This window comes from Pseudomonas sp. BS3767, assembly GCF_900099665.1.
GTDB classification, from domain to species: domain Bacteria; phylum Pseudomonadota; class Gammaproteobacteria; order Pseudomonadales; family Pseudomonadaceae; genus Aquipseudomonas; species Aquipseudomonas cerasi.
The window spans coordinates 576,716-634,386 of sequence record NZ_FNCX01000003.1 but is presented as its reverse complement, the minus strand read 5'-3'; the positions used below and the strand labels follow the sequence as shown (position 1 = coordinate 634,386).

Below are 57,671 nucleotides of genomic sequence, written 5' to 3'. Positions count from 1 at the left end.
CCGTGGACAACAGTCGCGAACGCACGGCGCGCTGCTCAGGCAGCGCCTTGCGGGCGGCGTAATCGCGTGCCTCGCCAAGATTTCCGCCCTGATAGCCAAAACGCTGCGTGCCGAAATAATTGGGGATGCCCTGCCGGGCAATGGTTTCAAGGCGCTGATTCAACGCGCCCTGGTCTGCATCCAGCTGAGTCAGACGCAGGGTGAAGCCATTGGCCGCATGGGCGCCACGCTGCAGCTTGCGTTTGTGACGACCGCTTTTGAGAATCTTCAGCGTGTCGTCCTGCGCAGCAGACAGATCAGGATCGGCCTTGCCCGGCAGTTGAATACTGAACCACTGACGGGTCAATGCCTGGCGATCCTTGAGACCGGCGTAGCTGACTGTGCGCAACTGAACGCCCGCAGCCCGGGCCAGCCGGCGCGCCGCCTCTTCCGTGTTCAGGCCGCGTTTCTCGACCCATAGCCACAAGTGCTCGCCATCCCCGGAAAGCGGAATGTCCAGCACTTCATCGACCTGAAAGTCTTCGGCAGTCGCCTTGAGCACTGCACGCCCCAGTGCATCGCCGTAAGCTCGCGGGCCCAGCAGTTCAAGTTCATTCATGCGCGCAGCAACAACGCAACGGCATGCACCGCGATGCCTTCTTCACGCCCGGTAAAGCCAAGCTTTTCGGTCGTTGTGGCCTTGACGTTGACCTGATCCAGCTCAACCTGAAGGTCTTCGGCGATCAATGCACGCATGGCATCGATGTGCGGTGCCATTTTCGGTGCCTGAGCGACGATGGTCGCGTCGACATTACCGACCTTCCAGCCTTTGCCATGGATCAGCGTGAGGACATGACGCAGCAGCACGCGGCTGTCGGCGCCCTTGAACTGCGGGTCGGTGTCAGGAAAGTGCTTGCCGATATCGCCCAGCGCTGCGGCGCCCAGAAGCGCGTCGCTCAAGGCATGCAGCAGGACATCGCCATCGGAATGGGCCAGCAGGCCGAACCCGTGTGCAATCCGCACGCCGCCCAAGGTAATGAAGTCGCCTTCAGCGAAACGGTGCACATCATAGCCATGGCCAATACGCATAAAAAAACGCCCTGAAAAAAGTCAGGGCGTGATTCTACCTGCTTTGGCGCGCGTTAGCTGTTCAAGGCTGCAGCGTGATGCCTGAGATGGTCTTCGATGAAGCTGGCGATGAAGAAATAGCTGTGGTCGTAACCTGGCTGCATGCGCAGGGTCAGCGGGTAATCCGCAGCCTTGGCCGCCTGAACCAGCACCTCGGGCTTGAGCTGGTTGACCAGAAAATCATCACGATCGCCCTGATCGACCAGGGTCGGCAGCTTTTCGGACGCCTGCGCAATCAGCACGCTGGCATCCCACTCGCGCCAGCGAGAACGGTCTTCGCCCAGATAACGGGAGAATGCCTTTTGCCCCCAAGGGCAATCGATCGGATTACTGATCGGCGAAAACGCCGACACCGAGCGATAGCGGCCAGGATTGCGCAATGCGCAGACCAGCGCGCCGTGACCGCCCATCGAGTGGCCGCTGATACTGCGCACCTGCGACGCCGGGAAATGCCCCTCAATCAACGCCGGTAGTTCCTTGACCACGTAATCATGCATTTGATAATGCCGCGCGTAAGGCTGCTCGGTGGCGTTGAGGTAGAAGCCCGCGCCCTGACCGAAGTCCCAGGCGCCGTCAGGGTCATCTGCCACGTCGGCACCGCGCGGACTGGTATCAGGCGCCACGATGATGATGCCTAGCTCGGCCGCCATTCGATGGGCCGCTGCTTTCTGCATGAAGTTTTCATCCGTGCAGGTCAGGCCGGACAGCCAGTACAACACCGGCAGCTTGCCGCCCTGCTCCGCCTGTGGCGGCAGGTAGACGGCAAACACCATGTCGCAACCGAGCACTTGAGAATGATGCTTGTAGCGCTTGTGCCAGCCGCCGAAACTCTTTTGGCAGGAAATATTTTCCAAAGGCATAGGGTTTCCTCCAGTTGCAGGCGTCAAGCCTCAGGCTGCAGGCATGGACCAGAGCATCCTGCTTGCTGCTTGAAGCCGAGCGCCTGCCGCTGCTCCTTAAAAATGAATGACCGTGCGGATGCTTTTGCCTTCATGCATCAGGTCGAATGCCTTGTTGATGTCTTCCAGGCCCATGGTGTGGGTGATGAACGTATCCAGCGGGATTTCACCGGTCTGCGCCATGTCCACGTAGCTTGGCAATTCGGTACGACCACGCACGCCACCAAATGCCGAACCGCGCCAGACGCGCCCGGTCACCAGCTGGAACGGACGAGTAGCGATTTCCTGACCGGCACCGGCCACGCCGATGATGACCGACTCGCCCCAGCCCTTGTGGCAGGATTCCAGCGCTGCACGCATCAGTTGCACATTACCGATGCACTCAAACGAGAAGTCGACGCCGCCATCGGTCATGTCGACAATGACTTCCTGGATCGGACGGTCGAAATCCTTCGGATTGACGCAATCAGTCGCGCCCAGCTGTTTGGCGATTTCGAACTTGGCCGGGTTGATGTCGATGGCAATGATTCGAGCCGCCTTGGCTTTGACCGCACCGATCAATGCCGAAAGGCCAATACCGCCCAGGCCGAAGATGGCCACGGTATCGCCAGGCTTGACCTTGGCGGTGTTGAGCACCGCACCGATACCGGTGGTGACACCGCAACCCAGCAGGCAGACCTTTTCCAGCGGTGCCTGCTTGTCGATTTTGGCCACCGAGATTTCCGGCAGTACGGTGTACTCGGAGAAGGTCGATGTGCCCATGTAGTGGAAAATCGGCTCGCCCTTGTAGGAAAAGCGCGTGGTGCCATCCGGCATCAGGCCTTTACCCTGAGTGGCACGAATCGCCTGACACAGGTTGGTCTTGCCCGAGCGGCAGAACTTGCACTGACGGCATTCCGGGGTGTACAGCGGAATCACGTGGTCGCCGACCATCACCGAGGTCACGCCCTCACCCACCGCTTCGACAATCGCACCGCCTTCGTGACCGAGGATCGACGGGAAAATCCCTTCAGGGTCAGCGCCGGACAGGGTATAGGCATCGGTGTGGCAGACGCCGGAGGCTACTACTCTGAGCAGCACTTCTCCCGCCTTGGGCATGGCGACATCGACTTCAACGATCTCCAATGGCTTTTTGGCTTCAAAAGCGACAGCAGCGCGCGACTTGATCATCAATCTTCTCCGACGGGTAAAAACAAGGATTGCAGTGTAGTACAGTGCCAATTGACGAGTAATGCGGCTAAAAGCAAAACATTAATGCTGTACAGGGATAATCGATGTACACCAATCGCTGGGAAGGTCTGGATGAGTTCGTTGCCGTTGCAGAATGCGGGCAGTTCACGGCGGCGGCTCAGCGGCTCGGGGTCTCCTCGTCGCATGTGAGCCGTCAAATCGTTCGTCTTGAAGAGCGCCTGCAGACCCGTCTGCTCTACCGCAGCACACGCAAGGTCGCGCTGACGGAAGCCGGACAAACCTTTCTGCACCACTGCCAGCGCCTGCAGGACGGCCGCGAAGAAGCTCTGCGCGCCGTGGGCGATCTGGCCAGCGAACCGAAGGGATTGTTGCGCATGACCTGCGCCGTGGCCTATGGCGAGCGCTTCATCACGCCGCTGGTCACGCGTTTCATGGACGTTTACCCGCACCTGCGGGTCGATATCGAGCTGAGCAACGACACGCTGGACCTGGTTCATGAAGGCATGGACCTGGCGATTCGGCTTGGCCGGTTACAGGACTCGCGTCTGGTCGCGACCCGCCTCGCGCCACGGCAGATGTACCTGTGCGCTTCGCCGTCCTACATCGAGCGTTACGGCAGACCGCACAGCCTTTCGGAACTGAATCGCCATAATTGCCTGATCGGAGGCAGCGATACCTGGCAGCTTCAGCAGAACGGGCGTGAGTTTTCCCAGCGTGTACAAGGCAACTGGCGGTGTAACAGCGGCCAGGCCGTGCTGGATGCCGCACTGCACGGAGTCGGTTTGTGTCAGTTGCCGGATTACTACGTGCAGAAACATCTCAACGACGGCACGCTGGTTTCATTGCTGGAGGCGCATCAACCGCCTAACACTGCAGTATGGGCGCTCTATCCGCAGCAAAGGCACCTGTCACCCAAGGTGCGCAAGCTGGTGGATTATCTTAAGGAGGGGTTGGCGATGAGGGATGAATATCGCCAGTAGCGGAAACCTGGCGCCCGAACTTGCTGTGGCGCTGGCGCAGCCACTCCAGGTCTTCGGGACGCGTGACCTTGATGTTGTCGGAACGTCCCTCGATCAGGCGTGGCGACTGCCCCGCCCACTCGATGGCCGATGCCTCATCGGTGATGCTGACGTTAGAGACCAGGCTGTCCGCCAGGGCGCGATGCAGGGCACCAAGACGAAACATCTGCGGCGTGAAGGCTTGCCAGATCAGGCTACGATCCACTGTTTCCAGCACGCGACCGCTGCTGTCGGCACGTTTGAGCGTGTCGCGGGCCGGCACGGCCAGCAGGCCGCCGACAGGGTCATCGGCCAGTTCGCCGAGCAGATTGTCCAGATCGCTGCGCGCCAGGTTCGGACGCGCAGCGTCATGAACCAGCACCCAGTCATTGTCACTGGCGCCCTGCGCATGCAGGTGCAGCAGCGCATTGAGTACCGAGCCTGAGCGCTCGCTGCCGCCGTCCACGCGCTGAATGCGAGTGTCATGCGCGCAGGGCAATGCAGCCCAGTAAGGGTCGTCCACAGCCAGACTGATCACCAACCCCTTGAGCCGGGGATGATCGAGAAAGCAAAGCAGGCTGTGTTCCAGAATTGTCAGGCCGCCCAGTGGCAGGTACTGCTTGGGACGGTCGGCTGCCATGCGAGCACCAATGCCCGCTGCAGGTATCACTGCCCAGAAGGCAGGAAGAAAGTCTTTCATCGCACCAACTTGATTATTGCGCGAGCTGGTAAAGGGTTTCGCCGTCCTTGACCATGCCCAATTCATGTCGGGCACGCTCTTCGACGGTTTCCAGACCTTTTTTCAATTCCATGACCTCGGCATCAAGCACGCGGTTGCGCTCCAGCAGCACCTGATTTTCAGCATGCTGGTCGGCAATCTGCTGAGTCAGGCTGGCCACTTGCGCAAGGCTTCCGTTACCGACCCAAAGGCGGTACTGCAAGCCAGCCAGCAACAGGAGCAGGACGAGGAACAACCAGTTAGGACTGCGCATTGAAATATCAGGTACCCAGTAAAAAAGACAGCAGAGCCAACGTGAACAACAAACGACTGAGGGCATTGAGCCTGACATAAGCCAGGCTCAATCACTCCAGATTACCGCGGAGCGTCAGCATCGGAGCTGCACGGGCAAGTCAGGGGACTCGAATCCGTGCAGCACTCTGCGTCTTTTTACCATCTATGGCTCAGCCGCGAAACTCGGCACGACCACGATACACAGCCTTGGAGCCCAATTGCTCCTCGATGCGCAGCAATTGGTTGTACTTGGACACGCGGTCGGAGCGGCACAGCGAACCGGTTTTGATCTGACCGGCAGAGGTGCCCACAGCCAGGTCGGCAATGGTCGAATCTTCGGTCTCGCCGGAACGGTGAGAGATGATCGCCGTGTAACCGGCAGCCTTGGCCATCTGAATGGCTTCCAGGGTTTCGGTCAGCGTACCGATCTGGTTGAACTTGATCAGAATCGAGTTGGCGATCTTCTTGTCGATGCCTTCCTTGAGGATCTTGGTGTTGGTCACGAACAGGTCGTCACCTACCAGCTGGGTTTTCTCGCCGATCTTGTCGGTGAGGATTTTCCAGCCATCCCAGTCGGACTCGTCCAGACCGTCTTCGATGGAAATGATCGGGTGCTTGCGAGTCAGCTCGGCAAGGTATTCGGCGAACTCGGCAGAGCTGTATTCGCCCTCTTCGCTCAGTTTGTACTTGCCGTTCTTGTAGAACTCGCTCGCTGCGCAGTCCAGCGCCAGGGTCACGTCGGTGCCCAGCGTATAACCCGCATTGGAAACAGCCTCGGCGATAGCGTCGAGCGCTTCCTTGTTGGATGCCAGGTTAGGCGCGAAGCCACCTTCGTCACCCACTGCGGTGTTCAGGCCACGCGCCTTGAGGACCGCCTTGAGGTGATGGAAAATCTCGGTGCCCCAGCGCAGGCCTTCAGCGAAGGACTTGGCGCCGACAGGCTGGATCATGAATTCCTGGATGTCGATGTTGTTATCGGCATGCTCGCCACCGTTGATGATATTCATCATCGGCACCGGCATGGAGTACACGCCCGGGGTGCCATTGAGGTTGGCGATGTGCGCGTACAGCGGCAGGTCCTGATCCTGTGCCGCCGCCTTGGCAGCTGCCAGGGAGACCGCGAGGATGGCGTTTGCGCCCAGGCTTGCCTTGTTTTCGGTGCCGTCCAGCTCGATCATCGCGTGATCCAGCGCCTTCTGGTCGACCGGATCCTTGCCCAGAAGCAGGTCACGGATAGGGCCATTGATGTTGGCCACAGCTTTCAGAACGCCCTTGCCCATGTAACGGCTTTTGTCGCCATCACGCAGCTCCAGCGCTTCGCGCGAGCCGGTTGAAGCACCGGACGGCGCGCAGGCGCTGCCGATGATGCCGTTATCGAGGAGCACATCTGCTTCCACGGTGGGATTGCCACGGGAGTCGAGAACTTCACGACCTTTGATGTCGACGATTTTTGCCATTGTTGTAAACACTCCAAGATTGACGAAAACGACGCAGCTGGGAAAACAATGCTCGCAATCAGACGCGGGAAAAGGCAGGTCTGAATGCGACAACCCCGTCACGAATGACGGGGAACGGCACTTTACTGGAGAACCCTGTTCAAGCGGTCTCTACGATCGGAAAACTCTTTACAAGTTCATCCAGGGACTTGAGTTGGGCCAGAAACGGCTCGAGCTTGTCCAGACGCAGGGCACATGGCCCGTCGCATTTGGCGTTGTCAGGATCCGGATGGGCTTCAAGGAACAGACCGGCCAGATTCTGACTGATACCGGCCTTGGCAAGATCCAGCACCTGGGCGCGGCGCCCGCCCGCAGAATCGGAACGACCGCCCGGCATCTGCAGGGCATGGGTCACGTCGAACAGGATCGGGTACTCGAACTGCTTCATGATGCCAAAGCCAAGCATGTCCACGACCAGATTGTTGTAACCGAAGCTGGAGCCCCGCTCACAGAGAATCAACTGATCGTTCCCCGCCTCTTCGCACTTGGTCAGGATGTGTTTCATTTCCTGGGGTGCAAGGAACTGGGCTTTCTTGATGTTGATGACTGCACCGGTTTTCGCCATCGCGACGACCAGATCGGTCTGCCGCGACAGGAAAGCCGGCAGTTGAATGATGTCGCAGACTTCGGCCACCACGGCGGCCTGATGAGGCTCGTGAACATCGGTGATCAGCGGCACGTTGAAGGTGCGCTTGATCTCTTCGAAAATACGCATGCCTTCTTCAAGGCCCGGCCCACGGTAGGAGTTCACCGAAGAGCGGTTGGCCTTGTCGAAGCTGGCCTTGAACACGTAAGGGATACCGAGCTTTTCGGTGACCTTTACGTATTCTTCACAGACCTGCATGGCCATATCCCGGGATTCGAGTACGTTCATGCCGCCGAACAGCACCATTGGCTTGTCGTTGGCGATCTCGATCGAACCTACGCGGATGATTTTCTGAGCCATGTCTGCAGTCCCTGTCAGGAATTTTTCTGATGTTGAGCCAATGCCGCCTTGACGAAGCCGCTGAACAGCGGATGACCGTCACGGGGCGTTGAGGTGAATTCCGGGTGGAACTGGCAAGCGACGAACCATGGATGATCCGGTGCTTCGACCACTTCAACCAGTGCGCCATCGCCCGAGCGGCCGGAGATCTTCAGGCCCGCCTCGATCAGTTGCGGCAACAGGTTGTTGTTCACTTCATAGCGATGACGATGACGTTCGACGATCACGTCCTTGGTGTAGCAATCGTGGACCAGCGAACCGGCTTCAAGCTGGCACTCTTGTGCGCCCAGACGCATGGTGCCGCCCAGATCGGAGCTTTCGGTACGGGTTTCGACTGCACCGGTGGCGTCTTCCCATTCGGTGATCAGACCCACTACAGCGTGTGCGCTGGTACGGTCGAACTCGGTGGAGTTGGCGTCTTTCCAGCCCAGCACGTTACGCGCGAACTCGATGACCGCGACCTGCATGCCCAGGCAGATGCCGAGGTACGGAACCTTGTTCTCACGGGCGAACTGAACGGCAGTGATCTTGCCTTCGACGCCGCGCAGACCGAAGCCACCCGGAACCAGGATCGCGTCCACGCCTTCCAGCAGGCCGGTGCCCTGGTTTTCAATGTCTTCAGAGTCGATGTAGCGCAGGTTGACCTTGGTGCGATTGGTGATACCGGCGTGGCTCATGGCTTCGATCAACGACTTGTAGGCGTCGAGCAGCTCCATGTACTTGCCGACCATCGCGATGGTCACTTCGTGTTCCGGGTTGAGCTTGGCGTCGACGACCTTGTCCCATTCGGACAGGTCGGCACCACCACATTGCAGACCGAAGCGCTCGACCACAAAATCGTCCAGGCCTTGCGAATGCAGAATGCCCGGGATCTTGTAGATGGTGTCCGCGTCTTCGAGGGCGATGACCGCACGCTCTTCGACGTTGGTGAACTGAGCGATCTTGCGACGCGAGGAAACGTCGATCGGGTGATCGGAGCGGCAGACCAGCACATCAGGCTGCAGGCCGATGGAGCGCAGTTCCTTCACCGAATGCTGGGTCGGCTTGGTCTTGGTCTCGCCGGCAGTAGCGATGTACGGCACCAGCGTCAGGTGCATCAGCATTGCGCGGCGTGCGCCGACTTCGAAACGCAACTGGCGGATGGCTTCAAGGAACGGTTGGGACTCGATATCGCCTACGGTACCGCCGATCTCGACCAGCGCCACGTCGGCATCGCCTGCACCCTTGATGATGCGGCGCTTGATTTCATCGGTGATGTGCGGGATGACCTGAATGGTCGCGCCCAGGTAATCACCACGGCGCTCTTTGCGCAGGACGTGCTCGTACACACGGCCGGTGGTGAAGTTGTTGTTCTGGGTCATGGTGGTGCGGATGAACCGCTCGTAGTGACCAAGGTCCAGGTCGGTCTCGGCGCCGTCGTGAGTGACGAACACCTCACCGTGCTGGAACGGGCTCATGGTGCCTGGGTCCACGTTGATGTAGGGATCCAGTTTGAGCATGGTGACCTTGAGTCCCCGCGCCTCCAGGATGGCCGCCAATGAAGCCGAGGCAATGCCTTTCCCCAATGAAGAAACAACACCGCCCGTGACGAAGATGTAGCGCGTCATGAAAAACCCTAGAAGTCTGCGTTAAAGCGGTCAGAGCCGCCGGGGATAGCGAAGGAAGGCCGAAGCCCCCGATTACCGACAAAATTCACGGTGCACTCCCGAAACTGCTGCGTTGAAACCGACCGGCCGAAGCCAGTGTGGTGTGCGCTACATTTTAAGAATTACCCAGTAAATACTGGTTGGTAACCGGCAACTCATGTCGTTTCAAAAGAACCGACAGAAGCTGTATCAAGAAGGGAGCGTAGTCTACCTGAAAGGGCCTTTCAGCTCAAACTTTGGTCGCCGGTCGGCGCAACCCAGCGCAAACGCCAGTTTTCATTGGGCGAACCGTCCAGTCCAGGCAGGTTGGCGACGGCCAGCAGCACGTTATCGAGGTAGAGCAGCGGCAATCTGCCGCGCAGAAACGCCGGTACTGACTGCTCGTTGAGCAGGCGCTTGAGATCACGGCTGCCACGCCCGTCCAGGCGTAACACTTCACCGCCCTGCCGATAGCGGACTTGCAGACACCCCGACGGCGCCTCGCCCTCCAGAACCACGCGGCCATTGCCGGGCAAGTCCAGCGCCACACCAGGGTCCGTCCAGTCCATTGCCTGATGACAGAGCCGCTCCCAGGCAGCCGGCACCCACCAGATGCAGCCCTGCGCCCTGTGCAACGTTCCATCGGCGAGCCGCCACAGCGGACCCGCGTCCTGCGCCGCATCGCGCAACGCCTCCCAGCCAGCCCAGTGATCGGTGTCCGGCAGACGCGTCAGTGGCGCAAGCCAATGACGCACTGCATTGCGCTGCCGGGCTGCGGACAAAGCGGCAATCGGCCCGAGACTCAACACCGGCAGGCCAACCCAGCTAAACGACGTAGCAGCCTGAGCATTGGCAATATCCTGCAGCGCAAGCTCATCGAGCAATTGCTGCGCTTCGCCGAGGTGGTGTGCGGTACGTGCCAGACTGGCGGCTGCCTGCGGCCATCTGGAGGTCAGCAACGGCAGTACCTGATTGCGCAGAAAATTGCGCGAAAACTGCTGATCGTCATTGCTGGCATCTTCGATCCAGTTCAGTCCATGTCGACGCGCGTAATCTTCCAGCTGCATACGCGATACATCCAGCAGCGGCCTCAGTAGATGCCCACGGCCCAGCACTCGCTGATAGGGCATGGCAGCCAGACCACGAACGCCTGCGCCGCGCAGCAGACGGAACAGCAGGGTCTCGGCCTGATCATCGCGATGCTGCCCGGTCAGCAGCACCTCGCCCTCACCCAGCCGCTCAGTGAAGGCGCCGTAACGCGCCTGACGGGCAGCCTGCTCGAGACTTGCAGCAGGCTCGACCTGAACGCGAACAGACTCGAATGCCACGCCGAGCGCCTTGCAGACCTGCTGACAATGCTCTGGCCAGGCATCGGCAGCGGTCTGCAGACCGTGGTGCACATGGATTGCGTTGAGCGCAGGCAGGGTTTCGCGGCCGGCGAGTTCAGCCAGAAGATGCAAAAGCACGGTTGAGTCGAGGCCGCCGGAGAAACCGACATGCCAGACAGGCGCATTGCGCCAGGGGGCCAGAACTTGAAGAAGCCTGACAGAAAGATCATGACCGGCGCGTGAGAGAGTGGTCATGGGTGTTTTTCACCGGTCTGGCGGGTTCGCACACTAAACGCTTCAGTGCTCAAGCCAGTCCTTTCGCGAACAGGTTCGCTCCCACGCCTTCCGGGCAGAAGCCCGCAAGACGTGGAAGCAATCGGGCGACGCAGCTTACAGACCGTAGCTCATCAAGCGGTCATAACGGCGGGCCAGCAGCTCATCGTTATCGAACTCCTTGAGCATCGCCAGCTGACTGCTCAACTCTTCGCGAATCAAGGCAGCGGCGGCGACCGGATCACGATGCGCGCCACCCAGTGGTTCGGCGATGACCTTGTCGACGATACCCAGGCCTTTCAGGCGGTCAGCGGTGATACCCATGGCTTCGGCAGCATCCGGTGCCTTCTCGGCGGTTTTCCACAGAATCGACGCGCAGCCTTCCGGAGAGATTACCGCGTAGGTCGAATACTGCAGCATGTTCAACTGGTCGCATACGCCAATTGCCAGCGCACCACCGGAACCGCCTTCACCGATAACAGTAGCGATGATCGGGGTCTTGAGACGGGCCATGACACGCAGGTTCCAGGCAATTGCCTCGCTCTGGTTGCGCTCTTCCGCGTCGATACCAGGATAAGCGCCCGGCGTATCGATAAAGGTCAGGATCGGCATCTTGAAGCGCTCGGCCATTTCCATCAGGCGGCAGGCCTTGCGATAGCCTTCGGGGCGCGGCATGCCGAAGTTGCGACGAACCTTCTCGCGCACTTCCCGGCCTTTCTGATGACCGATAACCATGACTGGCTGGTTGTCGAGACGGGCAATACCGCCGACGATCGCCGCATCATCGGAGAAATGACGATCACCGTGCAGCTCATCGAACTCGGTAAAGATGTTTTCGATGTAGTCCAGCGTGTAGGGACGACGCGGATGGCGCGCCATGCGCGCGATCTGCCAGCTGGTCAGGTTGCCGAAGATGCTTTCGGTGAGCGTCTTGCTCTTGTCTTGCAGCCGGGAGATCTCGTCGCCGATGTTCAGCGAGTTGTCATTACCCACCAAGCGCAGTTCTTCGATTTTGGCCTGCAAGTCAGCGATAGGCTGTTCGAAATCAAGAAAATTCGGGTTCATAGGCATCCGTCTTGGGTCGACGGCCAAGAGGCCGGCCGGTTGATCCGTCTGCGCCGTTCCTGTTCGGAACCGGCGCGTTCAGGTCGAAATTAAAATTCAGGGTTGAGCGCAAGTCGAGCCTGCGACGTTCAACGATACTGGAGAAAGACGTTCTCACGTCCGAACTGGTCACGCAGAGCTTGAATCAAGCTGTCCGCAGGATCAATCCGCCATGCTTCTCCCAATTGCAGCAATGCGCGGGCGTCCTGCCCCGTGTAGTCCACCGTGATCGGACAGGCACCGCGATGGCGCTTGCACAGATCGCCCAGCCAGCGCAGCCGGTCGCCCTTGAGCGCTTCGGCACGCACCGTCACACGCAGGCTCTCGGCCAGATTGGTGCGGGCATCCTCGATACTCATGACACGCTTGGCCCGCAGGCGCAGCCCACCGGAGAAGTCATCATTACTGACTTCGCCCTCGACCACCACCATAGCATCGGTCTGCAACAGTGACTGAGCCGAATGAAACGCTTCGGCAAACAGCGACGCCTCGATGCGCGCCGAGCGATCGTCCAGGGTAATGAACCCCATCTTGTCGCCCTTCTTGTTCTTCATGACGCGCAGGGCAATGATCAGGCCTGCGACCGTCTGGGTGTCTCTTGCGGGCTTGAGATCGATGATCCGTTGCCGGGCGAAACGGCGGATCTCGCCTTCATATTCATCGATCGGGTGCCCGGTCAGGTACAGGCCCAGGGTTTCCTTTTCACCACGCAGACGATCCTTGAGGCTCAGCTCACGGGTCTTGCGATGATTCGCATAAACATCGGCGTCCGCTTCGACGAACAGGCCGCCGAACAGGTCCGAGTGACCACTGTCGCGACTGCGCGCTGTCTGCTCGGCAGCCTGAATGGCCTCTTCCAGCGCCGCAAGCAACACCGAACGGTTACGATCGATATTGGCCTGATAAGCCTTGGGCTCGAGTTCGAAGTACGGCCCGAGACGATCCAGCGCACCGCTGCGAATCAGGCCATCCAGCGTTCGCTTGTTGACGCGCTTGAGGTCGACGCGGGCGCAGAAGTCGAACAAGTCCTTGAACGGCCCGTTCTGGCGCGCATCGGTAATCGCCTCGACCGGCCCCTCGCCTACGCCCTTGATCGCGCCAAGGCCATAAAGAATGCGGCCATCGTCACTCACCGTGAACTTGAACTCCGAGGTGTTCACGTCCGGCGCGTCGAGGCGCAGCTTCATCGTGCGCACTTCTTCGATCAAGGTCACGACCTTGTCGGTGTTGTGCATATCCGCCGACAACACCGCCGCCATGAACGGCGCCGGGTAGTGAGTCTTCAACCAGGCAGTCTGGTACGACACCAGCCCGTAGGCCGCGGAGTGGGACTTGTTGAAACCGTAACCGGCGAATTTTTCCACCAGGTCGAAGATGTTACCGGCCAGGTCCGGGTCGATGTTATTGGTCTTGCAGCCATCGATGAAACCACCGCGCTGCTTGGCCATTTCCTCGGGCTTTTTCTTGCCCATTGCGCGACGCAGCATGTCCGCACCGCCAAGGGTGTAACCGGCCATGACCTGAGCGATCTGCATCACCTGTTCCTGATACAGGATAATGCCGTAGGTCGGTGCCAGTACCGGCTTGAGGCCTTCGTACTGGTAATCGACGTGCGGATAGGACAGCTCGGCGCGACCGTGCTTACGGTTGATGAAGTCGTCCACCATGCCCGATTGCAGCGGGCCGGGGCGGAACAACGCCACCAGTGCGATCAAGTCTTCCAGACAGTCTGGCTTGAGCTTTTTGATCAGCTCTTTCATGCCGCGCGACTCGAGCTGGAACACCGCCGTGGTCTCGGCGCGCTGCAGCAACTGATAGGTCGGCATGTCGTCGAGCGGGATGAACGCGATGTCCAGCGGTTCTTCGTTGACCTTGGCGCGGTCGCGGTTGATGGTCTTGAGCGCCCAGTCGATGATGGTCAGGGTACGCAGACCGAGGAAGTCGAACTTCACCAGCCCCGCAGCCTCGACATCGTCCTTGTCGAACTGGGTCACCAGACCGTCACCGGCCTCGTCGCAATAGATCGGCGAGAAGTCGGTCAGCTTGGTCGGGGCAATCACCACACCACCGGCGTGCTTACCGACGTTACGCACAATGCCTTCGAGCTTTAGCGCCATCTCCCAGATTTCCGCAGCTTCCTCATCCACCTTGAGGAAATCGCGAAGAATCTCTTCCTGCTCGTAGGCTTTTTCGAGGGTCATGCCGACTTCGAACGGGATCATCTTCGACAGACGATCCGCCAGCCCGTAAGACTTGCCCTGCACACGCGCCACGTCACGCACCACCGCCTTGGCGGCCATGGAACCGAAGGTGATGATCTGGCTCACCGCGTTGCGACCGTACTTCTCGGCCACATACTCGATCACCCGGTCACGACCATCCATGCAGAAGTCGACGTCGAAGTCGGGCATGGAGACCCGCTCCGGGTTCAGGAAGCGTTCGAACAGCAGGTCGTATTCCAGCGGGTCGAGGTCGGTGATCTTCTGCACATAGGCAACCAGCGATCCGGCCCCCGAACCACGACCCGGCCCCACCGGTACGCCGTTGCTCTTGGCCCACTGGATGAAGTCCATCACGATCAGAAAGTAACCGGGGAAGCCCATCTGGATAATGATATCCAGCTCGAAATTCAGCCGGTCGACATACACCTGACGCCTGGCTTCGTAATCTTCGGTCGTGTCCTTGGGCAGCAGGACTGCAAGACGCTCTTCGAGACCGTCGAAGGAGACCTTGCGGAAATACTCATCGATGGTCATGCCATCGGGAATCGGGAAGTTGGGCAGGAAGTGCGTGCCCAGCTTGACATCGATATTGCAGCGTTTGGCAATCTCGACGGTGTTTTCCAGCGCTTCCGGCAGGTCGCTGAACAGCTCGGCCATTTCTTCCGGGCTTTTCAGGTATTGCTGATCGCTGTAATTGTGCGAGCGACGCGGGTCGTCCAGCGCACGGCCTTCACCGATGCATACGCGGGTTTCGTGGGCTTCGAAATCGGCCTGTTTGATGAAGCGCACATCATTGGTCGCCACCAACGGCGCGCCGTGACGCTCGGCCAGGGCCACCGCAGCGTGCAGGTGTTCTTCGTCATTGGCGCGGTTGGTACGCTGTACTTCGATGTAGAAGCGGTCAGGAAAGACTTCCAGCCACTCGCGCAACAGTTCGTCGGCCTCCCCCGGATTGCCGCCGAGCAAGGCCATGCCGATCTCGCCTTCCTTGGCCGCGGAAAGCGCAATCACGCCTTCGCTGGCCTGCGCGACCCACTGGCGCTGAATGACGATCTGACCGTTGCGCTGGCCTTCGATAAAGCCTCGGGAAATCAGCTCGGTCAGGTTGCGGTAGCCCTGGGCATTCATGGCCAGCAGGCTGATGCGGCTGAGCGCGGCATCTTCGTCCCTGCCTGCCAGCCATAGGTCGACGCCACAGATCGGCTTGATGCCGGAGCCCTGGGCGGCCTTGTAGAACTTGACCAGCGAACACATGTTGTTCTGGTCGGTCACCGCCACGGCGGGCATGTTCATGCCGGTCAGCGCCTTGATCAACGGCTTGACCCGGACCAGACCGTCAACCAGAGAATATTCGGTGTGCAGGCGTAGATGAACGAAAGAAGCCGGCATGGTGATCCTATAAAACGCGAAAATACAAAAAACGAAGGGCAGGATTGTAGCTGGCCCGGAGTGAAACGTCAGTCCTGCAGCAAACCGGCTGACAACGGAAGCGAGCCGCCGAGCATTAGCGTGGCGCGCGCTTCATGGGCTGCACGCACCGGAGCGAAAGAACGCCGATGAATGGGCGTAGGCCCAAGCCGGGCCAGTGCTTCCAGATGCACCGGCGTAGGATAACCCTTGTGCCCACCGATGCCATAACCCGGATAGATGAGTTCAAACGCCGCCATTTCCCGGTCCCGGCTTACCTTGGCGAGAATCGATGCGGCGGCGATGGCGGGTACCTTGGAGTCACCCTTTACCACCGGCGCCGAAGGCACCGACAACTGCGGGCAGCGGTTGCCGTCGATAAGCGCCAGTCTGGGCGTGATACTCAACCCTTCGACGGCGCGCTGCATGGCCAGCATCGTGGCGTGCAGGATATTCAACTGGTCGATCTCTTCGACTTCAGCCCTGGCGATGAACCAGCACAGGGCTTTCTCCTGAATTTCGACGTAGAGCTTTTCGCGCCTGGCTTCGGTCAGTTTCTTCGAGTCATTGAGACCGCGAATGGGCCTGGCCGGATCGAGAATGACGGCGGCGGTTACCACTGCACCGCACAGCGGACCGCGACCCACTTCATCGACACCCGCCACCAGGTCCTCGACGAGGGTAAAATCCAGACCTGTTTGCATCATGGGCGACCTCACAGTGAAGGCGACCGTCCGAGCAGGCTCAATACCGCATCGGCGGCCTGATTGGACGCATCGCGGCGCAGAACCCGGTGAATAGCGTCAAAACCGGCGGTTTGCTCGCGACCGTCTTCGATCAATGGCAGCAGCGTACGCGCCAGGGCTTCTGGCGTAGCGTCGTCCTGCAGCAGTTCAGGCACCAGCAGACGCTGGGCCAGCAGGTTCGGCAGCGACACATAAGGGCTCTTGACCATTCGCTTGAGTATCCAGAAGGTCAGCGGCGCCAGGCGGTAGGCAACCACCATGGGACGCTTGTAAAGCAGCGCTTCCAGGGTCGCCGTGCCGGAGGCGATCAGTACCGCATCGCAGGCGGCCAGAGCAACGTGCGACTGGCCGTCGAGCAGCGTGACGGGCAAATCACGACCCTGCAGCAACTGTTCCACCTGAGCCCGCCGCTGCGGGCTGGCGCACGGCAGTACGAGGCGCAGGCCCGGGCGCCGGGCAAGCAACAGTTCGGCCGTGTCGAAAAACAATGCGCCCAGACGCCCCACTTCACCGCCCCGGCTGCCCGGCATCAATGCCACAACCGGCGTATCCTGCGCGAATCCCAGGCCAGCGCGAGCACCTGCACGATCGGACTCCAGGGGGATGGTGTCTGCCAGCGGATGCCCGACGAAGCGCACCGGTACGCCCTGCTCTTCGTAGAAACGCGCCTCGAACGGCAACAGGGTCAGCATCAGATCACAGCCTTCACGAATCTTCAGCACACGCTTCTGGCGCCAGGCCCAGACTGAGGGGCTGACGTAGTGCACGGTCTTGATGCCGGCGCGACGCAGCTGAAGTTCGATATTGAGCGTGAAATCAGGGGCGTCGATGCCGATGAAGACGTCCGGCTTTTCAGTGATCAGGGTCTGGACCAGCAGCTTGCGCCGGGCCAGCAGCTCGCGCAGTCGCCCGAGCACTTCAACCAGCCCCATCACCGACAGGCGCTCCATCGGGAAGAAGGACTGCATGCCTTCGGCTTCCATCAACGGACCACCGACACCAATGAAGCGGATATCGGGATGGCGCACCTTGAGGGCACGCATCAAACCGGATCCGAGGATATCGCCGGATGCTTCACCCGCGACCAGAGCGATACAGAGTGGACTGGTCATGATTAGCGAATGATGCCGCGAGTCGACGTCTGAATGGACTGAAGAAATATGGCCACTTCAGGAAACTGCGCCGCAGGCTCTGCCAGATCGGCCAGCGCCTGGCCGATGGTCAGCCCCTGGCGATAAACCGTCTTGTAGGCTCTGCGCAGCGCATGAATGGCTTCTTCGGAGAAACCCCGACGACGCATGCCCTCGAAGTTCATGCTGCGCGCCTCGGCCGGATTGCCAAACACCGTGACGAACGCAGGTACATCCTTGCCGATCGCAGTGCCCATGCCGGAGAAGCTGTGCGCACCGATATGGCAGAACTGATGGACCAGAGTAAAGCCCGACAGGATAGCCCAGTCATCCACGTGAACATGGCCTGCCAGGGCGGTGTTGTTGACCAGAATCACGTGGTTGCCGATCACGCTGTCGTGCCCGATATGGGCATAGGCCATAATCAGGTTGTGATCGCCCAGCGTGGTTTCGGCACGGTCCTGAACGGTCCCGCGGTGAATGGTCACGCCTTCGCGGATAACGTTGTGATCGCCGATGACAAGGCGGGTTTCCTCGCCCTTGTATTTCAGATCAGGCGTGTCTTCACCCACCGATGAAAACTGGTAGATACGGTTGTGCTTGCCGATTCTGGTTGGCCCCTTGAGGACAACGTGAGGACCGACAACTGTACCCTCGCCAATTTCCACACCGGGTCCGATGATCGACCAAGGGCCGACCTCAACATTGTCGGCCAGAACGGCCGTCGGATCGATGATTGCGCGAGGGTCAATCAAACTCATAGTTTGCGTTCCGCACAGATGATTTCAGCAGAGCAGACTGCCTTGCCATCAACGGTAGCCTTGCATTCGAACTTCCAGATCTGACGTTTGCTGCTCAGGAACTTCGCCTCGAGAACCAGTTGGTCGCCCGGCAGGACCGGCTGACGGAAACGCAGTTTGTCCGAGCCCACGAAATAATAGAGCGTGCCGTCGGAAGGCTTGGAGTCGAGCATCTTGAACGCAAGAATACCGGCAGCCTGCGCCATCGCTTCGATGATCAGCACGCCGGGCATGATGGGATGCTCGGGAAAGTGACCGTTGAAGAAAGGCTCATTGACGCTGACATTCTTGTAGGCGCGAATGTTCTTGTTCTCGATATCCAGCTCGGTCACGCGATCCACCAGCAGGAACGGGTAACGATGAGGCAGGTATTCGCGAATTTCTTTGATGTCCATCATTTCGAGGGGAAGCCTGTAGTAAAGATTAGGAGTGCGTCGCGACTGCGCAGCACCCCTCTACATCAAGGAGGCAGTTTATCGACTGAGCACGCTTGATATTAAAAAGGTATCAGCCATCAGATGAGCGATTATCAGCGCAGGTCACCGTCTCTATGGCCTTTTCAAGCTTTTGCAGACGTCGCGCCATATCATCGATTTTGCGCAGACGAGCTGCACTCTTGCGCCACTCGCCGGCCGGCTGCATGGCCGTACCGGACGAGTAGGAACCCGGCTCGGTAATGGAATGCGTCACCATCGTCATGCCGGTGATGAAAACACCATCACAAATCTCGATATGCCCCACCAGACCAACACCACCAGCAAGCATGCAATGCTTGCCGATTTTAGTGCTTCCGGAAATGCCGACACACGCGGCCATCGCCGTGTGGTCGCCAATCTGAACGTTGTGAGCAATCTGAATCTGGTTATCCAGTTTCACGCCATTGCCAATGCGTGTGTCAGCCAGTGCACCACGATCGATCGCCGTATTAACACCGATCTCGACGTCATCACCCACGGTGACGCCGCCGATTTGTGCGATTTTCTGCCAGACACCCTTTTCATTGGCAAAGCCGAAACCTTCACCGCCCAGCACAGCACCCGACTGAATGACCACACGCTTGCCGATGCGCACATCGTGATAAAGCGTCACACGGGGTGCCAGCCAGCCGCCTTCACCGATCTCGCAGCGAGCGCCGATGAAGCAGTGCGCACCGATGGTGACACCTGCCGCAATGCGCGCACCGCTCTCGATGACGGCAAAAGCGCCAATGCTGGCGGCAGGATCAACCAGTGCATCCTCGGCAATCAAGGCCGTCGGATGAACGCCTGCGCTGCTTTTGGGCTTGGGATCGAAAAAATGCGAAATACGGGCATAAGCCAGATAAGGATCCGGGACCAATAGCGCATCTCCGGTGTAGCTGTCGGCATCTGCGGGCTTGAGCAGCACGGCAGCAGCCTGGGCATCGACCAGGAATTGACGGTATTTGGATTTTGCCAGAAAACTGATTTGACCAGGGCCAGCCTCTTCTAAAGAGGCCAGCCCGGTGATGTCCTTGTCCTTGTCGCCACGTAACGTGGCACCAAGGAACTCGGCCAACTGACCGAGTTTGATGGTTATGCTCATGGTTACTTCAGCTGGTTCATGCGCTCGATGACCTGACGAGTCACGTCATACTGAGGCTTGACGTCGATCACCGCACCGCGCTCGAAAACCAGGTCGAAACCACCTTTCTTGATGACTTCTTCTACAGCCTGATCCAGCTTCGGCTTCAACTGCTTGAGCATTTCACGGTCAGCAACTGCCTTGGCTTCGTTCAGTTCCTTGGACTGGAACTGGAAGTCGCGGGCCTTTTGCTTGAATTCAAGCTCCAGACGCTCGCGCTCAGGCTGAGCCATCTTGTCGCCACCGCTGACCAGACGATCCTGGATACCCTTGGCGCTGCTTTCCAGACTTTTCAGCTTGGTCAGTTGCGGACCGAATTTTTTCTCGGCATCGACAGCGTATTTCTTCGCAGCGTCAGATTCCAGCAAGGCCATCTGATAGTTCAGTACCGCAATTTTCATGTCGGCGAATGCAGGGCTTGCGACCAGTACGGTTGCCAGCATTACCAGTTGAGTCAACTTACGCACAATACAACTCCTACAAAATTCGTTGCGTTATCAAAGATCAGACGCTTAGAAGGTCTGACCCAGGGAGAATTGGAAAACCTGCGTTTCGGCTTCGTCGTCCGGCTTCTTGATCGGCATCGCCAGAGCGAAGCTCAGCGGGCCGAGTGCGGTGATCCAGGTGACGCCGATACCCACAGAGCTGGCCATGCCGGAAAGGTCGATGTCGTTACATTCGACTTTCTTGCCTGACGAGCTTGTTCTGGTCGAGTCGCACTTGGTATCGAAGACATTACCCACGTCCCAGAACACAGACGTACGCAGCGAGCGCTGATCCTTGACGAATGGCAGCGGGAACATGACTTCTACACCACCCTGAACCAAGGCGTTACCGCCGAACGGCAGTGGATCCTGATCCGGGTCCGCCAATGTACCTGGCTTGGAACCATTACTAGGCGTACTGCGTGGACCAAGAGTGCTGTCCTTGAAGCCGCGTACCGAGTTGAAACCGCCCGCGTAGTAGTTCTCGTAGAACGGCAGACCCGAGGTCGAACCGTAGCCGTCACCGTAACCCAGCTCGGTGTGCAGACGCAGGGTGTAGTTATCGGTGATCGGGTGGAAGTACTGAGCACGGTAATCCAGCTTGAAGAACGACAGGTCGCTGCCCGGCAAGGTGGATTCGAACACCAGGCTTTGCGAGTGACCACGGGTCGCCAGCACGCCTTTGTTCAGAGTCGATTCAGACCAGCCAATCGAGCCCTTGAAGTTCAGGTACTTGTCGCCTTCTTTTTCGACAAAGTCGAAGATCTCGTCAACGGTGTACTTGCCGGTCTTGATCTCATCCTGCTGCACGGTCAGGCCGTAGGTCAGGCGCGAAGTCTCGCTGATCGGGTAGCCGAGGTTGATACCGGCACCCAGGCTGTCAACCGCATAGCTTGCAACATCAACGTCGAGGTCATCGTAGTTGGTGGTGCGGTAGAACGCGCTGTAACCCAGGCTGACACCGTCCGGCGTGTAGTACGGATCGACGTAGCTGAAGTTGTAACGGCTCTGGTATTCGCTGCGGGTCAGACCGATGCTGACCTTGTTACCAGTACCCAGGAAGTTGTTCTGGCTGATCGAACCACCGAGGATCAGACCGGCGCTTTGCGCGAAGCCGACGCTGGCGGTGATCGAACCGGATGCCTGCTCTTCAACGGCGTAGTTCACATCGACCTGATCGTCGGTGCCAGGAACAGGTGGCGTTTCGACGTTGACTTCCTTGAAGAAGCCCAGACGATCCAGACGGGTTTTCGACTGGTCGATCAGGTAGGTCGATGCCCAGCCGCCTTCCATCTGACGCATTTCGCGACGCAGCACTTCGTCTTCCGACTTGGTGTTGCCGCGATAGTTGATACGGTTGACGTAGGCACGCTTGCCCGGGTCGACGACAAAGGTGATATCGACCGTGTGGTCTTCGTTGTTCGGCGTCGGCACGCCGTTGACGTTGGCGAAAGTATAGCCTTCGTTACCCAGACGACGGGTGATCAGTTCGGACGTCGTGGTCATGACCTTGCGCGAGAAGACCTGGCCCGGCTGCACCAGCAACAGGGATTTGACCTGGTCTTCAGGGACCTTGAGGTCACCGCTCAGCTTGACCGACTTGACGCTGTACTTCTCGCCTTCGTTGATGTTGACCGTGATGTACACGTTCTTCTTGTCAGGCGTGATAGACACCTGGGTCGAGGCGATATCCATGTTGATATAGCCGCGATCGAGGTAGTACGAACGCAGACGCTCAAGGTCACCCGACAGCTTTTCACGGGCGTACTTGTCATCATTCTTGAAGAACGACAGCCAGTTGCTGGTCTTGAGCTCGAACAGGTCGGTCAGGTCTTCATCGGAGAAGACCGTGTTGCCCACCACGTTGATGTGTTGAATGGAGGCTACGGTGCCTTCATTGATGTTGATCTTCAGGCCTACGCGGTTGCGCGGCTGAGGAACGACCTCGGCGTCAACCTCGGCAGAGTAACGGCCCTGGGCAACGTATTGACGTTGCAGCTCGTTACGCACACCTTCGAGGGTTGCACGCTGGAAAATCTCACCTTCGGCCAGACCGGACTGTTTCAGCCCCTTCATCAGGTCCTCGGTGGAAATGGCCTTGTTACCCTCGATTTCGATACTCGCAACCGAAGGGCGCTCGACGACATTGATGACGAGCACGTTGCCGTCGCGACCCAGCTGGATATCTTGAAAGAAACCGGTTTTAAACAGCGAACGGGTAGCATCGACCAAACGACCATCGTCCGCCTGCTCGCCTACGTTCAGCGGCAATGCACCAAAGACACTGCCGGCGGATACCCGCTGCAGGCCGTTGACACGGATATCGGAGATGGTGAAGGACTCGGCGTGAACTTCAGCGATCATCAGTGCGGAAAGAACCGCAGTTAGCAGCAGACGTTTCATGAAGTCCTTTCTTATTCCAACTGGCAATAAACAAACTGCCGCAAAATGCGGCAGATTCGCAACTCGGCAACGCTTTACAGTCGGCCCAGATCGTTGACCAGCGCGAGCAACATTACGCCCACTACCAGACTGATACCGATCTGCGCCCCCCAACCTTGAACCTTTTCCGAAAGGGGACGACCACGCGCCCACTCGATCAGATAAAACAGCAAATGCCCCCCGTCCAGGACGGGAATGGGCAGCAGATTCAGAACACCCAGGCTAATACTCAGATAAGCGAGGAAGTTCAGAAAATCTCCGATGCCCGACTGGGCCGAAGCGCCCGCCACTTTAGCAATGGTTATCGGTCCACTCAAGTTTTTTACCGAGAGCTCGCCGAACAACATTTTCTTCAGCGAGTCCAAGGTCAGCACACTCATGTTCCAGGTGCGCTTCACACCCTCGGCCATCGCCGCGAAAGGCCCGTAACTGACCTCGCGCAGCATTTCCGGTGGCCAATCGACAGCTTTCACACCAGCACCGAGGTAACCCGCGGCAGCCTTGCCCTCGCCCTTGGCCGCGAGAGTCACCGGCACGTCCATTTGCACGCCGTCGCGCTCGATGCGCAGCGAAATCTTCGCCTCAGGACGCTCGCGTACCCGATCGACAACCTGTTGCCACTCATTGAGCGGCTGACCGTCCATCGAAACCAAACGATCACCTGTTTTAAGCCCCGCGCTCTGCGCGGGACCTTTCGGATCGATTTCTGCCAGCACCGGCAACAGCGCGGGACGCCACGGACGAATACCCAGCGACTTGATAGGATCAGGCTCTTCTGCGCCCCTCAGCCAGTCATTGAGTACCAGCTCACGGGAGGTGTCGACCGTAGAACCCTGATCCCTGACCTTCAAAGCGATAGTACCGCTTTCACCCAGACGACGGACCAGTTGCAGGTTGACCCCAGCCCAACCAGAAGTAGGCTCGCCATCGACAGCTACGATTTCCTGTCCAGCCGTCAGGCCAGCCTGCTGGGCGATACTTCCGGCCTCCACTGCGCCGATAACCGGACGCACCTGCTCACTGCCCATCATCGCCAGCACCCAGAAAAATGCGATGGCGAGAAGGAAGTTGGCTGTCGGGCCGGCGATCACGATGGCGATGCGCTGCCCTACTGTCTTGCGATTGAACGATTGGTCAGCGAGCTCGGGCGGAACATTACCCTCGCGCTCGTCGAGCATTTTCACATAGCCGCCCAGAGGGATGGCAGCCACCACGTATTCTGTGCCCTGACGGTCATGCCAGCGCAGCAGAGGCGTGCCGAAGCCTACTGAAAAACGCAGCACTTTGACGCCACAACGACGCGCCACCCAGAAGTGGCCGAATTCGTGGAAGGTCACCAGCACGCCCAGCGCAATCAGGGTGCCGAGAATCATGTATAAAGCGCTCATCAGTCTTCTCCGGGTACCGACTGGTCGGCCAGTGTGTTAATCATTGCAGGCCTTCAGGCCCGCCGTTGACGCACCACATCAACCCTTTCACTCACATCCTGACGGGTTTTCAGGTCGCTATCGCCCGTGCCTCTCAAGCCATTGGCCTGCCAGCAAACGCGCCTTCGCGTCAGCTGCGAACACCGCATCCAGCCCTTCGACCGCGGTGACAGGATCGTGATCGAGAACCTCCTCGATAATACCGGCGATTTCCAGGTAGCGGATACGCCCTTCGAGGAATGCCGCAACGGCCACTTCATTGGCCGCGTTGAGCATGGCAGGTGCACTGCCCCCAGCCTCCGCCGCCTGTCGGGCCAGCCGCAGACAAGGGAATCGTTCCTCGTCCGGCGCCTGAAAATCAAGCTGGCCGATACGAAACAGATCCAGTGGCGCAACGCCAGAGTCTACACGCGCAGGCCATGCCAGTGCATTGGCAATGGGGGTACGCATGTCGGGATTTCCCAACTGAGCCAGCACCGAGCCATCGACATAGTCGACCAGCGAGTGGATCACGCTTTGCGGGTGAATGACCACCTCGACCTGATCCGGACGCGCATCGAACAGCCAGCAGGCTTCGATCAGCTCGAGCCCCTTGTTCATCATGGTTGCCGAATCGACGGAGATCTTGCGCCCCATCGACCAGACCGGATGGGCACAGGCCTGCTCTGGAGTAACATTCTGCAACTGCTCCAGCGGCGTTTCGCGGAACGGTCCGCCCGAGGCAGTCAGCATGATCCGCCGGACACCGACGGCACCCAGCCCGCGGGCGAAGTCGCCGGGCAGGCACTGGAAGATCGCATTGTGCTCGCTGTCGATGGGCAAAAGCACAGCGCCATTTTGCCGAACAGCCTGCATGAACAGGGCGCCGGACATGACCAGCGCTTCCTTGTTGGCCAGCAATACCTTCTTGCCCGCTTCCACCGCAGCCAGCGTCGGACGCAAGCCGGCAGCCCCGACAATGGCGGCCATGACCGCATCGACCCGTGGGTCAGCGGCCACTTCGCACAAACCGCCCTCGCCGACCAGCACCCGGGTATCGAGCCCGGCAGCCGCCAGGTCATCCTGCAGTTTGCGGGCGACCACCTGATCAGGCACTACGGCGTATTGCGGCGTGTGCCTGATGCACAAGGCCAGCAGTTCGTTCAGACGGCTGAAGCCGGTGAGCGCGAACACTTGATAAAGCGTTGGATGACGGGCAACGACATCCAGAGTGCTCAGTCCGATGGAACCGGTTGCACCCAGAATGGTAATTTGTTGCGGCCCACTCACATGACACCCCAGTCAGCGGCCCAGAGCAGAACAGCAAATACCGGGATGGCCGCCGTGAGGCTGTCGATACGGTCCAGCACCCCGCCGTGGCCAGGCAACAGATTGCTGCTGTCCTTGACCCCGGACTGGCGCTTGAACATGCTTTCGGTCAGGTCGCCAATCACCGAGATGAATACGATCACCGCTGCGCCGAAGAGCGCCGCAATGAACTGCGCAACCGTCCAGTCGCGGGAAAAGCCCACTGCTGCCGTGATGCCCAGACTGACCACCAGACCGCCATATACGCCCTCCCAGCTCTTGCCAGGGCTCACCTTGGGCGCAAGCTTGCGCTTGCCAAAAGCCTTGCCGGAGAAATAAGCACCAATGTCGGCGGCCCAGACCAGCACCATTACCGACAGAATCAGCCAGTTACCCAGCGGCCATTGCTTGATCAGAACCAGACCCTGCCATGCAGGCAGCAGAATCAGAAGACCGATGACCAGCTTGCACGCTGCACTTGCCCAGTGACTGCTCGAGTCCGGATAGGTAAGGACCAGAAAGGTCGCAACGCCCCACCAGATGACTGCGGCAACCAGCACCCAGGGCTCCAGCCCCGGCAGCAGGTACATGAGAAAAAGCAGAACAGCGACCACAGCCGCATAGCCGATACGCATCGACTGTGCGGCAAAACCTGCGAGTCGTGCCCATTCCCAGGCACCCAAAACCACGACCACCCCGATAAACAGGGCGAAGTACATGCCGGTCAGCAGGAAAAACCCGCACAAGGCGATCGGCAGCAGAATGAGTGCCGTGATGATCCGTTGTTTCAGCATTAAGCCCGGGCTCCAGCTTCTACCTGTTCGCTGGTTTTACCGAAGCGACGTTGGCGAGAAGCGAAATCTGCCAGCGCAGCGCGCATGGCATCGTGTTTGAAGTCCGGCCAGAACAGGTCGGAGAAGTACAGCTCGGCGTAGGCCAGCTGCCAAAGCAGGAAGTTGCTGATGCGGTGCTCACCGCCGGTGCGGATGCACAGATCCGGCAACGGCAGGTCGCCGGTGGCCAGACAGGTCTGCAACAACTGGGGAGTAATGTCCTCCGGCTGCAGATGTCCGGCCTGAACCTCACGCGCCAGCCGCTGGGCGGCCTGCGCGATGTCCCACTGCCCACCGTAGTTGGCAGCGATCTGCAGCACGAAGCGGCTGTTGCCGGAGGTGCGCACTTCCGCCTCGCGCATGGCCGCCTGAAGTTCAGGGTGAAAGCGCGAGCGGTCGCCGATGATACGCAGGCTGATCTCGTTTTCGTTCAGGCGCTTGGTTTCACGGCGCAACGCCGTGAAAAACAGCTCCATCAGCGCACCCACCTCTTCGGCCGGGCGCTGCCAGTTTTCACTGGAAAACGCGAACAGTGTCAGCACTTCGACCCGGGCTTCAGCGCAGACCTCGATAACGGCCCGCACAGCATCGACACCCGCCTTGTGGCCTGCAACGCCTGGCAGCAGGCGCTTCTTGGCCCAGCGATTATTACCATCCATGATAATCGCGACATGGCGCGGCACCGAAGGCGTCACGGCCGGTTTTATCTTTTCCATGAAAGCGTCCGAAACCTTAAACAGCCATCAGATCGGCTTCTTTCTGCTTGACCGCAACTTCGATTTCCGCCACGAACTTGTCAGTCAGCTTCTGTATGTCGTCAGCCGCACGACGCTCTTCGTCTTCGCTGATTTCCTTCTCCTTGACCAGGTCTTTCAACTGGCTCAAGGCGTCACGGCGAATGTTACGGACGGCCACACGGGCATCTTCTGCGGCATCACGCGCCTGCTTGGTGAAGCCCTTACGGGTTTCTTCGGTCAGCGCCGGCATGGAGATCAGCAGCAACTCACCCAGGTTGGTCGGGTTGAAACCCAGACCGGAGCTCTGGATGGCCTTGTCGACAGCGGCCAGCATGTTGCGCTCGAACGCTACGACCTGAAGGGTACGCGAGTCCTTGACGGTGACGTTGGCCACCTGGCTGAGCGGGGTATCGGCACCGTAGTAAGGAACCATGACACCACCGAGGATGCTCGGATGCGCTTTGCCGGTACGGATACGGGTGAACGCATGGGTCAGCGATTCCAGACTCTTCTGCATGCGGGTCTGAGCGTCTTTCTTGATTTCGTTGATCATTATTGTGCTTCCTCGATCAGGGTCCCTTCAGCGCCACCATGGACGATATTCAGAAGAGCACCCGGCTTGTTCATGTTGAAGACGCGCAATGGCATCTTGTGATCGCGACACAGGCAGATTGCGGTCAGATCCATCACACCCAGCTTGCGATCCAGCACTTCATCGTAGGTCAGATGATCGAACTTCTCGGCATTCGGGTCCTTGAACGGATCTGCAGTGTAGACACCGTCCACCTTGGTGGCCTTGAGCACTACATCGGCGTCGATCTCGATCGCTCGCAGGCAGGCAGCCGAGTCGGTCGTAAAGAACGGATTACCAGTGCCGGCAGCAAAAATCACCACTTCCTTCGAGCTGAGATGGCGCATGGCCTTGCGGCGGTCGTAATGATCGGTCACGCCTACCATGGAAATGGCCGACATCACGATGGCGGTGATATTAGCGCGCTCCAGCGCATCGCGCATTGCCAGGGCGTTCATCACAGTGGCCAGCATGCCCATGTGATCGCCTGTCACCCGATCCATGCCCGCAGCACTCAAGGCCGCGCCACGAAACAGGTTGCCGCCGCCGATCACCAGACCGACCTGAACGCCGATACCGACCAGCTGGCCGACTTCCAGCGCCATGCGATCCAGCACCTTGGGATCGATGCCGAACTCTTCCGAGCCCATGAGGGCCTCACCGCTAAGCTTGAGTAGAATGCGTTTATAGCGAGCCTGATAACCACTGCCCTGCTGAGCCATTGCGAATCTCTCCTGCGGCGTTTTCTGAAAAAAATCTGTGCGGGCTATTTCAAGCCTGCGCTTACTTTAGCTTGACGCTTTGCGCGCGTCGGGAGAATGCAGCCTTGTGAGCACAATCTCCAAGGAAAATTTCCCTTTCTCTTTCGACAAAGAGGCCGCACGCGTGAGCGGGCAGCCTCTTTGGGGCGACAGTTGAAAAACCGTCTTACTGCTTGGCGGCAGCCAGTTGAGCAGCCACTTCGTCAGCGAAGTTATCAACTGGTTTCTCGATGCCGTCGCCTACTTTGAAGTAGGTGAAGGAAACGATTTCAGCGCCGGCTTTCTTGGCCAGATCACCGACCTTGACTTCCGGGTTCTTGACGAAGGCTTGCTCGACCAGGCTGGCTTCTGCCAGGAACTTGGTGATACGACCGCCAACCATTTTCTCAACGATGTCAGCCGGCTTGCCTTTGATCTTGTCTTCGTTCAGTTGCAGGAAGACATTCTTCTCGCGCTCGATCGCTTCAGCAGACACTTCCGAAGGGAACAGGAACTCAGGGTTGCTTGCCGCTACGTGCATGGCGATATCTTTGGCCAGCTCGACGTCGCCACCCTTGAGGGTAACAACTACGCCGATCTTGTTGCCGTGCAGGTAAGTACCTACAACATCACCTTCGATACGCTTCAGGCGACGGATGTTGACGTTTTCGCCAACCTTGCCGACCAGTACCAGGCGTGCAGCTTCCTGAGCTTCGATCAACGGAGCGGCATCAGTCATCTTGTCAGCGAAGGCTTTTTCGACGCTTGCAGCAACGAAAGCCTTGAAGTCGTCTTGCAGTGCCAGGAAGTCGGTCTGCGAGTTGACTTCGATGATGACAGCGGCTTTACCGTCGTCCTTGATGGCGATAGCGCCTTCAGCAGCCACGTTACCTGCTTTCTTGGCGGCCTTGATGGCGCCGGAAGCACGCATATCGTCGATTGCTTTTTCGATGTCGCCGCCAGCCTTGGTCAAGGCCTTTTTGCAATCCATCATGCCTTCGCCGGTACGCTCGCGCAGTTCTTTGACCAACGCTGCAGTAATCTCTGCCATTTCAAAATCCTCTTGGATAGGTCTTCAACCATTCCACCCGACAGGCCGGGCGTGCAATTCTTGAAAAATCAGGGTGGCAGCAACACATGACAGCGAGGTCATGGTTACAGACCGACAAATCATTTCCTAGGTGGCAAAAAGGGGGCTAAGCCCCCTTTTCGCGTACTGAGTAAACGCCAGGCGTTTGTACTCAGCCTTCTACAGCAGCTGCAGCTGGAGCTTCTTCGACGAAAACGTCGGTGCCGCCAGCAACATTGTTACGACCACGGATAACAGCATCAGCCATCGAACCCATGTACAGCTGGATGGCGCGGATTGCGTCATCGTTGCCCGGGATGATGTAGTCGACGCCTTCAGGGCTGCTGTTGGTATCGACGACGCCGATAACCGGGATGCCCAGCTTGTTGGCTTCGGTGATCGCGATGCGCTCGTGATCAACGTCGATGACGAACAGAGCGTCCGGCAGACCGCCCATGTCCTTGATACCACCCAGGCTGCGATCCAGTTTTTCCAGATCACGGGTACGCATCAGGGCTTCTTTCTTGGTCAGCTTGGCAAAAGTACCGTCTTCAGCCTGTACTTCCAGCTCACGCAGACGTTTGATCGACTGACGGATGGTCTTGAAGTTGGTCAGCATGCCGCCCAACCAGCGATGGTCGACGTACGGCGAACCGCAACGTGCTGCTTCTTCAGCAACGATCTTGCCAGCGGAACGCTTGGTGCCGACGAACAGAATCTTGTTTTTGCCCGAAGCCAGGCGCTCAACGAAAGTCAGAGCTTCGTTGAACATAGGCAGGGTTTTTTCAAGGTTGATGATGTGAATCTTGTTACGCGCGCCGAAAATGTACTTACCCATTTTCGGATTCCAGTAACGGGTCTGGTGGCCGAAGTGGCAACCAGCCTTCAGCATATCGCGCATATTGACTTGGGACATAAATAGTTCCTTGATAAGTCGGGTTAGGCCTCCACGTATCCCAATGACCAACCAATGGCATCTGCCAAGGGCACCCAGGTCATCGTGTCGACACGTGTGTGGGTTTGTGCTTCAAGGACGGACCTTGGAAAGCGGCGCATTTTATATCATAAAAGGGAAGAGAACGGAACTCCCATCAAGTGCTTGTTTTGCGGTGACTTTGCAGCTTCATGGACAGCCTATAGAAGGAAGCGATGATTACCCGGCACCGGCGGTCTGATAGAATTGCGCCTTTGCGCACCAACCGCGTGCCTGCCACGCCGAGAGAATTCGTATGACCATCACCCTCAAAACCCCGGAAGACATCGAAAAGATGCGCATCGCCGGTCGCCTGGCCGCCGATGTTCTGGAAATGATAGCGCCGCACGTCAAGCCCGGTGTGACCACCGAAGAGCTGGACCGCCTCTGCCACGACTATATCGTCAACGAACAGAAGGCGATCCCGGCCCCGCTGAACTACAAGGGCTTCCCCAAGTCGATCTGCACCTCGATCAACCAGGTGGTCTGCCACGGCATCCCGAGCGACAAGAAGCTGAAGGACGGTGACTCGCTGAACATCGACGTCACTGTCATCAAGGACGGCTACCATGGCGACACCAGCAGGATGTTCCATGTCGGCACCGTTCCGGTATGGGCCGAGCGCCTGTCGAAGGTGACTCAGGAGTGCCTGTACAAGGCCATCGAAATCGTCAAGCCCGGCACGCGCCTGGGGGACATCGGCGCCGTCATCCAGAAACACGCTGAAAAGAACGGTTTCTCCGTGGTTCGCGAGTTCTGTGGTCATGGCATCGGCAAGGTGTTTCATGAAGAGCCGCAGGTCATGCACTTTGGCGAGGCCGGAACCGGTATCGAACTGCAGGAAGGCATGACCTTCACCATCGAGCCGATGATCAACCAGGGGCGCCCTGAAACCAAGATCCTCGGCGATGGCTGGACGGCGATCACCAAGGACCGCAAGCTCTCGGCGCAATGGGAACACACGCTGCTGGTGACCGCCGACGGTTACGAAATCTTCACCTTGCGCAGCGACGACACCATTGCCCAAAAGGCTCCCTGACCCGAGTCTGCCCCGCTGAACCCAGGCCCGTCACTTGCACAGCCCGACACGAGGAATACTGCTCAATGCCGCAAGTAGATCCAGACTTGTTCGATCGTGGCCAGTTCCAGGCCGAACTGGCCTTGAAAGCCAGCCCCATCGCTGCGTTCAAGAAGGCCATCCGCAAAGCGAGAGACGTCCTTGATGAGCGCTTCCGGTCGGGCCGTGACATTCGACGACTGATCGAGGACCGGGCATGGTTTGTCGATAACATCCTGCAAAAGGCCTGGGATCAGTTCGAATGGAGTGAAGACGCCGACATCGCGCTCCTGGCAGTGGGTGGCTATGGCCGCGGCGAGCTGCACCCGTACTCGGACATCGATCTGCTGATCCTGCTGGACAGCGACGACCACGAAGTTTTCCGCGAACCCATCGAGCGGTTTCTGACGCTGCTGTGGGACATCGGCCTGGAAGTCGGACAGAGCGTACGCTCGGTCAACGAATGCGCACAGGAAGGCCGCGCCGACCTGACCGTGATCACCAATCTGATGGAAAGCCGCACCATCGCCGGCCCCGAGCATCTGCGCCAGCGCATGCTGGAAGTCACCAGCACCGAGCACATGTGGCCGAGCAAGGAGTTCTTCCTCGCCAAGCACGCGGAACAGAAAAAACGTCACCACAAGTACAACGACACCGAATACAACCTGGAACCCAACGTCAAGGGTTCTCCAGGCGGCCTGCGCGATATTCAGACCATCCTCTGGGTAGCGCGACGCCAGTACGGCACGCTGAACCTGCATGCGCTGGCAGGCGAAGGCTTCCTGCTGGGCAGCGAAAACGCCCTGCTCGCCTCCTCTCAGGAGTTTTTGTGGAAGGTGCGTTACGCGCTGCACATGCTGGCCGGACGCTCCGAGGACCGGCTTCTGTTCGATTATCAGGTACGCATCGCCGGCTTGCTGGGCTATGAAGACAACGATGCCAAGCTGGCCATAGAGCGCTTCATGCAGAAGTACTACCGAGTGGTCATGAGCATCGCCGAACTCAGCGATCTGATCATCCAGCATTTCGAAGAAGTGATTCTTTCCGACGACAGCGGTACGGCACAGCCGATCAATTCACGCTTTCAGTTGCACGACGGCTATATAGAAGCTACCCACCCGAACGTCTTCAAGCGCACCCCGTTTGCCATGATCGAAATCTTCGTGCTCATGGCCCAGCATCCGGAAATAAAGGGTGTGCGTGCCGATACCATTCGTTTGCTGCGTGAACATCGTCACCTGATCAACGATGACTTCCGCAATGATATTCGCAACACCAGCCTGTTCATCGAGCTGTTCAAGTGCGAAATCGGCATTCATCGCAACCTGCGCCGGATGAACCGCTACGGCATTCTCGGCCTGTACCTGCCCGAGTTCGGCCATATCGTCGGCCAGATGCAGCATGACCTGTTTCACATCTATACCGTCGATGCGCACACGCTGAATCTGATCAAACACCTGCGCAAGCTGCAATACACCGAAGTGTCCGAGAAATTTCCGCTGGCCAGCAAGATCATGGGCCGTCTGCCCAAGCCGGAGTTGATCTACCTGGCCGGGCTTTATCACGACATCGGCAAGGGTCGTGGCGGTGATCACTCGGAGCTGGGCGCAATCGACGCACAGGCGTTCGGCACGCGCCATCATCTGCCTGCGTGGGACACCCGGCTCATCGTCTGGCTGGTGAGCAACCACCTGGTGATGTCGACCACCGCCCAGCGCAAGGACCTTTCCGACCCGCAGGTCATCCACGACTTTGCCCAGTTCGTGGGCGATGAAGTGCATCTGGATTACCTGTATGTGCTGACCGTCGCCGACATCAATGCGACCAATCCGACGCTCTGGAACTCGTGGCGTGCCAGCCTGCTGCGCCAGCTGTACACCGAGACCAAGCGAGCCTTGCGCCGCGGCCTGGAAAATCCGGTCGACCGCGAAGAACAGATTCGTCGCACACAGACTGCCGCGCTGGATATTCTGGTACGCAACGGCACCGATCCGGATGACGTCGAGCAGCTCTGGTCAGCGCTGGGCGACGATTACTTCCTGCGTCACACCGCAGGCGATGTGGCCTGGCATAGCGATGCAATTCTGCAGCAACCGGCCGACGGCGGTCCGCTGGTGCTGATCAAGGAGACCACACAGCGTGAATTCGAGGGCGGTACACAGATCTTCATTTACGCCCCGGATCAGCATGATTTCTTCGCGGTGACCGTGGCGGCGATGGACCAGCTGAACCTGAACATTCATGACGCGCGTATTATTACGTCCAGCAGCAAATTCACACTCGACACCTACATCGTTCTCGACCATGAAGGCGGTTCGATCGGCAACAATCCGGAGCGGATTCAGGATATCCGCGAAGGCCTGACCGAGGCCCTGCGCAACCCGGATGATTACCCGACAATCATCAAGCGCCGCGTGCCACGGCAGCTCAAGCACTTTGCTTTCGCACCGCAAGTCACCATTCACAACGACGCCCAGCGTCCGGTGACCGTACTCGAGTTGCTGGCACCGGATCGCCCCGGCCTGCTGGCGCGCATCGGCAAAATCTTCCTGGAATTCGACCTGTCCCTGCAAAACGCCAAAATTGCGACGCTGGGCGAACGTGTGGAAGACGTGTTCTTCATCACCGACGCCAACAATCACCCACTGTCCGATCCACAATTGTGCCGCCAGTTGCAGGATGCAATCGTCAAGCAACTGAGCGTCAACTCAGAGCCAGGCGGCGATTTACGGATCAGCATATGAATACTCGGTCATACGAATCGACTCAACGCAGCTCATTGAGGAACACGTTCCATGAATAACGCCATGCAACTGCTTCAGCCTTACCCATTCGAGAAGCTGCGCGCTTTGCTGGCCGGCGTAACGCCCAATCCGGAAAAGCGTCCGGTAGCGCTGTCGATTGGCGAACCGAAGCACCGCTCCCCCGATTTCGTTGCCAAGGCGCTGGCCGACAACCTTGATCAGATGGCGGTTTACCCGACCACGCTGGGTATTCCGGCACTGCGCGAAGCCATTGCCGGCTGGTGCAGCCGTCGGTTCGATGTGCCACAGGGCTGGATCGATCCGGCGCGCAATGTACTACCGGTCAATGGCACGCGCGAAGCGCTGTTCGCCTTCACCCAGACCGTGGTCAATCGCAGTGATGACGGCCTGGTGATCAGCCCGAATCCGTTTTACCAGATCTATGAAGGCGCCGCTTTTCTGGCCGGAGCCCAGCCGCACTACCTGCCATGCCTGAGCGAGAACGGTTTCAATCCCGATTTCGATGCCGTCAGCCCGGATATCTGGAAGCGTTGCCAGATCCTCTTTCTGTGCTCGCCGGGCAACCCGACCGGCGCACTGATTCCGGTTGAAACCCTGAAAAAGCTCATTGCCCTGGCTGACGAACATGACTTTGTCATTGCTGCGGACGAGTGCTACAGCGAGCTGTACTTCGACGAACAAACCCCGCCGCCGGGCCTGCTCAGCGCCTGCGTCGAGCTGGGCCGCAAGGATTTCAAACGCTGCGTGGTCTTCCACAGCCTGTCCAAGCGCTCCAATCTGCCGGGCCTGCGCTCCGGTTTTGTGGCGGGTGACGCGGAGATCCTCAAGGCCTTCCTGCTGTATCGGACCTACCACGGCTGCGCCATGCCGGTTCAGACTCAACTGGCCAGCATCGCGGCCTGGAATGATGAGGAGCACGTACGCGCCAACCGTGATCTGTACCGCGAGAAGTTCGCTGCGGTGCTCGACATCCTGAGCCCGGTGCTCGACGTTCAGCACCCGGACGGCGGCTTTTACCTGTGGCCGAATGTTGGTACCGATGACGCTGCATTTTGCCGCGATCTGTTCGTCGATCAGCACGTCACCGCAGTACCGGGCTCGTACCTTTCCCGCGAAGTGGACGGCGTCAACCCTGGCGCAGGCCGGGTGCGTCTGGCACTCGTGGCACCGTTGGCGGAATGCATCGAAGCGGCCGAACGTATCCGCGCCTTCCTGAGCAAGTAAAAGCCAAACCCAAAAAAATCACCCCGCCGCATGCAATGTGCGGCGGGGTAATTAGTTACCACCTCCCGCCCGCTGCGTGAACGTACTCTCAACCTTCATTTTTCATGCTTCCGGACACGGAGCGAATCACCATGAAGGCCAATCCCATGCCCGCATCCACTGCTCCCAAAGGCGTAAAACTGCCCGCATCCTGCTGCATGCGCAGCGCTGGAAATCACCAGGCTTCGTATGAAGCAGCGATTCACGAAAATCCCGCCAACGCGGCTATCAATCCTGCTTACGACTCGGAAACCGACGACACCGGCCAGCCAAGGCAGCAGGCGCGCCTGCTGGTTTCGTTCAGCAAATACTGGGCTCGCGGGCGAACCCTTAAAGTTCTTTTCCTTAAGAATCCTCCAGCCACCCTCACAGCCCCCATCGTGGAAGCGGCAAGCAAATGGCTGCCGCACATAAACCTGAAATTCGAGTTCGTGACGGACGGAGCGAGCGATATCCGAATTGGCTTCAATGAACATCTGAACTGGAGCGCCATAGGCACCGATACCCTGCTGGCCGAGCCTGATGAATCGACCATGGAGTTCAACGTCAAAGAACTGTACGCGGCGGACCTGAAACCAATGCCGGACCTGACGCGTATCGTTCTGCATGAATTCGGACACGCATTGGGCGCGGTTCACGAGCATCAACATCCGCAGGCAAACATCCCCTGGAACGAACCACTGGTGCGCTCACTGCTTTCGCAAACCGGGTTGAGTGACGAAGAGATCAATACCAATTTCTTCGACAGGTACGAGGCCGCCGATTTCCACCATTCGGCTTACGATCGTGATTCGGTCATGCATTTCGATATCCCCAACGGCCTGACCCTCGGCGATTTCGAGATCATCAATGTGGGCAAGACGCTCAGCAGCAATGATATCGCCGTGATGAGCGCCATCTACGCGGACCGGAGCAACTCGAAATTCGAAACGCCCTGACAGGACAGCGTTCGAACAGGTGCTGATCCTGCTGCAATCAACAGTGCGCCATACGTTTCGCACGTGTGGCGTGACCGCCTGAGAAAAGTGCTGACTATTCTCGGGTTCGCAGCTTTTCAGCTACCCAGCCGACCGCCCAACTGACAGGATCATGAGACTGCATGGGCAGCAACGGCTTTCCTTCACGAGCAGCCAGCCGGCCCTGGGCTTCGGCTTCACCGTGAATCCAGAGGGTACTTTGCTTGAATCCCTCGGCACGTTGACGCTCCCTGTAATAACGCTGCCGGACAAGCGCTTCCTGACGCTTCTTCTCTTGCTCAGACATAACGCACCCAAACTTCAAATGACGGGTAATAATTGCCCGCAGCAGCCAGCGACTCAAGCGTGAGCGGGTGAAGTTTTCTTAATGATGGTTAGCCTTATTATCTAGTTTCCGTTCAGTCTCCGTACTGGCGCTGTCACAACACTGAACGGAATGACGTGGCATAATAGCCGGCTAAATTGCGAGGAGAGGACGTGGGGAGTATCGAGCAAGATCAGCCACCCCACCTTAAACAATGACTTACACTCTGTTTGGCATCAAAGCCTGCGACACGATGAAAAAGGCCCGTACCTGGCTCGACGAGCATTCGGCGAGCTACGAATTTCACGACTACAAGACCCAGGGCATCGACCGCGAGCACCTCGAGCAGTGGTGCAATGAACACGGATGGCAGGTTGTGCTGAACCGCGCAGGCACGACCTTTCGCAAGCTCGAAGACGGACAAAAGGCCGATCTCGACCAGGCGAAAGCCATAGAACTGATGCTCGCGCAGCCGTCCATGATTAAGCGTCCAGTGCTTGATCTGGGCAATAAAACCCTGATCGGCTTCAAGCCTGACCTGTATGCAGCGGCTTTACAGTAAGCCAGAGCGCTACTGAAAGCCCCTTGATAAAGCCACGAGGTATTTACATGTCCACCACCCTGTTCAGCCTGGCCTTCGGCGTCGGCACCCAAAATCGTCAAGGCGCATGGCTTGAAGTATTTTATGCTCAGCCTCTGATCAATCCTTCTGCGGAACTGGTCGCGGCCATCGCACCGGTTCTGGGTTACACCGGCGGCAACCAGGCAATCACCTTCAATGTCGATCTGGCCTACAAGCTGGCCGAAGCGGTCAAATCCGTGGACACGACTCAAGCCGCACTGCTGACTCGCCTGGCCGAAAGCCAGAAGCCGCTGGTCGCGACTCTGCTGGCTGAAGACGCCACACTGACGTCGACTCCCGAGGCGTACCTCAAGCTGCATCTGCTGTCGCACCGCCTGGTCAAGCCGCACGGTCTGAACCTGGCAGGCATCTTTCCTCTGCTGCCAAACGTGGCCTGGACCAGCCAGGGCGCGGTTGACCTGGTCGAACTGGCCGAGCGTCAACTCGAAGCACGCCTCAAGGGCGAGCTGCTGGAAGTATTCTCGGTCGACAAATTCCCGAAAATGACCGATTACGTTGTGCCGAGCGGCGTTCGTATCGCTGACAGCGCTCGCGTGCGTCTGGGCGCCTATATCGGCGAAGGCACGACCGTCATGCACGAAGGCTTCGTCAACTTCAATGGCGGCACCGAAGGCCCGGGCATGATCGAAGGCCGCGTTTCCGCCGGCGTATTCGTCGGCAAGGGTTCGGATCTGGGCGGCGGCTGCTCGACCATGGGTACGCTGTCCGGTGGCGGCAACATCGTCATCAAGGTCGGTGAAGGCTGTCTGATTGGCGCCAACGCCGGCATCGGCATCCCGTTGGGTGATCGCAACACCGTGGAGTCGGGTCTGTATGTGACCGCAGGTACCAAGGTCGCGCTGCTCGACGAAAACAATGAGCTGGTCAAGATCGTCAAGGCCCGTGAGCTGGCAGGTCAGACAGACCTGCTGTTCCGTCGCAACTCTCAGACCGGCGCAGTGGAATGCAAAACCCACAAGTCGGCCATCGAGCTGAACGAAGCACTGCACGCTCATAACTGATGCTGTGTGCGGGTTCGAGGCCGATGGCGTTGAACCCGCCTCCACACGCTGGACGAACAATGCCCCTCTTCTCTCCCTGGCGCAGCGACTTCCCCGCACTCGCCGCTCTGCAACGGCAAGGCCAGACCTATCTGGACAATGCCGCCACGACGCAGAAGCCTCAGGCGCTGATCGACGCCCTGACTCATTACTACACCAACGGTGCCGCCAACGTGCATCGTGCCCAGCATCTGCCCGGCGCGCACGCCACCCAGGCGTTCGAGGCCAGCCGTGGCAAGGTCGCCCACTGGCTGAATGCCGGTGAACACGGCCAGATCATCTTCACCCACGGCGCAACGTCTGCGCTGAACCTGCTGGCCTACGGGCTGGAACATGAATTCGCTGCGGGCGACGAAATCGCCATCAGCGCGCTGGAACATCACGCCAATCTGCTGCCATGGCAGCAACTGGCTCAGCGACGCGGCCTGAAACTGGTAATTCTGCCGCTGGACATTGATGGCGTGATCGACTGCGATGCGGCAGCCAACCTGATCGGACCGCGCACACGCCTGCTCGCAGTCACCCAGCTCTCAAACGTGCTCGGCACCTGGCAACCCTTGGCCCGCCTCATCGCACTGGCCAAGACCCAAGGCGCACTCACCGTCGTGGACGGCTCACAAGGCGTGGTGCACGGACGCCACGATGTGCAGGCGCTGGGTTGCGATTTTTATGTGTTTTCCAGCCACAAACTGTACGGCCCGGAAGGACTCGGCGTGCTTTACGGACGCAACGAGGCGCTGCCCAGCCTCGCGCATTGGCAGTTCGGCGGCGAGATGGTGCTGACGGCCGATTATCAGCACGCGAAATTTCGTCCGGCACCCCTGGGTTTCGAAGCCGGCACCCCGCCCATCGCCAGCGTGATCGGTCTGGGCGCTACGCTGGGTTATCTGGACAGTCTCGACCATCAGGCGGTTGCAGAACATGAAGCCAGACTGCACCGTCGCCTGCTCGAGGGCCTGCAGCAGCGGGACGGCATTCAGGTCCTGGGCTCGCCGGATCTGGCACTGGTCAGCTTCGTCGTCGACGGTATTCACAATGCCGATGTGGCCCACCTGCTGACCGAACAGGGCATAGCCGTACGCGCCGGTCATCACTGCGCGATGCCGCTGTTCAAGACCCTTGGCCTGCCCGGCGCAATTCGGGTGTCACTGGCGCTGTACAACGATTCGGACGATCTGCTGCAGTTCTTCAGCGCACTGGATCAGGCACTGGAGCTGCTTCGATGAGCCTGCCCGCATTGGCGCAAACTGCGCTCGACAGTTTTTCCCGGCAACAAGGCTGGGAACAGCGCGCGCGCCTGCTGATGCAATGGGGCGATCAACTGGCGCCGTTGAGTGACGAAGAAAGGACCGACGACAATCTGGTGCACGGTTGTGAAAGCAAGGTCTGGCTGACCGGCGAAGTCAGCGACGACGCCTGGCTGTTTCGAGCTGCGAGCGACGCTCGACTGATTCGCGGTCTGGTAGCGCTGCTGCTGGCGCGTGTCAACGGCCTGTCGGAACGAGAACTGGCAGCCGTGGATTTACCTGACTGGTTCAATCGATTGGGACTCGCCCGCCAACTCTCACCCTCGCGCAGCAACGGCCTGAATGCCGTACTGCAGAAGATGCGCCATCTGACTCAAGCCTGATCGGGCGTTGCAGCCGCTGGCTTGACCCGCTCCGAAGGCCGTCGCGTGCCCGCCACCAACTTGTCCACTGCACGGGTGGCGGCAACCATGCCAAAGGTCGCGGTCACCATCATCACGGCACCGAAACCACCGGCGCAATCGAGCTTTACGCCCTCGCCGACGAATTTCTTTTCCAGACAAATGCTGCCATCCGGCTTGGGGTAGCGCAGTTGCTCGCTGGAAAACACGCAAGGCACGCTGTAGTGACGGTTCGGCGTGCGTGAAAAACCATAATCCCGACGCAGGGTCGAGCGCACCTTGGAGGCCAGCGGGTCATTGAAGGTGCGGTTCAGGTCGGCGATCTGAATCAGGGTCGGATCGATCTGCCCACCCGCCCCGCCGGTGGTGACCATCTGAATCTTGCGTCGTTTGCACCAGGAAATCAGCGCAGCCTTGGCATTGACGCTGTCGATACAGTCGATCACGAAGTCCATGTCAGGGGTAATGCACTCGGCCATGGTGTCGCGGGTCACGAAATCAGCCACGGCGTGGACAATGCAATCGGGGTTGATCGCGCGGATACGCTCAGCCATCACCTCGACTTTCGGCTGGCCGACCGTACCGCTCAGCGCATGCAACTGGCGGTTGCTGTTACTGACACAGACATCGTCCATGTCGAACAGCGAAATCTCGCCCACGCCACTGCGCGCCATCGCTTCCGCCGCCCAGGAGCCCACACCGCCGATACCCACCACCGCCACATGAGCCGCGCGCAGGCGTGCCAACCCCTCGATGCCATATAGACGGGCGATACCCGCGAACCGTGGATCTTCTGCGCTCATGATCAATACCTCAAAAACCGGCGCGCATTATAGGGGTTTGTCGACGGCAAGACACCTGACTTGTTCCCGGCAGGCGAGGTCGTTGTCCGTTGACGAGCTGCCCCAGAGACTCAAGGGAAGTAAAAAATAATGATCTCAGAACGCGATCAACGCTGACTGCTTAAACGCCATACCGTTTTTTGAAAAGCCCGAGGAAAAGAGTCTAAGCATTGCAAACGGCAATGAACGAGGACGACTAAGGTTAATCAACGCGAAGGGAACTCGCGGCACCGGCGCAACAAGCATGGAGCACATTGCAGACATGGATGAATATTCAAATAAGGCAGGCACGTGGCTGAAAAACCTGTTCAAAACCAGGTTCAACTATCCGCCCAACTGGCCTGCAATGATCTCTGGCGTGGCCTACGCCCCTTTTCGACCGGGCCAAAGCCCCTACAAACAGATTTTTCCGACGCGTGATCAGATAAGAGAAGACCTGCTGCGACTTCGAAGCATTACACGGAATATAAGAACTTACTCGGTGGAAGGGACATTGATGCATATCCCCGAACTCGCCGAAGCACTGGGTATGAATGTCACGCTTGGCGTGTGGATAACAGAGGACGAAACGCACAATATCGAGGAAATAAATGCAGGGATCGAACTCGCCAACCGTTACTCCAGCGTGCAACGCCTGGTCTTGGGAAATGAAGTCCTGTTTCGTGATGACGTTCCCATCGACCTGCTTATTCTCTATCTGCAGACCGCACGACGCGCCGTCAATGTGCCTGTTTCGACCTCCGAGATATGGACACAATGGTACGAGACGCCGGAACTCGTCAGGCATGTCGACTTCATTGCCGCCCATATTTTGCCTTTCTGGGAAAGCGTTTCAGCGCTGGACGCGACCGCGATCACTCTGGCACACGCGAACGAACTGAGAACGAGATTCCCCGACACCCCCCTCATACTTTCCGAGATTGGCTGGCCGAGCAAGGCCATCGCCAAGAGGCGGATGACGACCTCTGACGCAGAGCACTCGATATACCTGCGCAACCAGATTCCATTACTGGATCAGCACGACCATGACTATTTCGTGATAGAAGCCTTCGATCAGCACTGGAAGACTGAAGAAGGTCTGCCCGGGCCTAATTGGGGTTTGTTCGATGCAAAGCGCAGATTAAAACTGCACATCAACGGCCCGGTAAAAATGCCGGTCAACATGCTCTCGGAAATACTCAGGCTTATCACCCGCCTTAAACCGGAGTCGTGGCCTACAGGCGCCTTGATAATCGTGCTGGCTTATTGCGTATTGTCAGGGTTCGGCATGCACTACTCACAGCCACTGCCCGCTTGGCTCGCGCTGCCTGTCGCCTTTATCTGGGCTGCCAGCGTGCTGACTTACGTGGGTATCGAAACGCACGAATTCCTCGAAGCCTGCTGGGGACCGGACACCCCACGGTCTTTCCGCCCCGTCCATCGTCCTGTTGGTCCCGCCCCGAAAGTTTCCCTGCATGTTCCGTGCTGCAACGAACCTCCGGATATGGTGAAACGGACCCTCGACTCGTTGCAAAAGCTGGACTACCCGGACTTCGAGGTGCTGGTCATCGACAACAATACTCAGGACCCGGCCATCTGGAAGCCTATCGAGCGATACTGTCAGCAGCTCGGCCCTCGGTTCCAGTTTTTTCATGTCAGTCCACTTCCCGGATTCAAAGCGGGTGCACTTAACTATCTCCTGAGACATACCGCTGAAGACGCAGAAGTAGTGGCAGTCATCGACGCTGATTACTGCGTCCATCGACAGTGGCTCAAACATATGGTGCCCCACTTCACGGACCCGAAGGTTGCAGTCATTCAATCGCCGCAGGATTATCGCGACGGTCACGAAAGCCTGTTCAAGTATTGCTGTCAGGCCGAGTACCAAGGTTTTTTTAACATCGGCATGGTGATCCGTAACGATCACGATGCAATTATCCAGCACGGCACCATGACACTGATCCGCCGATCAGCACTGGACCGACTGGGCTGGGCGGAGTGGTGCATATGCGAAGACGCCGAACTTGGCCTGCGTATGCTGGAAAGTGGTTTCTCCACGGGTTACGCCGCTATCAGCTATGGCAAAGGGCTGACTCCCGATACGTTCATGGACTTCAAGAAACAACGATATCGCTGGGCATATGGAGCTATGCAGATCGTCAAGCGGCACGCCGGAAGCCTGATTGCAGGAAACTGCGCGTCCCTGAGCGCGATGCAACGCTACCATTTCATCGCGGGGTGGATGCCGTGGGTGGCAGAAGGCATGAATTATCTGTTAACGCTGGCTGCGTTGGCCTGGTCGATGGCAATGATCCTTAAGCCCGAGACTTTCGGGCCGCTGCCATGGATATTTTCCACGTCGTTGATACTGATGTTTGCCCTGCGCTCGTTAAAGATGATTGTGCTCTACCGGCAGTTGGTCAGCACACATACCAAAGAGGCACTGGCGGCGATACTGGCCGGCATGGCGCTTTATCCTGGCGGGGCTTTTCACCTCGGCAATGCCTTTCTACAGAACGCCCAAACATACCTCTGCAAACCGGATCGGACAAAACCTGCTCGATGTAAGGGAAGAACTGTCTACCTTGGCGATCTCCTGGATCGCGATTGTGCTTTTGCTCACAGGCAGGGCATCCATCGATACGAATTCCGGTTTCTGGATAACCATGCTGTTCGCACAATCACTCCCTTATCTGGCAGCCATTACCATGGCAATCCTGTCCGCTCGCGCAACCCGCCCCGCCCCATCCACAACCTGACCTATTCACAGCGCACGATAAACGACGGCCTCAGGTCGTCGTTTTGCTTTAAGATATCTGCCTTTTCGCGCCCAAAGTCTTGCTACCGGAGTTCTGTACATGACGGCCCCAGCCGACCTCTCGCCCACCCTCCAACTCGCCTGCGATCTGATCCGCCGTCCTTCAGTGACGCCGGTCGATGCCGATTGCCAGACCGTGATGATGCAGCGCCTGGGCGATGCCGGCTTCAAGCTGGAGCCAATGCGTATCGAAGACGTCGACAACTTCTGGGCCACCCACGGCACCACCGACGGCCCGGTGCTGTGTTTCGCCGGTCATACCGACGTGGTTCCGACCGGTCCGGTACAGAACTGGCAGAACGATCCGTTCGATGCGTTGATCGACGAGCACGGCATGCTCTGCGGGCGCGGCGCGGCAGACATGAAAGGCAGTCTGGCGGCCATGCTGGTGGCGGCCGAGCGCTTTGTCGCCGATCATCCTGATCATAAGGGCTCGGTGGCATTTCTGATCACCAGCGACGAAGAAGGCCCGGCGCATCACGGCACCAAGGCTGTCGTAGAGCGCCTCGCGGCCCGTAACGAGCGTCTGGACTGGTGCATCGTCGGTGAGCCTTCGAGCACCACACTGGTCGGCGACGTGGTCAAGAACGGTCGACGCGGTTCGCTGGGGGCCACGCTGACGGTGCGCGGCAAGCAAGGCCATGTGGCTTACCCGCATCTGGCGAAGAACCCGATTCATCTGGCCGCGCCGGCCCTGGCCGAACTGGCCGCCGAGCACTGGGACCATGGCAACGATTTCTTCCCGCCGACCAGCTTCCAGATCTCCAACCTGAACGCTGGCACCGGCGCCACCAACGTCATCCCGGGCGATCTGGTGGCGGTCTTCAACTTCCGCTTTTCCACCGAATCGACCGTCGAAGGCTTGCAGCAGCGCGTTGCCGACATCCTCGACAAGCATGAACTGGACTGGCACGTGGACTGGGCATTGTCCGGCCTGCCATTCCTGACCGAGCCGGGCGCGTTGCTGGACGCCGTGTTCTCAAGCATCAAAAGCGTCACGGGCCGTGACACCAAAGCCTCGACCAGCGGCGGAACCTCCGATGGTCGCTTCATTGCCACACTCGGTACCCAGGTGGTCGAGCTGGGGCCGGTCAACGCGACGATCCACCAGGTCAACGAACGTATTCTGGCCAGCGATCTGGATGTGCTGACCGAGATCTACTACCAGACCCTGGTCAAGTTGCTCGCCTGATGCTGACCTGCCCGATCTGCTCAGCGCCGCTCAGCACTGCCGACAACGGCGTTGCGTGCCCGGCCAATCATCGCTTCGACCGCGCCCGTCAGGGTTATCTGAACCTGTTGCCGGTGCAGCACAAGAACAGCCGCGACCCTGGCGACAATCAGGCCATGGTCGAGGCGCGACGCGACTTTCTCAACGCCGGGCACTACGCTCCGGTAGCCCGGCGTCTGGCTGAACTGGCCGCCGAGCGATCCCCCGCGCATTGGTTGGACATCGGCTGTGGCGAAGGGTATTACACCGCGCAGATTGCCGAAGCCTTGCCTCATGCCGATGGCTATGCGCTGGACATCTCCCGTGAAGCGGTCAAGCGCGCCTGCCGTCGTGACCCGACGCTGACCTGGATGGTCGCCAGCATGGCGCGTGTGCCACTTCCGGATGCCAGTTGCCAGTTTCTGGCCAGCGTGTTCAGCCCGCTGGACTGGCAGGAAGCCAAACGCCTGCTGACCCCAGGCGGCGGACTGATGCGGGTCGGCCCGACCAATGAGCATCTGATGGAGCTGCGTCAGCGGCTCTATGATGAAGTGCGCGATTATGCCGATGACAAGCACCTGTCGCTGGTGCCGCAAGGCATGCAGCTGCAACACAGCGAAACCCTGCGCTACACGCTGAAGCTGATCGACGGCCAGTCCCGCGCCGATCTGCTGGCCATGACACCGCACGGCTGGCGCGCCAGCGCCGAACGTCGGGCAGCGGTCATCGAGCAACCAGGACCTTTCAAGGTCACCGTTTCCATGCGCTACGATTATTTCGTGCTGCAATAAGCATTCAACAGAGGCCCCCATGCGCCAACCCGATATCGAGATTTACCTGAAAGACGAAGACGTCGATCACAAGGCAATCGCCCAATGGCTCGGCGACGCGCTGGGCTCCTGCAGCGAATGGAAGCAGAAAGGCCAGACCTGGAAATGCACAGCGGGCACTGTGGCCGTCACCTGGCTGCCCAAAGCGGTCGGCAAATGGAACAGCCTGCATCTGGACAGCGACCAGACCCCGTGGGAAGACGACATCGCCTGCGCCCGCGCTGCATTCAAGGCCTTGAACGTTGAAGTACGTTGCGCCCCGGGCACCTGGGTTGAAGAAGAAAGCGACGAGACTGCCGATCGCTGGATACGCGTGAGTGCCGACGGCGAAGAAGAGATAACCTGGCGAACCTCGTAGGATTTTTCGCTGCGACGTTGCCGATGCGTGCCGTCGTGAGGTGAACCCGGCTCGGTACGCGGTCATTCAGACTTGATCCGTTCAGCCGGCATACGGCGCTTTTGCCGATCGCTGCGGGATACGTCACACTGGCGCCCATCCAGGGCAATCGCCCGCCCCTCACTCAGCAGAAGCCGTATGACCCGTTCTCCATTCCGTCGTCTTGTGTTCGGCACCCTGCGCCGGTTGTTGTATCTCTGGGTTCGCTCGGAAACCATCAATCAATCGTCTTTCACGCTGAATCTGGACCGCAGTCGCCCGGTGTTCTATGCGCTGCAATCGCCGTCGATCAGCGATCTGGCAGTGATCGACACAGAATGCCGCAAGGCCGGTCTGCCTCGTCCGGTGCTGTCGGTGGCGGTCGGCAACCTGATTGAGCCCGCCGCATTCTTTTACCTGACCCCCTCCCCTGACTGGCTCGGTCGCCAGGACAAGCGCGGTGCGCCCCCGACGCTGGAGCGTGTGGTTGCAGCCATCAGCCAGAACCCCGGCGAAGACGCGCAGATCATCCCGGTCAGCGTGTTCTGGGGCCAGTCACCTGACCGCGAGTCCAGTGCCTGGAAGCTTCTGTTTGCCGACAGCTGGGCGGTGACCGGTCGCTTACGCCGTCTGGTCAGCATCCTGATTCTGGGCCGCAAGACCCGCGTGCAGTTTTCTGCGCCGATTCACATGCGCGAACTGGTGGGTGAAAACAAGGGTTACGAACTGACGCTGCGCATGACTCAACGTCTGCTGCGCGTGCATTTTCGCAACCTGAAAAGCGCCGTGATCGGCCCGGACGTTTCGCACCGGCGCACGGTGGTCAAGGGTCTGCTGGATGAGCCACTGGTCAAGCAGGCGATCATCGAAGAGGCCGAGCGTGAACACATCACCCAGGAAAAGGCGCGGGAACGGGCACTGAGCTACGGCAACGAGATCGCCTCGGACTACACCTATTCGGTGATCCGCTTCATGGAAGTGGTCCTCAGCTGGTTCTGGAACAAGATCTACGATGGCATCAAGGTCAGCCACATCGAAGGCGTTCAGGAAGTGGCGCCGGGACATGAGGTCATTTATGTACCTTGCCACCGCAGCCATATCGATTATCTGCTGCTGTCTTACCTGCTGTTTCGCAACGGCCTCACGCCGCCGCACATCGCCGCCGGCATCAACCTGAATATGCCGGTGGTCGGCAGCCTGCTGCGACGTGGCGGGGCATTTTTCATGCGCCGCACGTTCAAGGGCAACCCGCTGTATACGGCGGTGTTCACCGAGTACCTGCACACGCTGTTCATCAAGGGCTTTCCGGTCGAATACTTTGTCGAAGGCGGCCGTTCGCGCACCGGGCGCATGCTGCAACCGAAAACCGGCATGCTCGCCATCACCCTGCGCAGCTTCCTGCGCAACTCGCGGATGCCCATCGTCTTCATTCCGGTGTACATCGGCTACGAGCGTGTTCTGGAGGGCCGCACCTACCTGGGCGAGCTGCGCGGGGCAACCAAGAAGAAAGAGTCGATCTTCGATATCTTCAAAGTCATTGGCGCGCTGAAAAAGCGCTTCGGCCAGGTCTCGGTGAACTTCGGTGCGCCCATCAAACTGGCCGAGTTCCTCGATGGCGAGCAACCGGACTGGCGCGAACAGCAACTGGACCCGCAATTTCGCCCCGAATGGCTGAGCGAGACCACGCACCGCCTGGGTGAGCGTGTGGCCCAGCACCTGAACGAAGCCGCTGCCGTCAACCCTATGAACCTGGTTGCCGTGGCGTTACTGTCGACGCAAAGGCTGGCGCTGGACGATCAGGCCATGGAGCGGGTTCTCGACCTGTACCTGACCCTGCTACGCGCCGTTCCGTACTCCCCGCACACGACGCTGCCCGAAGGCGACGGCCGCTCGCTGATCGAGCATGTCAAAGGCATGGACCTGCTCGCCGAGCAAAAAGACGCGTTGGGCAAAATTCTGTACCTGAACGAACAGAATGCCGTGTTAATGACCTACTACCGCAACAACGTTCTGCACATCTTCGCCCTGCCGTCGCTGCTCGCGAGCTTTTTCCAGAGCTCGTCGCGCATGACCCGCGATCAGATCCTGCGCTACACACGTGCGCTGTACCCGTTCCTGCAATCGGAGCTGTTCATTCGCTGGCCGCTGAACGAACTGGATGAGGTGGTCGATCAATGGCTCGCTGCGTTCGTGGAACAAGGTCTGTTGCGCTTCAAAAAGGACGCCTACGTGCGCCCCGAGCCCAGCTCGCGCGAGTTCGTCTTGCTGACCCTGTTGTCGCGCGCCATCGCCCAGACCCTGCAGCGCTTCTACATGGCGATCGCCTTGTTGCTCAACAGCGGGCAGAACACGCTGAGTCCCGAACAGCTCGAGGACCTGTGCACGGTCATGGCCCAGCGCCTGTCGATTCTGCACGGCCTCAATGCGCCGGAGTTCTTCGACAAGAGCCTGTTCCGGCACTTCATTCAGACCCTGCTGGACCTGGGCGTGCTGCGCAAGGACAGTGCCGGCAAGCTGAGCTATCACCCGATGCTGGGCGAACTGGCGGAAGGGGCGGCCAAGCGCGTATTGCCTGCCGAAATCCGTCTTTCGATACGGCAAGTGGCCTTGCACAGCAATGAAGAGGAGCAGGACGTGGGAAGCGATCAAGAGCCAGCGTAGGGCTTTTCCGTAATCTGGCAGGGATCTTTAGACGAGTGTTTTGTGCTGTCTGGACCCTGCTAGGGTTGGGTGTGTACCAATGACTGGTGCCTATCAACTCAGGCAGCCTGCTGATCCGTTCAACACTGAATGCTCCCTTCAACGGTGCGCCTCGGCGCGTCGTTGTCGTTTCACAAAGCTTCATCCCCTCAACATCGATTGACGTCCATCGCTAACGGGTGCAAGTGCCTGTCGCGACTTCCTGATACGCTTGCTCACGCACCGCACCACTATCGCCCCGGGTTCAGGTCAGAACCCACTTCAACAAGGACGCTCTCATGCTTCGTTTTTCGTTCTCCCTGGCCGGCCTGTGCGCTGGCCTTCTGCTGTCGGCCAACGTTTTCGCCCTGTCGTTGAGCGACCGCTCGCAATCGGACGCAACCGGTGGACTCAAGGATGCCCTGACTCAGGGCGCACAGGTCGCCGTCAAACAGCTCGGCGTTCCCGGTGGTTTCAGCAAAAATGAAGAGGTGCGCATCGAGCTGCCGGGCAAACTCGGCCAGATCGCGAAGAAGATGAAAATGCTGGGCATGGGCACTCAGGTCGATCAGCTGGAAACCAGCATGAACCAGGCCGCCGAAGCCGCCGTGCCTCAAGCTCAGGCACTGCTTGTGGATGCAGTGAAGAAGATGAGCGTAACCGACGCCAAGGCCATTCTCAGCGGCGGCAAGGACTCGGCCACCCAGTACCTGAGCAGCACCAGCCGCGAGCAGATCCGCGCCAGGTTCCTGCCTATCGTCAAGAAGTCCACCGATCAGGTGGGTCTGGCCCAGAAGTACAATGCCTTTGCCGGCAAAGCGGCGGCGCTTGGCGCGCTTGACAGCAAAAGTGCCAACCTTGAAGGCTACGTGACCGAACAAGCGCTGAACGGGCTGTTCGAAATGATCGCCAAACAGGAAGAAAGCATCCGCGCCAACCCTGCTGCTGCCGCTACGGGCCTGGCGAAGAAGGTATTTGGCGCGCTTTGAGTGCAAGGTCTGCGCCTGTATTCACGGGCGCCTCTGCGTTTGACTCGGGCCCGGGCCGTTGAGAATAGGCGCTATGCACCGCTTTCCTCTGCGGCTGCCTTGGGCTTCAAGGCCTTCTTCGGGTAAATGTCGTAGCGGCTGGATTTGCCGTCCAGCGCATAACCTGGCTTGAGGCCGTCGATGCAGGGCGCCTTGCGCGGGCGTTTGACCACCACGCGGTGGGTGGCAAGCGCCAGTGCTGCCTCAAGCAACGCAGGCGCGTCCATGTCATCACCGACCAATGGCCGGAACAGACGCATTTCCTTTTTCACCAGTGCGGTCTTTTCCCGGTGCGGGAACATCGGGTCCAGGTAGATCACCTGAGGCGGCTCCCCTGTCCAGGCACGGATGATATCGATCGAGTTGCCGGTCAACAGGCGCATCCGGGCGATGATAGAACCGACATCACGATCACCGCGCCCACGGGCCAGACCGTCTTCCAGCAATGCAGCGATGATCGGCTGACGCTCGATCAGGCTCATGTCGCAACCGAGACTCGCGAGCACGAACGCATCCTTGCCAAGGCCTGCCGTTGCGTCCAGCACGCTGGGGCGAATGCCTGGCTGAATACCGACCGCTTTGGCAATCATCTGCCCGGTCCCACCACCGAACAGCCGCCGGTGAGCGACTGCGCCCTCGACAAAGTCGACACGTACAGCGCCCGGTGCATCATCGCCCAACTGCTGCAATTGCAGCCCGTCGTCAGTCAGTTGCAGTGCAAAATCAGCGTGCGCATCGCTCAACGGCAGGCCCAGGCGCTGCGCCCATTGCGCCGCCTGCTCCTGCTCGCCAACGGCCAGGGCTTCGACCCGGATACGACTGCCTGCTTGCTGCTCAATCATTGCGTCTACACACTCAAAAATTGTTAATGATCGGCAAAGTCTGCCGATAACCAAGTATCCGGCATTTTGCCAGACCCAAGGCCAGTACTGATCGCTATGTCAGAGATTGTTCAATCATCCATCGGCTATTTGTCGCACTCAGGCGACTTTAGCGTACGCAACAGCCGCACACTGGGTGGTGTGACACAGCTGTGGTCGGATGCATTTGCCCGGGCGATGGCGGATCAGGTCAGTGAAAGCGCTTCAGTACCCGTACACCCGACGGCTGTTGAGGTGGATGTAGAAACAGGCGAGCCGGTCGCTGGCGCCAAAACCCTGAGCAAGATCGTCGAGCAACGTACCTGTCCGGTCACCGATACCGAGGTCAAGCCTCCAGAGCCGCTGTTCCTGCCGATTGCCGAGTTTGACCTTGATCTGCTGCCTCCGCCTGCAGAGCCGTTCAGCATGGCTGAAATGATCGAACAGCAACGCCATCTGGAGTTCGAGAGCCACTGGGTACGCCCTACCGTTCTGAACCCTTATGACGATAGCGTCAAACCAGGCCCAGGCCCGCAGCCACGCCCGCTGCATCTGCCGATTGCCGAATTCGAATGGGAACTGGCCGACAAGCCTGCCCAACCTCTGGATGAGCAGACCATCGCCGCCCAACAGCGCCAGTTCGACTACGAGAACGGCTGGGCACGTCCGCTGATCCTGCAGAACCTGCGCATGGCGGCATAAGCCCGAACACTTACCTGCACACCGACCAGCGCCCCATGTCGACGTGAAAATGATCGCGATGCGCCGCGTTGTACTCAGGCCCGAGCACCGTGCTGAAGTTTTTGCAGGCACCGTCACGTAACAGCCTCAGAAAACGCCCCTTTTCCCCCTCGTCGCCCCAATCCTTGAGAACAACAATGCGCTGACCGTCTGCCAGGCGAAAACCTGCCATGTCCAGCGCATTGGCCGTGGCGTGCTGGCTGAGCCGAGCATTGGCGCGGTTGTAGATGTTGCGGCAGGCAAAGCTGCCCAAATGATCGATCCGCGCTACCCGCTGGCCGAAAACAGCCTGGGCGGCGGGTTGCAAGGTGTGAATATCAAACAGCGCATAGGCGACCGCCAACGGGCAACTGGCCAGAAAGCTGCTGCTCAGCGCCACGTCGCCACCCTGAATGCGCAGGGTATTTTCCAGGGGGCAACGGGCAGAAGGATCACTGTCGGCCTGGCGACTGAAACGCAACCCTGACGAACTCAGCACCTGATCGCACAGCGCGGGATCATTTTGCAGTCGCGACAGCTTGTAAGACGTCAGAAAGTTGGGCTCGGCCCGCACATCCAAAGGCGCCCACGGGTTCCAGCGCTCGGGTACATCGACCCAACCGCGCCAGACGGCGAACGCCCCCATTGCACAGAGCAGCAGGAATACCAGCAGCACGCGCATGCTTAACCCTTGACCCGCGCCACGGGTGCGAATCGAACAGAAAATCTATGGATAGGGACAAAACAGCGCAGTTGCGAATCCATAAGCGGGCTCTCCACAAGGTCGGACTCTGTCAGCCCACACCTGGAAGACCTCAGAGCAAGCCCAACTGTTCCACCTGAGGCCCGCGATCCAGTTCGAACAATGCCGGCAGGCCAGGCAATCGCGCCATCAGTTGCTGATGAAAGCGCATGGCCTGTTCGGCAGCCTTGATGTTGTCCGGGGTGTGCAGGAAGACATAAGGCGTGCGCCCCTCTTCGATCCACACGGCGACCTTTTCCACCCACTGCACCAAAAACTGATCATTGGCCTCCAGGTCAGGACCGCCGATGAAACGGACCTGAGGAAACAGGGTCAGCGCGGCCGGACGAGGTGGCACCTTGGGTTTTTTCGATTGGGCGTGCAGGACTGCGGGATCGCTTGAGACGCAGCTGAACAACGCGCGGGAATCGAGACAGATGCGCTCGACGCCTCGGTCCAGCAGCAGGCGATTGAGCATGCGCTCTTCATCACCTTTCAGGAAAAACGCCATATTGCGCACTTCTACGGCAAGCGGCACGTTGAGTTCGTCGAGAAAGCCGGCCAGCTCGGCCAGACGCTGCGGCGTGAAGCTGGCGGGCAACTGCAGCCAGAACGGCGCTATCCGCCCGCCCAGAGGCGCAAGTAACCGGATGAATTCCTCAGCGGCGCCGACCTGCTCACGAAGGTCGCCGTTATGACTGATGTCTTTATGGAATTTGGCGGTGAAACGAAAATCGTCGGGCATCGTTTCTGCCCAGCGCTGCACCGTGGTGGCGGCGGGACGGGCGTAGAAAGTGGTGTTACCTTCGACAGCGTTGAATACCTGAGTGTAAAGATTCAGGAAATCATTGGGGCGGGCATCTTCGGGGTACAACGAATCGCGCCAGGCGTTTTCACTCCATGACGGACAACCAACGTAGTAAGGCAGACGGGACACAATCAAACGTGCAGATCGAGCCCCGATACTTCAAGGTCCCAATCGACAAAACTGGCAGTGGCCATATAACTGGCCAGCGCGTGGGCGACACGAGAGCTCATGGAGCGCGGGAAAATGATGTCTTGCGGACGCGCAGGCACGTTGGCAGTGCTGCCAATCGGCGAATCACCCGTTTCACGGCGAGCGCGCGCTGGGGGCGGCGGCAACTCGGCATCAACTACGACTTCCTCAAAAGACCCTTCGACGGTCGAAGGCGTTTTCTGCGGCTTTCGCTTGATGGGATACGAGCGTGATGAGGTTCCGTCTATGCGCATCGATTATGTACTCGGCGTCGATAGTGGCAATTTAGCGTTACTGCCTTGTAGCTCGCAAATTGCGTAACGATAACTAGACCACATATCTTGCAACTTGTTATCGCCAAATGAGATTAAAGACCATTCAGACGATAAACGGTAGATGGCAAACTGATATTTTTAAATACTGGCTGGGCGGTTGGCGAGTATTGAAAGACACCTGCATGGAATGCGGCAGGCTGTTGTGCAAGCCCCGTCCTTGCGTCAACGCGCCTTCGGCGTAGCCACCTTGTCACGCAGGTAAACCGGCTGAGCGTCATCCGCAGGCAGGGCTTCGCCGCGGTGCCAGGCAAAGGTTGCCAGCATCAACAGATCCTGCGCGTGCGGCAGCATGGCTGCATCATGGCCTGTCAGACTGAGAGGAATACGCTCTGCATAGCCCCAGCCCGTACCGGCGCCAAACCACTGCCCGCTGGCGTGCGCAGGCAGCGCGGCAAATTCGGGCGCCATCACAGCCTCTTCGCCCAACAGGCGCATTTCCCCGGCGGCCTCGTGATAGCAACCCCAGTACACCTCGTCCATGCGCGCATCGATAGCCGATGCCACCTGCGACACGCCGTGTTCGCGCAAGGCGCGCTGCGCCAGCACGGCGAGGTTCGACACGGGCAGCACCGGACGCTCAAGGGCAAATGCCAGGCCTTGCACGACGCCGATGGCAATACGCACGCCGGTAAACGCGCCGGGACCGCGCCCGAAAGCGATGGCGTCCAGCGCCGACATGGCAATGCCCGCCTCGGCCATCAGGCTTTTGATCATGGGCAGCAGCCGCTGGGCATGCAGGCGCGGGATCACCTCGTAGTGGCTCAGCACCTTGCCGTCATGCAGCAAAGCGACCGAGCAGGCTTCAGTGGCGGTGTCCAGGGCCAGCAAGGTGGTCATCGGTGTTTCCGTCGTGGTCAATGTGAAAAAGTGCAGCAGTATAAATGACAAATGGCCCGCAAGCGGGCCATTTATTGTTCAGACCGAGAGCCTTACTTCAGGGCTTCCAGTACTTTTGCAGTGATGTCCTCAACCGAACCGACGCCCGGAATATGGCTGCACTTGGGCTTGCCGTTCTTCGCTTCCAGCTTGCTGTAGAACTCGACCAGCGGCTTGGTCTGGGCGTGGTACACCGACAGGCGATGACGCACGGTCTCTTCGACGTCGTCCTTGCGCTGCAGCAGTGGTTCGCCGGTCACATCATCAATGCCTTCAACCTTCGGCGGATTGAAGATGGTGTGGTAGATGCGCCCGGAACCTTCGTGAACCCGGCGGCCGGACATGCGCTTGACGATTTCTTCGTCATCGACGGCGATTTCCAGCACATGGTCGATTTCCAGACCGGCTTTCAACAGGGCTTCGGCCTGTGGAATGGTGCGCGGAAAGCCATCGAACAGCACGCCGTTCGCGCAGTCCGGCTGGGCCAGACGGTCCTTGATCAGGCCGATGATCAGGTCATCGGAAACCAGACCGCCCGAGTCCATGACGCTTTTGGCCTTCAGGCCCAGCTCGGTTTCAGCCTTGACTGCAGCGCGCAGCATGTCGCCTGTCGAAACCTGCGGGATGCCGAACTTTTCAGTGATGAATTTTGCCTGAGTACCTTTACCGGCCCCGGGAGCTCCCAGCAGAATCACGCGCATCGTCATGCTCCTCAAATTTTTTATAGTGAAATCATCGGATTCGCCTCGGGGGCCAATCTAAAAAATGAATCAGGCCAATAGGCCGAAAGGCTGATCAAGATACACAGCAGACCGAGGCCGCACAAGCCGCCGAAAGTCGCAGTAAGCGCAGGCGTACCGCCTTGTCAGCCTTGATTTCAGAGTGATATGACCTGTATCAAGGTTTACGGCAGGCCAGCCTGCAAATCCCGCGCTGGCCATCGCCGCACCGAAAAGGCCCGGAGATGGCATGGGCCTCATCCATCAGCCAGTGTTGCGCAGACCGGCAGCAATCCCCGCTACAGACACCAGCAGCGCCAGTTCCAGAGGACTGTCCAGACTGGCTTCACGATTACGCGAGCGCGACAGCAGCTCTGCCTGAAGCAAATGCAACGGGTCAAGGTAGGTGTTGCGCAGACTGATGAATTCCAGTGTTTCAGGACTGTGGGCCAGCAGTTGCTTCTGCCCGGTCAACCCCAGAACCACATTGCACGCCTGCGACAATAGGTCGCGTAAATGTGCGCCCAAATGTTGCAGCTCGGCGCTGACCAGACGTTCGTCGTAGAGTCGGGCGATGTCCGCATCGGCTTTGGCGAGGACCATTTCCAGCATGTCGATACGGGTTCTGAAGAACGGCCACTGCTCACGCATCTGTGCCAGCACCTCGCCTTCGCCGCGCTCCAGGGCTTTGCTCAGTGCCGCTTCCCAACCCAGCCAGGCGGGCAGCATCAGACGCGTCTGCGTCCAGGCGAAGATCCACGGAATGGCACGAAGACTCTCTACACCGCCCTCGCGGCGCTTGGCCGGACGACTGCCAAGTGGCAAACGCCCCAGTTCCTGCTCGGGTGTCGCCTGGCGGAAATACTCGACGAATTCAGGGTTCTCACGCACCACCGCGCGATAGGCGCTGACTCCGTCGCCGGCCATCTGGTCCATCATCGTCCGCCACGCCGGTTGTGGAGGTGGTGGCGGCAACAAGGTCGCTTCCAACACAGCGGCCAGATAAAGATTGAGGTTCTGTTCGGCGATGTCCGGCAGGCCGAATTTGAAACGAATCATTTCCCCTTGCTCGGTGGTCCGGAAACGCCCGGCCACAGAACCCGGCGGTTGCGACAGGATCGCCGCGTGCGCGGGACCGCCGCCACGACCGACTGTACCGCCACGGCCGTGGAACAGCAGCAATTCGACCTGCTGCTCGCGACAGATCTCCACCAGCCTTTCCTGAGCGCGGTACTGCGCCCAGGCCGCCGCCGTCGTGCCGGCATCCTTGGCCGAGTCGGAATAGCCGATCATCACCTCTTGCGGGCCGTGCAGACGCGAGCGATAGCCCGGCAGCCCGAGCAGCGTCTCGATCACTGGCCCGGCGTTATCCAGATCGGCCAGTGTCTCGAACAGCGGCACCACACGCATGGGCCGCTGCAGCCCCGACTCCTTGAGCAGCAGCTGCACGGCCAGCACATCCGAGGCCGAGCCGGCCATCGAGATCACATAAGACCCCAGGGACGCCGCTGGAGCGGCTGCCACCTCCCGGCAGGTTGCCAGCACCTCTGCGGTGTCGGCTGCCGGCTTGAAGTAGCTCGGCAGCAGCGGCCTGCGGTTATTCAATTCACGCAATAGAAAGTCGATGCGGGCCTGCTCATCCCACTCTTCGTAACGACCCAGCCCCAGGTAATCAGTGATTTCGGTCATCGCTGCGCAGTGACGGCTGGAATCCTGGCGAACATCCAGACGCACCAGAAACAGACCGAATGTGACTGCGCGACGCAGGCAATCCAGAAGCGGCCCGTCGGCGATCACACCCATGCCGCATTCGTGCAGCGACTGGAAGCACAGCAGCAAAGGGTCCAGCAGTTCACGGTTGTCCCGCAGCACCGCTTCCGGCGCAGGCAAGGTTTCGCTCAATGAGGCATTGGCCCAGTTGCGCGTCGCACGCAAACGCTCGCGCAGGCGTTTGAGCTCCGCCCGATAGGGCTCGGCGCTGTCACCCACGCTGGCACGCAAAGCGTCACTGGCTTGCTGCATCGACAGTTCTGCGGCGAGATTGTCCACGTCACGCAGATACAGGTCAGCCGCCATCCAGCGCGCCAGCAACAGCACTTCGCGGGTGACCGCAGCCGTGACATTCGGGTTGCCGTCACGGTCGCCGCCCATCCAGGAGGCAAAACGGATCGGCGCGGCTTCCAGCGGCAAATGCATGCCGGTGGCCGCATGCAGCGCATGGTCAGCCTTACGCAGGTAGTTTGGAATGGCGTGCCAGAGCGAGTGTTCAATGACCGCGAACCCCCATTTAGCTTCATCGACCGGCGTAGGTCGGATGCGCCGAATCTCTTCGGTGTGCCAGGCCTCGGCGATCAGCCGCTGCAGGCGCGAAGTAATCTGTGTGCGCTCGGTGCTGTTGAGATCGCGATGATCGAGTGCTGCCAACTGCGCAGCGATGGCGTCGTATTTCTGAATCAGCGTACGGCGTGCGACCT

51 protein-coding genes and 1 pseudogene (2 of these 52 running past the window's edge) are annotated in these 57,671 nt (G+C 59.1%); 16 read left to right on the top strand and 36 right to left on the bottom strand.

Features of this window, described 5'->3' with window-relative positions; all coding sequences use genetic code 11:
- The 4 genes from truD to BLR16_RS11980 all read right to left on the bottom strand — a co-directional run.
- Positions 1-598, bottom strand: partial view of a tRNA pseudouridine(13) synthase TruD gene (truD, locus tag BLR16_RS11995; RefSeq protein ID WP_003433352.1) — the 5' portion only. Its footprint begins 461 nt before the window's first position; the window shows 598 of its 1,059 coding nt (coding positions 1-598); it begins with the start codon at positions 596-598; its stop codon lies beyond the left edge, outside the window.
- Complete coding sequence (ispF, locus tag BLR16_RS11990; protein ID WP_003364807.1) at positions 595-1,068, bottom strand: 2-C-methyl-D-erythritol 2,4-cyclodiphosphate synthase; 474 nt, start codon at positions 1,066-1,068, stop codon at positions 595-597. The genes truD and ispF overlap by 4 nt, the downstream gene beginning before the upstream one ends.
- Before the next feature lie 53 nt (positions 1,069-1,121).
- Positions 1,122-1,967 carry an S-formylglutathione hydrolase gene (fghA, locus tag BLR16_RS11985; RefSeq protein ID WP_046719791.1) on the bottom strand — a complete coding sequence of 282 codons (846 nt, stop codon included), beginning with the start codon at positions 1,965-1,967 and terminating at the stop codon, positions 1,122-1,124.
- 96 nt (positions 1,968-2,063) lie between these two features.
- On the bottom strand, positions 2,064-3,176 hold the full coding sequence (locus BLR16_RS11980) for an S-(hydroxymethyl)glutathione dehydrogenase/class III alcohol dehydrogenase (protein WP_003391047.1): 1,113 nt from the start codon (positions 3,174-3,176) through the stop codon (positions 2,064-2,066).
- A 104-nt stretch (positions 3,177-3,280) separates the two neighbouring features.
- Between BLR16_RS11980 and BLR16_RS11975 the strand changes: the two genes are divergently transcribed.
- A complete protein-coding gene (locus tag BLR16_RS11975; protein WP_003433355.1) occupies positions 3,281-4,177 on the top strand; it encodes a LysR family transcriptional regulator in 897 nt (298 codons plus the stop codon).
- Here the strand turns inward: BLR16_RS11975 and ispD are convergent.
- From ispD to rpsB, 23 genes are all read right to left on the bottom strand, one after another.
- Positions 4,137-4,895, bottom strand: a complete 759-nt coding sequence (gene ispD / locus BLR16_RS11970) for a 2-C-methyl-D-erythritol 4-phosphate cytidylyltransferase (RefSeq protein ID WP_074805485.1) — start codon at positions 4,893-4,895, stop codon at positions 4,137-4,139. The genes BLR16_RS11975 and ispD overlap by 41 nt on opposite strands.
- Positions 4,896-4,908: 13 nt before the next feature.
- Positions 4,909-5,187: a cell division protein FtsB gene (gene ftsB / locus BLR16_RS11965; protein WP_003314315.1), complete on the bottom strand. Its 279-nt coding sequence runs from the start codon at positions 5,185-5,187 to the stop codon at positions 4,909-4,911.
- A gap of 190 nt (positions 5,188-5,377) precedes the next feature.
- Positions 5,378-6,664: a phosphopyruvate hydratase gene (eno, locus tag BLR16_RS11960; RefSeq protein WP_003364816.1), complete on the bottom strand. Its 1,287-nt coding sequence runs from the start codon at positions 6,662-6,664 to the stop codon at positions 5,378-5,380.
- 139 nt (positions 6,665-6,803) lie between these two features.
- Positions 6,804-7,649, bottom strand: coding sequence for a 3-deoxy-8-phosphooctulonate synthase (gene kdsA / locus BLR16_RS11955; protein ID WP_003314314.1), 846 nt, complete (start codon positions 7,647-7,649; stop codon positions 6,804-6,806).
- A 14-nt stretch (positions 7,650-7,663) separates the two neighbouring features.
- Positions 7,664-9,295 carry a CTP synthase gene (locus tag BLR16_RS11950; protein WP_003364819.1) on the bottom strand — a complete coding sequence of 544 codons (1,632 nt, stop codon included), beginning with the start codon at positions 9,293-9,295 and terminating at the stop codon, positions 7,664-7,666.
- Between the two features lie 263 nt (positions 9,296-9,558).
- Positions 9,559-10,896: a tRNA lysidine(34) synthetase TilS gene (gene tilS / locus BLR16_RS11945; protein WP_074805490.1), complete on the bottom strand. Its 1,338-nt coding sequence runs from the start codon at positions 10,894-10,896 to the stop codon at positions 9,559-9,561.
- A gap of 135 nt (positions 10,897-11,031) precedes the next feature.
- Entirely contained in the window at positions 11,032-11,979 is a 948-nt protein-coding gene (accA, locus tag BLR16_RS11940; RefSeq protein ID WP_003364825.1) for an acetyl-CoA carboxylase carboxyl transferase subunit alpha, read from the bottom strand.
- 128 nt (positions 11,980-12,107) lie between these two features.
- Complete coding sequence (gene dnaE / locus BLR16_RS11935) at positions 12,108-15,629, bottom strand: DNA polymerase III subunit alpha (RefSeq protein ID WP_003433366.1); 3,522 nt, start codon at positions 15,627-15,629, stop codon at positions 12,108-12,110.
- Positions 15,630-15,697: 68 nt separating this feature from the next.
- A complete protein-coding gene (gene rnhB / locus BLR16_RS11930) occupies positions 15,698-16,351 on the bottom strand; it encodes a ribonuclease HII (protein ID WP_003433370.1) in 654 nt (217 codons plus the stop codon).
- 11 nt (positions 16,352-16,362) lie between these two features.
- Complete coding sequence (gene lpxB, locus BLR16_RS11925; RefSeq protein ID WP_072365689.1) at positions 16,363-17,505, bottom strand: lipid-A-disaccharide synthase; 1,143 nt, start codon at positions 17,503-17,505, stop codon at positions 16,363-16,365.
- 2 nt (positions 17,506-17,507) lie between these two features.
- Complete coding sequence (gene lpxA / locus BLR16_RS11920) at positions 17,508-18,284, bottom strand: acyl-ACP--UDP-N-acetylglucosamine O-acyltransferase (protein WP_003364836.1); 777 nt, start codon at positions 18,282-18,284, stop codon at positions 17,508-17,510.
- On the bottom strand, positions 18,281-18,721 hold the full coding sequence (fabZ, locus tag BLR16_RS11915; RefSeq protein ID WP_002554719.1) for a 3-hydroxyacyl-ACP dehydratase FabZ: 441 nt from the start codon (positions 18,719-18,721) through the stop codon (positions 18,281-18,283). The genes lpxA and fabZ overlap by 4 nt, the downstream gene beginning before the upstream one ends.
- A gap of 109 nt (positions 18,722-18,830) precedes the next feature.
- Positions 18,831-19,886 (bottom strand): UDP-3-O-(3-hydroxymyristoyl)glucosamine N-acyltransferase, encoded by a 1,056-nt coding sequence (gene lpxD, locus BLR16_RS11910; protein ID WP_003433373.1) that lies wholly within the window; start codon positions 19,884-19,886, stop codon positions 18,831-18,833.
- A gap of 2 nt (positions 19,887-19,888) precedes the next feature.
- Entirely contained in the window at positions 19,889-20,392 is a 504-nt protein-coding gene (locus tag BLR16_RS11905; protein WP_003364839.1) for an OmpH/Skp family outer membrane protein, read from the bottom strand.
- Positions 20,393-20,437: 45 nt separating this feature from the next.
- Complete coding sequence (bamA, locus tag BLR16_RS11900; RefSeq protein ID WP_054080755.1) at positions 20,438-22,813, bottom strand: outer membrane protein assembly factor BamA; 2,376 nt, start codon at positions 22,811-22,813, stop codon at positions 20,438-20,440.
- Between the two features lie 74 nt (positions 22,814-22,887).
- The gene (rseP, locus tag BLR16_RS11895; protein ID WP_003364845.1) at positions 22,888-24,240 is read right to left on the bottom strand and encodes a sigma E protease regulator RseP; all 1,353 of its coding nucleotides are present in this window, start codon (positions 24,238-24,240) and stop codon (positions 22,888-22,890) included.
- A 117-nt stretch (positions 24,241-24,357) separates the two neighbouring features.
- Complete coding sequence (gene ispC / locus BLR16_RS11890; protein ID WP_074805497.1) at positions 24,358-25,548, bottom strand: 1-deoxy-D-xylulose-5-phosphate reductoisomerase; 1,191 nt, start codon at positions 25,546-25,548, stop codon at positions 24,358-24,360.
- Positions 25,545-26,360 carry a phosphatidate cytidylyltransferase gene (locus BLR16_RS11885; protein WP_003415535.1) on the bottom strand — a complete coding sequence of 272 codons (816 nt, stop codon included), beginning with the start codon at positions 26,358-26,360 and terminating at the stop codon, positions 25,545-25,547. The genes ispC and BLR16_RS11885 overlap by 4 nt, the downstream gene beginning before the upstream one ends.
- Positions 26,360-27,115: a polyprenyl diphosphate synthase gene (gene uppS, locus BLR16_RS11880; protein ID WP_024661502.1), complete on the bottom strand. Its 756-nt coding sequence runs from the start codon at positions 27,113-27,115 to the stop codon at positions 26,360-26,362. The genes BLR16_RS11885 and uppS overlap by 1 nt, the downstream gene beginning before the upstream one ends.
- Before the next feature lie 16 nt (positions 27,116-27,131).
- Complete coding sequence (gene frr / locus BLR16_RS11875; RefSeq protein WP_003433381.1) at positions 27,132-27,689, bottom strand: ribosome recycling factor; 558 nt, start codon at positions 27,687-27,689, stop codon at positions 27,132-27,134.
- Complete coding sequence (gene pyrH / locus BLR16_RS11870) at positions 27,689-28,429, bottom strand: UMP kinase (protein WP_003364856.1); 741 nt, start codon at positions 28,427-28,429, stop codon at positions 27,689-27,691. The genes frr and pyrH overlap by 1 nt, the downstream gene beginning before the upstream one ends.
- Positions 28,430-28,634: 205 nt before the next feature.
- Positions 28,635-29,498, bottom strand: coding sequence for a translation elongation factor Ts (tsf, locus tag BLR16_RS11865; RefSeq protein ID WP_003364858.1), 864 nt, complete (start codon positions 29,496-29,498; stop codon positions 28,635-28,637).
- A gap of 190 nt (positions 29,499-29,688) precedes the next feature.
- A complete protein-coding gene (gene rpsB, locus BLR16_RS11860; protein WP_003314293.1) occupies positions 29,689-30,432 on the bottom strand; it encodes a 30S ribosomal protein S2 in 744 nt (247 codons plus the stop codon).
- 313 nt (positions 30,433-30,745) lie between these two features.
- On the opposite strand from rpsB, the gene map reads away from it, so the two are divergent.
- The 4 genes from map to BLR16_RS11840 all read left to right on the top strand — a co-directional run bounded on the left by map (position 30,746) and on the right by BLR16_RS11840 (position 36,512).
- The gene (gene map, locus BLR16_RS11855) at positions 30,746-31,528 is read left to right on the top strand and encodes a type I methionyl aminopeptidase (RefSeq protein ID WP_003391089.1); all 783 of its coding nucleotides are present in this window, start codon (positions 30,746-30,748) and stop codon (positions 31,526-31,528) included.
- A 65-nt stretch (positions 31,529-31,593) separates the two neighbouring features.
- Positions 31,594-34,290 carry a [protein-PII] uridylyltransferase gene (locus BLR16_RS11850; protein WP_003364865.1) on the top strand — a complete coding sequence of 899 codons (2,697 nt, stop codon included), beginning with the start codon at positions 31,594-31,596 and terminating at the stop codon, positions 34,288-34,290.
- A 51-nt stretch (positions 34,291-34,341) separates the two neighbouring features.
- Entirely contained in the window at positions 34,342-35,535 is a 1,194-nt protein-coding gene (gene dapC / locus BLR16_RS11845) for a succinyldiaminopimelate transaminase (protein ID WP_058416023.1), read from the top strand.
- A gap of 131 nt (positions 35,536-35,666) precedes the next feature.
- Complete coding sequence (locus BLR16_RS11840; RefSeq protein ID WP_074805500.1) at positions 35,667-36,512, top strand: matrixin family metalloprotease; 846 nt, start codon at positions 35,667-35,669, stop codon at positions 36,510-36,512.
- Positions 36,513-36,606: 94 nt separating this feature from the next.
- Here BLR16_RS11840 and BLR16_RS28585 read toward each other — a convergent pair whose 3' ends face one another.
- Positions 36,607-36,837, bottom strand: coding sequence for a hypothetical protein (locus BLR16_RS28585; RefSeq protein WP_003314288.1), 231 nt, complete (start codon positions 36,835-36,837; stop codon positions 36,607-36,609).
- A gap of 232 nt (positions 36,838-37,069) precedes the next feature.
- Here BLR16_RS28585 and BLR16_RS11830 point away from each other — a divergent pair, with 232 nt between their 5' ends.
- From BLR16_RS11830 to BLR16_RS11815, 4 genes are read left to right on the top strand one after another with little or no spacing between them, the layout of a single operon-like run.
- Positions 37,070-37,417 carry an ArsC family reductase gene (locus tag BLR16_RS11830; RefSeq protein ID WP_003364871.1) on the top strand — a complete coding sequence of 116 codons (348 nt, stop codon included), beginning with the start codon at positions 37,070-37,072 and terminating at the stop codon, positions 37,415-37,417.
- A gap of 47 nt (positions 37,418-37,464) precedes the next feature.
- The gene (gene dapD / locus BLR16_RS11825; protein ID WP_003364873.1) at positions 37,465-38,499 is read left to right on the top strand and encodes a 2,3,4,5-tetrahydropyridine-2,6-dicarboxylate N-succinyltransferase; all 1,035 of its coding nucleotides are present in this window, start codon (positions 37,465-37,467) and stop codon (positions 38,497-38,499) included.
- A 59-nt stretch (positions 38,500-38,558) separates the two neighbouring features.
- Positions 38,559-39,764 (top strand): aminotransferase class V-fold PLP-dependent enzyme, encoded by a 1,206-nt coding sequence (locus BLR16_RS11820; protein WP_003364876.1) that lies wholly within the window; start codon positions 38,559-38,561, stop codon positions 39,762-39,764.
- Positions 39,761-40,168 carry a SufE family protein gene (locus BLR16_RS11815; RefSeq protein ID WP_003364878.1) on the top strand — a complete coding sequence of 136 codons (408 nt, stop codon included), beginning with the start codon at positions 39,761-39,763 and terminating at the stop codon, positions 40,166-40,168. Before BLR16_RS11820 ends, BLR16_RS11815 begins: the two co-directional genes overlap by 4 nt.
- Here BLR16_RS11815 and tcdA read toward each other — a convergent pair.
- Positions 40,159-40,989 (bottom strand): tRNA cyclic N6-threonylcarbamoyladenosine(37) synthase TcdA, encoded by an 831-nt coding sequence (gene tcdA, locus BLR16_RS11810; protein ID WP_044309251.1) that lies wholly within the window; start codon positions 40,987-40,989, stop codon positions 40,159-40,161. The genes BLR16_RS11815 and tcdA overlap by 10 nt on opposite strands.
- 283 nt (positions 40,990-41,272) lie before the next feature.
- Here tcdA and BLR16_RS11805 point away from each other — a divergent pair.
- The 6 genes and pseudogenes from BLR16_RS11805 to BLR16_RS11780 all read left to right on the top strand — a co-directional run bounded on the left by BLR16_RS11805 (position 41,273) and on the right by BLR16_RS11780 (position 49,909).
- Positions 41,273-43,766, top strand: a pseudogene (locus tag BLR16_RS11805) (glycosyltransferase family 2 protein).
- A gap of 99 nt (positions 43,767-43,865) precedes the next feature.
- Complete coding sequence (gene dapE, locus BLR16_RS11800) at positions 43,866-45,017, top strand: succinyl-diaminopimelate desuccinylase (protein ID WP_074805506.1); 1,152 nt, start codon at positions 43,866-43,868, stop codon at positions 45,015-45,017.
- Positions 45,017-45,826, top strand: coding sequence for a putative RNA methyltransferase (locus BLR16_RS11795; RefSeq protein ID WP_074805509.1), 810 nt, complete (start codon positions 45,017-45,019; stop codon positions 45,824-45,826). The genes dapE and BLR16_RS11795 overlap by 1 nt, the downstream gene beginning before the upstream one ends.
- Before the next feature lie 19 nt (positions 45,827-45,845).
- Entirely contained in the window at positions 45,846-46,223 is a 378-nt protein-coding gene (locus tag BLR16_RS11790) for a hypothetical protein (RefSeq protein WP_003433406.1), read from the top strand.
- A 177-nt stretch (positions 46,224-46,400) separates the two neighbouring features.
- The gene (gene plsB / locus BLR16_RS11785) at positions 46,401-48,902 is read left to right on the top strand and encodes a glycerol-3-phosphate 1-O-acyltransferase PlsB (protein WP_044309248.1); all 2,502 of its coding nucleotides are present in this window, start codon (positions 46,401-46,403) and stop codon (positions 48,900-48,902) included.
- 317 nt (positions 48,903-49,219) lie between these two features.
- Positions 49,220-49,909 carry a DUF4197 domain-containing protein gene (locus BLR16_RS11780; RefSeq protein WP_092194286.1) on the top strand — a complete coding sequence of 230 codons (690 nt, stop codon included), beginning with the start codon at positions 49,220-49,222 and terminating at the stop codon, positions 49,907-49,909.
- A gap of 71 nt (positions 49,910-49,980) precedes the next feature.
- Here BLR16_RS11780 and BLR16_RS11775 read toward each other — a convergent pair whose 3' ends face one another.
- On the bottom strand, positions 49,981-50,790 hold the full coding sequence (locus tag BLR16_RS11775; protein WP_003364894.1) for a class I SAM-dependent methyltransferase: 810 nt from the start codon (positions 50,788-50,790) through the stop codon (positions 49,981-49,983).
- 96 nt (positions 50,791-50,886) lie between these two features.
- On the opposite strand from BLR16_RS11775, the gene BLR16_RS11770 reads away from it, so the two are divergent.
- Positions 50,887-51,510 carry a hypothetical protein gene (locus BLR16_RS11770; RefSeq protein WP_003364895.1) on the top strand — a complete coding sequence of 208 codons (624 nt, stop codon included), beginning with the start codon at positions 50,887-50,889 and terminating at the stop codon, positions 51,508-51,510.
- A 10-nt stretch (positions 51,511-51,520) separates the two neighbouring features.
- Here the strand turns inward: BLR16_RS11770 and BLR16_RS11765 are convergent, their stop codons facing one another.
- The 6 genes from BLR16_RS11765 to ppc all read right to left on the bottom strand — a co-directional run.
- Positions 51,521-52,210 carry an extensin-like domain-containing protein gene (locus BLR16_RS11765; protein ID WP_044309246.1) on the bottom strand — a complete coding sequence of 230 codons (690 nt, stop codon included), beginning with the start codon at positions 52,208-52,210 and terminating at the stop codon, positions 51,521-51,523.
- A gap of 133 nt (positions 52,211-52,343) precedes the next feature.
- Positions 52,344-53,207, bottom strand: coding sequence for a DUF72 domain-containing protein (locus BLR16_RS11760; RefSeq protein WP_054080750.1), 864 nt, complete (start codon positions 53,205-53,207; stop codon positions 52,344-52,346).
- A gap of 2 nt (positions 53,208-53,209) precedes the next feature.
- Positions 53,210-53,521 (bottom strand): hypothetical protein, encoded by a 312-nt coding sequence (locus BLR16_RS11755; RefSeq protein WP_003364898.1) that lies wholly within the window; start codon positions 53,519-53,521, stop codon positions 53,210-53,212.
- A gap of 243 nt (positions 53,522-53,764) precedes the next feature.
- Positions 53,765-54,439 carry a tRNA (adenosine(37)-N6)-threonylcarbamoyltransferase complex dimerization subunit type 1 TsaB gene (gene tsaB / locus BLR16_RS11750; RefSeq protein WP_074805514.1) on the bottom strand — a complete coding sequence of 225 codons (675 nt, stop codon included), beginning with the start codon at positions 54,437-54,439 and terminating at the stop codon, positions 53,765-53,767.
- Between the two features lie 92 nt (positions 54,440-54,531).
- Complete coding sequence (gene adk, locus BLR16_RS11745; protein ID WP_003364903.1) at positions 54,532-55,179, bottom strand: adenylate kinase; 648 nt, start codon at positions 55,177-55,179, stop codon at positions 54,532-54,534.
- A gap of 282 nt (positions 55,180-55,461) precedes the next feature.
- Positions 55,462-57,671, bottom strand: partial view of a phosphoenolpyruvate carboxylase gene (gene ppc, locus BLR16_RS11735; RefSeq protein WP_074805517.1) — the 3' portion only. The gene runs 427 nt beyond the window's last position; 2,210 of the gene's 2,637 nt are visible here — the last part of the coding sequence; its start codon lies beyond the right edge, outside the window; its stop codon occupies positions 55,462-55,464.

Bases quoted from the DNA above. Each gene is read 5' to 3' on its own strand.
- ispF (WP_003364807.1), bottom strand. From the start codon at position 1,068: ATGCGTATTGGCCATGGCTATGATGTGCACCGTTTCGCTGAAGGCGAC.
- fghA (WP_046719791.1), bottom strand. From the start codon at position 1,967: ATGCCTTTGGAAAATATTTCCTGCCAAAAGAGTTTCGGCGGCTGGCAC.
- BLR16_RS11980 (WP_003391047.1), bottom strand. From the start codon at position 3,176: ATGATCAAGTCGCGCGCTGCTGTCGCTTTTGAAGCCAAAAAGCCATTG.
- BLR16_RS11975 (WP_003433355.1), top strand. From the start codon at position 3,281: ATGTACACCAATCGCTGGGAAGGTCTGGATGAGTTCGTTGCCGTTGCA.
- ispD (WP_074805485.1), bottom strand. From the start codon at position 4,895: ATGAAAGACTTTCTTCCTGCCTTCTGGGCAGTGATACCTGCAGCGGGC.
- ftsB (WP_003314315.1), bottom strand. From the start codon at position 5,187: ATGCGCAGTCCTAACTGGTTGTTCCTCGTCCTGCTCCTGTTGCTGGCT.
- eno (WP_003364816.1), bottom strand. From the start codon at position 6,664: ATGGCAAAAATCGTCGACATCAAAGGTCGTGAAGTTCTCGACTCCCGT.
- kdsA (WP_003314314.1), bottom strand. From the start codon at position 7,649: ATGGCTCAGAAAATCATCCGCGTAGGTTCGATCGAGATCGCCAACGAC.
- BLR16_RS11950 (WP_003364819.1), bottom strand. From the start codon at position 9,295: ATGACGCGCTACATCTTCGTCACGGGCGGTGTTGTTTCTTCATTGGGG.
- tilS (WP_074805490.1), bottom strand. From the start codon at position 10,896: ATGACCACTCTCTCACGCGCCGGTCATGATCTTTCTGTCAGGCTTCTT.
- accA (WP_003364825.1), bottom strand. From the start codon at position 11,979: ATGAACCCGAATTTTCTTGATTTCGAACAGCCTATCGCTGACTTGCAG.
- dnaE (WP_003433366.1), bottom strand. From the start codon at position 15,629: ATGCCGGCTTCTTTCGTTCATCTACGCCTGCACACCGAATATTCTCTG.
- rnhB (WP_003433370.1), bottom strand. From the start codon at position 16,351: ATGCAAACAGGTCTGGATTTTACCCTCGTCGAGGACCTGGTGGCGGGT.
- lpxB (WP_072365689.1), bottom strand. From the start codon at position 17,505: ATGACCAGTCCACTCTGTATCGCTCTGGTCGCGGGTGAAGCATCCGGC.
- lpxA (WP_003364836.1), bottom strand. From the start codon at position 18,284: ATGAGTTTGATTGACCCTCGCGCAATCATCGATCCGACGGCCGTTCTG.
- fabZ (WP_002554719.1), bottom strand. From the start codon at position 18,721: ATGATGGACATCAAAGAAATTCGCGAATACCTGCCTCATCGTTACCCG.
- lpxD (WP_003433373.1), bottom strand. From the start codon at position 19,886: ATGAGCATAACCATCAAACTCGGTCAGTTGGCCGAGTTCCTTGGTGCC.
- bamA (WP_054080755.1), bottom strand. From the start codon at position 22,813: ATGAAACGTCTGCTGCTAACTGCGGTTCTTTCCGCACTGATGATCGCT.
- rseP (WP_003364845.1), bottom strand. From the start codon at position 24,240: ATGAGCGCTTTATACATGATTCTCGGCACCCTGATTGCGCTGGGCGTG.
- BLR16_RS11885 (WP_003415535.1), bottom strand. From the start codon at position 26,360: ATGCTGAAACAACGGATCATCACGGCACTCATTCTGCTGCCGATCGCC.
- uppS (WP_024661502.1), bottom strand. From the start codon at position 27,115: ATGGAAAAGATAAAACCGGCCGTGACGCCTTCGGTGCCGCGCCATGTC.
- frr (WP_003433381.1), bottom strand. From the start codon at position 27,689: ATGATCAACGAAATCAAGAAAGACGCTCAGACCCGCATGCAGAAGAGT.
- pyrH (WP_003364856.1), bottom strand. From the start codon at position 28,429: ATGGCTCAGCAGGGCAGTGGTTATCAGGCTCGCTATAAACGCATTCTA.
- tsf (WP_003364858.1), bottom strand. From the start codon at position 29,498: ATGGCAGAGATTACTGCAGCGTTGGTCAAAGAACTGCGCGAGCGTACC.
- rpsB (WP_003314293.1), bottom strand. From the start codon at position 30,432: ATGTCCCAAGTCAATATGCGCGATATGCTGAAGGCTGGTTGCCACTTC.
- map (WP_003391089.1), top strand. From the start codon at position 30,746: ATGACCATCACCCTCAAAACCCCGGAAGACATCGAAAAGATGCGCATC.
- BLR16_RS11850 (WP_003364865.1), top strand. From the start codon at position 31,594: ATGCCGCAAGTAGATCCAGACTTGTTCGATCGTGGCCAGTTCCAGGCC.
- dapC (WP_058416023.1), top strand. From the start codon at position 34,342: ATGAATAACGCCATGCAACTGCTTCAGCCTTACCCATTCGAGAAGCTG.
- BLR16_RS11840 (WP_074805500.1), top strand. From the start codon at position 35,667: ATGAAGGCCAATCCCATGCCCGCATCCACTGCTCCCAAAGGCGTAAAA.
- BLR16_RS28585 (WP_003314288.1), bottom strand. From the start codon at position 36,837: ATGTCTGAGCAAGAGAAGAAGCGTCAGGAAGCGCTTGTCCGGCAGCGT.
- BLR16_RS11830 (WP_003364871.1), top strand. From the start codon at position 37,070: ATGACTTACACTCTGTTTGGCATCAAAGCCTGCGACACGATGAAAAAG.
- dapD (WP_003364873.1), top strand. From the start codon at position 37,465: ATGTCCACCACCCTGTTCAGCCTGGCCTTCGGCGTCGGCACCCAAAAT.
- BLR16_RS11820 (WP_003364876.1), top strand. From the start codon at position 38,559: ATGCCCCTCTTCTCTCCCTGGCGCAGCGACTTCCCCGCACTCGCCGCT.
- BLR16_RS11815 (WP_003364878.1), top strand. From the start codon at position 39,761: ATGAGCCTGCCCGCATTGGCGCAAACTGCGCTCGACAGTTTTTCCCGG.
- tcdA (WP_044309251.1), bottom strand. From the start codon at position 40,989: ATGAGCGCAGAAGATCCACGGTTCGCGGGTATCGCCCGTCTATATGGC.
- dapE (WP_074805506.1), top strand. From the start codon at position 43,866: ATGACGGCCCCAGCCGACCTCTCGCCCACCCTCCAACTCGCCTGCGAT.
- BLR16_RS11795 (WP_074805509.1), top strand. From the start codon at position 45,017: ATGCTGACCTGCCCGATCTGCTCAGCGCCGCTCAGCACTGCCGACAAC.
- BLR16_RS11790 (WP_003433406.1), top strand. From the start codon at position 45,846: ATGCGCCAACCCGATATCGAGATTTACCTGAAAGACGAAGACGTCGAT.
- plsB (WP_044309248.1), top strand. From the start codon at position 46,401: ATGACCCGTTCTCCATTCCGTCGTCTTGTGTTCGGCACCCTGCGCCGG.
- BLR16_RS11780 (WP_092194286.1), top strand. From the start codon at position 49,220: ATGCTTCGTTTTTCGTTCTCCCTGGCCGGCCTGTGCGCTGGCCTTCTG.
- BLR16_RS11775 (WP_003364894.1), bottom strand. From the start codon at position 50,790: ATGATTGAGCAGCAAGCAGGCAGTCGTATCCGGGTCGAAGCCCTGGCC.
- BLR16_RS11770 (WP_003364895.1), top strand. From the start codon at position 50,887: ATGTCAGAGATTGTTCAATCATCCATCGGCTATTTGTCGCACTCAGGC.
- BLR16_RS11765 (WP_044309246.1), bottom strand. From the start codon at position 52,210: ATGCGCGTGCTGCTGGTATTCCTGCTGCTCTGTGCAATGGGGGCGTTC.
- BLR16_RS11755 (WP_003364898.1), bottom strand. From the start codon at position 53,521: ATGCGCATAGACGGAACCTCATCACGCTCGTATCCCATCAAGCGAAAG.
- tsaB (WP_074805514.1), bottom strand. From the start codon at position 54,439: ATGACCACCTTGCTGGCCCTGGACACCGCCACTGAAGCCTGCTCGGTC.
- adk (WP_003364903.1), bottom strand. From the start codon at position 55,179: ATGCGCGTGATTCTGCTGGGAGCTCCCGGGGCCGGTAAAGGTACTCAG.